Origin of the sequence: Rhizobium sp. AP16, from assembly GCF_000281735.1 — a bacterium.
Lineage (GTDB): Bacteria > Pseudomonadota > Alphaproteobacteria > Rhizobiales > Rhizobiaceae > Rhizobium > Rhizobium rhizogenes.
Map to the genome: position 1 here is coordinate 1 of NZ_AJVM01000077.1, position 57175 is coordinate 57175.

Sequence of the window (57175 nt, forward strand, 5' to 3'; positions counted from 1 at the left end):
GTGGCGCCCAGCCAATAGTCGCTGACGGCGGCGATGCAATCGTCCTTGTCGAGCGAGAAGAGCATGGCCGGCGTCAGATTATAGGTATCGGTGGCGCGGCGATGGGCGAGCTTCAGCTCGGTCTCCTCGCGCTCCAGCTTGCTCTGCATCTCGTTGAAGCTATGGGCGAGCCGGCCCATTTCGTCGTTGGACTGCCAGTCGACATGATGGCGCGAACCCAGTTGCCGTGTCGCCTCTATCGCATGGGTCAGCCGCATCAGCGGCTGGATGACGAAGATGCGGTTGCCGATCAGGGCGGCGCCGAAAACGGTCAGGACGGCGAAGATGAAGATCGAGATGAAGACGATCTCCTCGCTTTTCAATCCGTCGAAGAGGCCGAGCTTCGGATAGTAGACGGTGATGGAGCCGAGATTCCTTGCGCCATCCACACCATTGTAGATGATCGAACGCGAGACGGCCTCCAGCGGACCCTTATAGGCTTTGGGGATGGTCGATTGCGTGACGTCGAGCTGGCCGGAGAGATCGCGGACATTGACCTTGACGATCGCGCCCTCGGCAACCGTCGTTGCACTGATCTGCGTGACACTGTCCTCGTCGAGATCCCATAGCGGTTTGGCGAGCGCCTGGGCGTTGGCGACCAGCAGAACGGAAATATGGTCCTTGATTTCCTTTTCGGCCCGTCCGGAGGAGAGGAAAAGGAACAGCACAAAAAGCGGCGCGACGAAAACGAGCAGCGCACCGCAGACGATCGCGAAAAACCTGTTTTCGACGGAATGGTTCATAGTTCCGCTTGCTCCCCGGTCGCAGACCGGCTGATCTTGGGGCGTGCCGTTCTCTACAACTGTTTGGCGTAAACTTTCATGAATGTGTTAAATGTTGCTGAAACCATGGGGTTAATGGATTTAAACCAAGTATTGATTCCGCAAATTGTAGAAGTTCTGGTTACTTTTATTAGAATCTACACATGAAAAACCCGCCATCCCCAGAGGGGAGGCGGGTCTGAATGCGTAACGATGAAGACGCTGATTAAGCGCTGGCTTCTTCGCTGCCTTCTTCTTCCGTAAGACCGGCAGCCGGAGCGACGATCGTTGCGATCGTGAAGTCGCGGTCGGCGATGACCGGGACTACGCCCTTCGGCAGGGTTACGTGCGAGATGTGGATGCTGTCGCCGGCCTTGAGGCCCGACAGATCAACGGTGAAGAATTCCGGGATCGCATCGGCCGGGCAATGGACTTCGACTTCGTGGCGAACGATGTTCAGCACGCCGCCAGCCTTGAGGCCCGGGGACTTTTCCTGGTTGACGAAGTGAACCGGGATTTCAACGGTCACCTGGCTGTTGCCGGAGACGCGCAGAAAGTCGATATGGAGCGTGAAGTCACGGACCGGATCGAGCTGGTAGTCCTTCGGCAGAACCTTGATCTTCGTGCCGTCGACGTCGATCGTCGCGATCGTGGTGAGGAAACCACCGGCATGGATACGCTTCGTCACTTCATTGGTGTTGAGAGTGATCGAGATGGGGGCCTGCTTGTCACCATAGATGACAGCGGGAATCAAACCATTGCGGCGAAGTTCACGGGCGGACCCCTTACCAACCCGTTCGCGCGCCTCGGCCTTGAGCTCGTAGCTTTCGTGGCTCATAGCTATTCCTTTCGAGGTTATTTGGAGAGTTCATCCGGTCGCCGGCATGCGGGGACCGATTGAACTGGAGGAGGGCAAGCCCTGCCTCATCCGCGTTGCCTCCAAGGGTGTCTACGCGGACGCGTGGCGTATAGTACAAACAGGCCCAAGGCGCAAGTCTCACCGGAGAAAGCGCATCTGTGATGACATTGCAACTCTCGATAAAGAGCCGGCGATGCTATTTCTATCAATGCCTTGACATATACCCCCAGCCTCTTCAACAGTCGATTTCAATCGATCAGGGTCAAAAGGAGAGGTCGGGTATGCGCTCCAGGGCTATTGCCGCCGCCGCGGTTTTTTCCATCGGTCTTGCTGGCGCGTCGCAGGCGGCTGACGTCAACGAACAGGGCGCCAAGGAATTGCGCAATATCCTGACGCATTCCCTCTCTCGCGATCTTGCCCGCAGCGGCTTCGTCACCGTGACGCCCTCGGGCGATCAATATCAGATCACCTACGACCTCGCGAAATTCTTCGACAAGATCAATTCCAGCGCGCTGTCGGTTACCGGTTTCAAGCCGCTATTGCTGTTTGCGCAGCCGCTCGCGGAAGGCAAATGGCATCTGAAAGGCGATAATAGCCTCGATGTTTCGGTCCATTCGCCGACAGCTGATGTCAGCTATTCGGTTGCCTCCAACTCGGTCGACGGCATTTTCGATCCGGCGCTCGAGGTGATGCGGTCGCTGGAGACGAAGAGCAGCGGCATCAAGTTCTCCAGCATTGGCAGTAGCAGAAACACCGGTCACGCGATGGACGCCACCATCGATAGTGCATCGTTCTCCAGTTCGGTGACCGACGGCACCGGGGCCGGCAAGGTCAACCTGCAGTCGCAGGGCACGTTGCAGCACTTCAATGAAACAGTGACCGGGTCTGGCGCCTCGTCCGTCAACCTCGGCGCCGACAGCATCGATATCAAGGTGTTGGCGACAAGCCTGCCGGCGAAGGAACTGCGCGAACTCGTCCACTTCTTCATTCAGCACGTCAAGGCCAAGCAGCTATCCGACAGCGGCAGCGAGAAATTCGCGGAACTGGTGCGTCGCGCCTTGCCCGGCTTCGGTTCGCTGGACGAGTCCGTGACGCTGAACAATCTGCTGGTGACGACCGCCAAGGGAAAGGTCGGCGTCAAGACAGTCGACTACAGCTTCAAGATGGATGGCCTCACCAAGGCCTCCAACGTCAATTTCGGCCTGCGTGCGGAGCACTTCACGCCTGACGCCGGCCTCATTCCGTCGGCCTATGCCGCCTTCCTGCCGGAGACGCTCGATGTGCAGATCGGCATGCCCGATATCAATTTCGAGGGCATTGTCGATGCGGCGCTGAAGAATGTGTCGACGCGCGCAACGCCGGTTTCCGGCGAGGCGCTGAAGCGCATCGCGTTCCCGGGCGGCCTTGCGACGCTCGAGTTTCCGAAAATCAGCGCGACTTCCGGCGTTTACGATGTCGAGGTTTCCGGTGCGTTGAAGAGGGCCACCCAATCCCATGCCGGTTACTCGCTGCAGGCGACGATCCTGACTCGTGATTTCGACAAGACGGTCACCGCCATTCAGGATGCAGCCAAGACGGACCCGCAACTGAACAAGGTGTCCTTCGGCCTGATGGCCGCCAAAGGCTTCGCCAAGACCGATCCGGATGGCCGCCTGCGCTGGGATGTCACCATGGATGAAAACCGCACCGTCACGGTGAACGGACAGGTGCTGAAGGGGCCGAAAGGCCAGAAAAACCCTTAAGAGTTTGTACCCGACGCTCGTTTCGGCGTCTTCGATCTTACCGGGAACCCACTTCAGGGTTCTTTTGTTTCCAACTGTTTTTCTACGTATTTTGGGGGAATGAAATATGCGTTTCAAAGCAGTAGCCGCGGCGGCGGTTTTCGCCGCGGGCTTGGCTGGCGCGTCGCAGGCGGCTGATGTCAATGAGCAGGGTGCGAAGGATCTGCTTAGCAATCTGACCTATTTCCTGCCCGACGATATGGCCAAAAGCGGCTTCGTCGCGGTGAAGCCGGTGAGCGGCCATTACGAGATTACCTATGATCTCCAGAAGCTCTTCGACAAGCTGAAGATCAGCGATATCGTCATCAGTGGTCTCAAGCCGCTAACGGCGCTTGCAACGCCGCAGGATAGTGGTCTCTGGGCAATTGAGGGCAGCAACGCCATTGACGTGACGGCGCGTTCGAAGCCGGGTAGCGCGACGGACATGGAATTTCGCTATGCCCTGGCGTCTTCCAGCTTCCAGGGGATCTTCGATCCTGCGCTCCACTACGTCCGTTCGATGGATCTGAAGGGCAGCGGCATTACCTTCGCCAGCAAGACCACCGACAAAGACAATGGCGTGCAAAAGAACGATGCCACGGCCGACAGCATCGTCTACAAGCTGTCTTCGACGGACAGCGGCGAGCCGGGCAAGCTTGATCTCAAGATGGACGGCAGCCTGCAATCCCTCAACAACAAGATTTCCTCCGGCGACATGGCGTTCGGTGAGATCAAGGTCGGGGCGATCGATTTCAATGCGAGCGCGACCAAGCTGCCGTTGAAGGCGCTGAACGAAATATTGCGCTTCGTCTCCGATCACAAGGAGAAGAAAACCTTGTCCGATAGCGAGAGCGCCGAGATCAAGGCATTGCTGCAGAAGGCGATGCCGATTGCCGGTTCGTTCGAGGAGAAGGTCTTCATCAAGGATCTTTCCGTCTCGACGCTCTTTGGAGACGGCGGCCTGCAGAATATGGGCTACTCCTTCAAGGTGGACGGGCCGAGCAATGCGATGAATGCCGATTTCGGTCTGCGTGCTGAAAAGCTCACTTTGGCATCCGGTCTGGTGCCGCAAGACTATGTCGCTTTCATTCCCGACGCTGCCGAAATGCAGGTGCAACTGCCGAACCTGAACTTCACCGCTCTCGCGGACGTTCTGCAGCAGACCGACTTCAACCATCCTGCCGGTCAGGAAGCCGTGGATAACCAATTGCAGCGGGCCATGTTCCCGGATGGAACGATAACGGTCAATTTTCCGAAGATCAGTGCGGTTTCGGGGCTCTACGACGTCGAAGCTTCCGGCAGCATGCGCGGGGCTCTGGGCGACAGCGACCGTGTCACCATGAACATGACGGTGCTTGCCCGCGATCTCGACAAGACGATTGCCGCTGTTCAGGGGGCTGCGAAGACGCAGCCGGATCTCAATCAGTTCTCTTTCGGCCTGATGATGGCCAAAGGTTTCGCCAAGACTGATCCCGACGGACGTTCGCGTTGGGAGGTCAGCATCGCCGACGACAAGACCGTGACGATCAACGGCCAGGTCATCAAGTAAGTCGCTCGAATACCAGAATGCGAAGATGTTTGTCCTAAGGCCGCTGGCCCAGCGTTCGATTTCTCTCCTATGGGCCGGCCAGGTGCTGGCGGCGACCGGATCCGAATTCTACATGGTCGCCGTCGTCTGGATTGCGGCGGATTTCATCGGCAGCAACGCGGGCTACGTGTCCGCGTTGCAGTCGGGTATGCTTCTGTTCGGCAGTCTCTTCGGCGGCATCCTGACGGATCGCTGGCGGCATAGCACGACGATGATTTCGTCCGACGTGCTGCGCGCGCTTTTGTTGCTGGTGCTGTCCGTCGCCGGCTTGATGCATGTCATGAGCCTGCCATTACTGATAGTGCTTGCCGGATGTATCGCCCTGCTGACGGCAGCGTTCGATCCGTCGTTGCAGGCGACCTTACCGACCATCGCCGTCGACCCCGACATCCGGCATGCGACCAACGGATTGTTCGACGCCACGAGGCGCATGGCCCGCATTCTGGGGCCGAGCCTGATTGCATTGGTCAACGGCTTCCTGCCGAAATCGCAGTTCTTCACCGTGACGGCGGCGACATTGCTGCTGTCTGCCCTGGCGGTCTGGCTGGCTGTCGCCAGATTGCCGCCCGCGCCTCGCCGTCGCGATTTCTCAGGCGCGGCTGCGGTAATCGACGGCGTGCTGGGCGGATGGAGGGCAGCGCGGGGTCATGCCGCGATACTCTATGGGCTGTTCACCAACCTGATGGGAAATATCGCTTGGGCCATGGGCATTCTGCTTGGGATGATCCTGCACCTGCGCGAAACCAGCACCGATCCCTTGACCGATTACAGCCTTATGATGATGGCCTACGGCGTCGGCAACGTGACGACCAACCTCATCCTCAGCAATATGAAGCCGCGGCGGCCGGTGGTCTGGATCATCGTGGCAAAACTGATTTTTGGCACCGGCGTTTTCCTGCTGCCGCTGATGCATGACCGTCTATGGTTGATGGCCGTTGCATGCTTTGCCTCGATCAACGGTCCCTTCGAAAATCTCGCCATGCTGCATCTGATGCAGACGAGGAGCGAGCCACACCGTCTGGCGCAGATCTATCGCTTGATGATGTGTGCGATCTTCCTTGGCCTTTTCCTGGCCTATCTCATGTCCCCGACGCTCTTTGCCTGGTTCGGCATCGGGCCGTCGATCATGGGGGCGGGCGCCGCGGTTTTCGTCGCCGGGCTGATCGGAATAGGGCTGCTTGTCTGGCGGCAAAGACATCCGGCCGGTGTGACACCGGCATGAAGAAGGGATGGCCGGTTTTCAGTCGAACAGGCTGGAAACCGACTCTTCCTGGCTGGTGCGGTTGATAGCTTCGCCGATGAGGCTGGCGGTGCTGATGACGCGAATGTTCGGCGCAGATAGCACCGCCGTCGTCGGCTGAATGGAATCGGTGATCACCAGTTCCTTCAGCTTCGAATTGGCGATGCGGGTCACGGCGCCACCGGACAGAACGCCGTGGGTGATATAGGCCGTAACGCTGGTCGCGCCATTCTTCAGGAGCGCCTCGGCGGCGTTGCAGAGCGTGCCGCCGGAATCGACGATATCGTCGATCAGGATGCAGTCCTTGCCGGTGACATCGCCGATGATGTTCATGACTTCGGATTCACCCGGGCGATCACGGCGCTTGTCCACGATCGCCAAGAGACAGTCGAGGCGTTTGGCGAGCGCGCGGGCACGCACCACACCGCCGACGTCGGGCGAAACCACCATAACGTTGCCGATATCGTAATTGGCCACGATGTCGCGCGTCAGGATCGGCAGGGCGTAAAGATTATCCGTCGGGATATCGAAGAAGCCCTGGATCTGGCCGGCGTGCAGATCAAGCGTCAATACGCGATCGGCTCCAGCCTCGGTGATGAGGTTCGCCACGAGCTTCGCCGAGATCGGCGTGCGCGGACCGGCCTTGCGGTCCTGACGAGCATAGCCGAAATAGGGGATGACAGCCGTGATGCGCCGCGCCGAAGAGCGTCGCATCGCGTCGACCATAATCAACAATTCCATGAGGTGGTCATTGGCCGGAAACGATGTCGGCTGAACGACAAACACGTCCTCGCCACGCACGTTTTCCTGGATCTCAACAAAGATTTCCTGGTCCGCGAAACGCCGGACGCTTGCCTTACCCAAAGGAAGATTGAGATAGTTGCAGATCGCTTCGGCGAGGTGCCTGTTCGAATTGCCTGCGAAAATCTTCATTTTGGCCCGCCTGTTACCAACCTGATAGCCGCGCTTTTAACCGCCTTGCTCCCGAATGCAAGGGGGGAGAGGCATGATAGCTTTCATATTTCTGAAAAGCCTGTGGCTATCCACCGCGAGAGTCACGCCAGGAATTGAATTCCGACATGGTTTTGGTGGCGATTTTCTGCATGACGGCAGGCGGAACGGCGCTCCATGGATCGCCACGCTTCAGCGGCGCACTTTCCGCTCCCTGGATTCGGTGCAGGCGAGCACCGCTATTGTCGAGGACATCCCAGACATAGGTAACGGAAATCTGCGGTCCATCCTGGAAGGCGGAAAGGTAGCCCTTCAGGATATAGCTGGCGCTGGAATCGCTCGAACTCTTGATCGCAAGGCCAAGCGAACGTGCCTCCGCGCCGAGTTGACGTGAAAGCGGTGTGACGGCCTCGACCGGCGCGCCGATGATCGGCAGGAAGCGAACGCTGTTTTCACCGGTTGCGGCTGCGGGGGCGATGGAGGCTTGTTGTTGCTGTTGTGCGGGCGGCTGTTGATCGTCCTGCTGATCCTGAGCCGCCTGCTGCTGCGGTTGTGGCTCGTCGGCGAGGCGGCGATCGGCCTCGCGCTGCTCGTCGGATTCAGAGATCGGCGCACTGCCCGGCGGAATGGATGCAGTCTGGGAGCCATCTAGAGGGCGGGAGGCGTAAGGGTTGCCGCCGCCACTTCTGAGCGCTGCCGCCTGATCGTCCAGCGAGCCTCCACTGGGGCTTTGCGGCTGGTAACCCTGCTGCTGATAGCCCTGTCGTTGGTAGCCGTAGCTGTCCTGCGCGGTCTGATAGCTCCGCTGGCGCTGCGGCGCGGAGGCCATGCGTTCGACATCGCGTTGCGTGACGGGGCTGGAGCCGGCATCGCCGATGGTTCCGGGCGGCGTCAGGGCGTCTGTCGTGTTGCAGGCGGCGAGCGCAAGGCAGAAGCCAACGGAAATCAACGTTGTCCTGACCTGTCCCATGTACACGATCCTTTCCTTCGAGGGGCACCCCGTTCAGGATCGCTATTTTACGCTGCTAACGGTTAAGAAATTCGAGCTGACGGCGCGACAAGGCTCTGGGGGCTTGGGACGTCGTCAGATAGGTCTGGCCGAGCGTCATCGCGGTGCCGGTATCGGAATCCATGATGATCATATGCACGAAGAGCGACATGCTCTCCTCGATCTCCTGCGGATTGCCGGCAACGAACATCTCATGCTCCATCCAGGAGGGCGAGAAGCGGGCGCCAAGCGAATAACCGCAGGCATTCAGCCGGTGGCGGGCAAGGCCGCGCTCGTCCATGATCTTGGCATGCATGTCGAAGACGTCGCCGAAGGTGTGGCCGGGTTTCAGCACGGTTTCGATCGCCTGTATGGTTTCGAGGCAGGCGCTGAAGAGCTCGCGGTGGCGATGGCTGGGGTCGCCGATGACGACCGTTCGCATCATCGCGGCATGGTAATGGGCGTAGGTGCCGGCCCATTCGAGGGTGAGCTGGTCGTTGGCGTCGAGCTTACGGCGGCCGGCCTTGTAGCGGCAGAGCAGGGCCTCTGGCCCGGAGCCGACGATGAACTCGTTGGCGGGATAATCGCCGCCGCCGGAAAAGATCGTGCCCTGCATGGCAGCCAGGATATCGGCTTCGTCGGCACTGGGCTTGATCAGCGCAAGGGCTGCATCCAACGCATCGTCGGCGAGGGCGGCGGCGTGCTCGACATAGGCGATTTCTGTCGGGCTTTTGACGAGACGCAGACGCCCGACGAGATAGGAGGCGTCGACGATCTGGCCGAAGGTGGCGATCTGGCTGTCGAGCAGGCGGGCGACGCGGCCGGTCATGCCGTGCGTGTCATACTCGACGCCGATGCGGGCGCCGAGCAGGTCGAGCTCCACCAGCAATTCCTTGAGATCGACCGTCGGATCGGCATTGACGCGATCGACCCAGATGCGAATGTCGGAAATGACGGACGTCAGCTGCGCCTGGCGAAGATCGGCCGAGCGGGTCAGAAGCACCATCGTGCCGTCCGACTTGACCACCAGCGTCTGGAAAAAGCAGTAGCCGAAGGTATCGTAGCCTGTCAGCCAATACATGCTCTCCTGCGCGAAGAGCAGCATGGCATCTAGCTTTTCCTCCTGCATTTTTGCGAGGAGACGGGCCAGGCGGGCGTCGAATTCGCTACGTTCGAAATGCAGGGCCATTTTAGGAGGTCTCCTCGATGGCGATGGCGGAAATCTGCCGGCCGTAATCCGGCTCCTTCGCATGCGTGGTGCGGCGATAGGAGAAGAAGCGGTCGGGATCGGGATAGGTGCAGAGAGCGAGGCTTTCGGCGGTCACGCCAGCCTGGCGCAGACGGTCGACCGTCAGCGCCGGCAGGTCGAACATCGCGTGGCCAGGCTTTTCGGACGGAATGAAGTACTTGGTGTAGTCCGGGTCATAAGCGGTGAAGCGATCGACGAATTCCGGGCCGACTTCGTAGCTTGCCTGGCTGATCGAGGGGCCAAGGCAGGCCGCGATCGTCTCGCGCTTGGCGCCGAGTGCGACCATCGCCTCGATGGTGTTCTCCAGCACGCCGGTCAGGGCGCCCTTCCAGCCGGCATGGGCGGCACCGATCACTCGGTTTTCCGAGTCGGCAAAGAGGATCGGGCCGCAATCGGCGGCGAGCACACCAAGCACCACCCCCGGTGTCGCCGTCACGATCGCGTCCGCCTGCGGACGATTGCCGTCATAGTTCATGCCGACGGTGATCACATCGGGCGAATGGACCTGATGCACGGTCGCAAGCCGCTCCAGCGGCAGGCCGAACCAGCTGGCGACGCGGCGGCGGTTTTCTTCCACATGGGCGCGGTCGTCATGGGAGCCGAGGCCGACGTTCAAGCCACGATAGAGGCCCTCCGAAACGCCGCCCTCGCGGGTGAAATAGCCGTGGCGGATACCGGCGCTTTTGGCGGCGCTCAGCAGCGTGCTTTCGATCGGAGTCGGCAATACTGCGTGTCCTTGATATGGTCTTTGGCGTGGATCGTGATGAATAACGCATCTGTGGCGAAGCGGTTCGATTTGGCCGGGATGTTGGCCCAGCCATACGCGCCCTGTCAATCCGCTGGCTTTAGCAGTCTTGTTCAGCGCGCCGGGCGAAAGGGTTGGAGATCGATCGCGGGGCTCGAGACTGCCAGCACCTTGAAGAGCTCGCCCATCTTGCCTTCGCCGGCGCCGGCAAGCCGTTCGACGGCGGCACGGATGCCGTCCTGCGTTGCCGCGTCGCGGTCGCGGCCAAGTGCTGCCGCCCGCTCCAGTAGTCCGAGCCCGATGAGAAAATCGCCCTGATGACAGCATCCGTTGATCTGCAGGCCGGAAGCGGCGGCGGTTGCCGCCAGATGCTGGAAATCGACATGGCTGGTGAGATCCGCTTCACCGGGGTGCTCCAGCGGCGGATCATATTCATGCATACGCACGGCTTGCAGCGTGTCGCCGAAGCCGGTTGCCATGTGTCCGTAGTCAATGGCAAGCGCGGTGCCGCCATGCGCGGCGATCCGGTCGCAGACCGTCGTCATCACCGCCTGGCGGGCAGGGGCGATCTCGAAGATCGTGCCGATGGGCGGTAGCTGCCCGTCCGGGAGGAACGCCGAGTCGAGGCCTGCGACGCCGACCGCGAAGGTCAGCTCGTCATTGGCATCAAGCCCGACCGTGCGCTCGCGAAACCCGTTGGCAGTGCGAACGAACTGACGGATGGGAATGGCGTCGAAGAGCTCGTTGGCGGCGAGCAGGGTAAAGCCTGCCGGGACATCATTGAAGTCGGAATGCCAGGAAACCTTGTCTCCATGGTCGGCAAGCGTCTGCCGCTGAAACTCCTGCAGCCGATCGCTGGTTTCGACCAGGTGTACGCTCATGGCGTCATAAAGCGGCGGCGCGAGCTTGCTGATGACGCGCAGCATGTCGGCCATCATCGTGCCGCGGCCGGGGCCTATCTCGACCAGTTGGACCTCTGAGGGTGCGTCGTGGCGCTGCCAGGCATGCACCATGAAGATGCCGATCATCTCGCCGAAGAGCTGGCTGATTTCGGGCGCGGTGACGAAATCGCCGACGCTGCCGAAGGGTTCGCGCGTCTTGTAATAGCCGTGTTGCGGATCGGCGAGACAGAGCGAAAAGTAGTCGGTGATGCTGACCGGTCCGTTTGCACGGATAATGGCTTTGATTTTTTCGCCGAGCGGGGTCGTCATCATTTGGTCTCGCTAGTGCATGATTCCGAAAAATATAAGGCAGTTTTCGGAAGGATCACGCGATATTTCACCCTGAGATCAAGCCGTCTGCCTGGCGGCGGCATGGTGGGCGCGAATGACTGCCCAGAGGCCGATCGCGACCATCGGCAGGGACAGCACCATGCCCATGGTCAGCCAGCTGGTGCCGAGGAGGTAGCCGAGCTGTTCGTCGGGCTGACGGAAGAACTCGACAAAGATGCGCGAGAAGGCGTAGCCGATGACGAAAACGCCGCTGATGGTGCCGGGCTTCTTCAGCGCCAGAGCCCAGCGCGTCAGAATGAAGAGGACGATGAAGAGGACAATGCCTTCGACGCCGGCCTCGTAGAGCTGGCTCGGATGGCGCGGATCAGGGCCAGCCGGGCAGATGCCCTCATGGGCGGCAATGAGATGCGGGCTGCAGAAGACCATGGCCCAAGGGACGTCTGAAACCCGGCCCCAGAGCTCGCCGTTGACGAAATTGGCTATGCGGCCGAAGAAAAGGCCGATAGGGGCGACGGCGGCGACGATATCGAACAGGCCCCAGACCGGGATCTTGTTGCGTTTGGCGAACAAGAACATGGCGATGGTGGTACCGATCAATCCGCCATGGAAGGACATGCCGCCTTTATTGATCTGAATCGCGCGGATCGGCTCGGCGAGCACGTTGTCCAGATCGTAGAACAGGATATAGCCGATGCGGCCGCCGAGAACGATGCCCAAGGCGACCCAGAGGATGAAGTCGTCCAGATGCTCGCGCGTCATCGGAGCAGTATCGTTCACCCAAAGCTTGCCATCGTCGACCAGCCGCCTGGCATAGAGCCAACCAAGCAGGATGCCTGCGACATAGGCGAGACCGTACCAATGAATGGGCCATGACACGATTGAAAAGGCAATCGGATCGATATCGGGAAACGGCAGGATGGCGGCGAGGTTGGCGGATGTCAGCAAGATTGTCAGATCCGTTAGAGCATGGTTCGCAAAATTGCGATGCGATTCTTGGACAAGAGCATGCTAAATCCAATGTGGCCGGAAGATGGCGTTCGGTATTGAAACGGTCAAGTCGATTTTCGTTAGTCTTCCGTCATGGCCGGGCTTGTCCCACCCTATCTCAATTTGCTTGCATCGAACTCTCGGAAATCCTACCTCATCCCTATCTGGCCCCTATAGGATGTTATTCACGTTCGGGGCTGACGGCCGCAAGGAGACTGCAATGAGCACTGGACCGAACCGTATCATGGACGAATTCGCCAAGTTGATGACCGATGCCGCCGGTGCTGCCCAGGGCGTGCGCCGCGAGATCGAGACGGCTTTCAACGCACATGCCGAACGCTGGCTGAACAGCCTCGATATCGTCAAGCGCGAGGAGTTCGAAGCCGTTCGCGAAATGGCGATCAAGGCGCGTGACGAGAACGAGGCGCTGCTCGCCAGAATCGAGGCGCTGGAAGCGCGTCTTTCCTCGAAAAGCAAGTAAGCGCGATTAATTTTGCGATAAATCGGTGTGGCAGGCCTCTGCCACGCACTTTTCCTCTAAAATTTTCGGCGATTTATCCACCTGTGGACACTGGCAAAAAAGCCAATCGCCAGAGTCGCTTATGACTCCCTTCTGAATAGACATCGGAAGAGCTTTCCACAGCGCCTTTGTCCAAAATCTCCCTTCAGGGGCTGGCATGCCGGGCATGCCGTTATACACTGATTTTAAATGATGATTCGAAACGGACTTGGTAAGCTCCGGGCAGGGTGGATGCGTTAGTCTGGCAGCCGTTCAACATCATCCCGAAGATGTTTCCGGAGTAAAACAGTTTGCGTTCTCTCAATGTTGAAGCACGCGAAAGCTGCATTCGTTCCGGTCAAGAAGGTGCTGCATGAGCCTTATGGAAATAGAAGTCGAACGCCAGTCAAATCCGGTCGATATGATCGAGTTCGTGGCCGCCAATAACGACTGGTCGTTTGAGCGGTCGGGCGAAGACGAAATCGCCATGACCGTCGAGGGTAAATGGACGGACTATCATGTATCCTTCTCCTGGATGGAGGAGTTCGAGGCGCTGCATATCGCCTGCGCTTTCGACATCAAGGTCCCGGATATCCGCGCCAACGAAGTCATCAAGCTTCTGTCCTGCGTCAATGGGCAGGTGCTGATGGGTCATTTCGACCTGTGGCGGCAGGAGGATATCGTCATCTTCCGGCAGTCGCTGCTGCTTTCCGGCGGGGCCGAGCCGACCAACCGGCAGGTGGAAGTGCTGCTGTCCAACGCTCTTGACACCTGCGAGGCCTATTATCAGGCTTTCCAGTTCGTCGTATGGTCGGGTCTTGACGCAAATCGCGCCATGGAAGCTGTACTGTTCGAAACCGTGGGCGAATGCTGATATGACGACTGAGGCATCCTCGAGCGCTCTCGCATCTTCCGGGGCCATCATCCTGATTGGCGCTGGTAATATGGGCGGCGCGATGCTGACGGGTTGGCTGAAAAACGGCGTGCCGGGTTCCTCGGTGACCGTGGTCGATCCCAATCCGTCTGAGACGATGCTGAAGCTGATTGCCGATGCCGGTGCAAGCCATGTCACTGGTGTTCCCGCTGGCGTCACCGCGGGTGTTCTCTTTGTTGCGGTCAAGCCGCAGGTTATGGATGTGGTGCTTCCGCCCTTCAAGGACATTGTCGGGCCGAATACGGTGGTGGTATCGATCGCTGCCGGCAAGACGCTTGCCTTCCTCGAAAAGCATCTTGGGAAAGCGGCGATGGTGCGTGCCATGCCGAATACCCCGGCCATGGTCGGTCGCGGTGTTACCGGCGCCTTTGCCAATGCCGAGGTCGGCGAAGGTCAGCGGCAGTTGGTGCATGATCTTCTGAAAGTGTCCGGCCCGGTCGAGTGGGTGCCGGAAGAGGCCGATATCGATGCCGTGACGGCGGTGTCCGGCAGTGGACCGGCCTATGTTTTTTATCTCGTCGAGTGCATGGCGGAAGCGGGCCGGAAGCTTGGCCTGCAGGCGGACCTCGCCATGCGGCTCGCACGGGAAACTGTCGCGGGGGCTGGTGAATTGTTGCATCAGTCCCCCGATGACGCTTCGCGACTGCGCCAGAACGTGACGTCTCCCGGCGGCACGACGGCCGCCGCCCTTGCCGTCCTGATGGCCGAAGGCGGCATGCAGCCGCTGTTCGATGAGGCGCTGGAAGCGGCGCGCAAGCGCGCGCAGGAACTGGCCGGCTAAATTTCCACGACCAAGAGGGTATGCGTATGGCGGAAGAGATCACCTATGGCGATTTCGAGCGGGTGGATATCCGTGTCGGGACGATCATCGAGGCAGAGGCTTTCCCGGAAGCGCGCAAGCCGGCTTACAAGCTGAGGATCGATTTCGGACCGGAGATCGGTATCAAGCGCTCTTCGGCGCAGATTACGGTGCATTATACGCTGGAGAGCCTTATCGGCCGCCAGATCCTTGCCGTCGTCAATTTTCCGCCGCGACAGATCGGCCCTGTCCGCTCCGAAGTGCTGACTCTCGGCTTCGAGGATGAAAATGGCGCCATCGTGCTTGCCGCCGTGACCCAGCCGGTGCCGAACGGCAGGAAGATGATGTGATTTTGGCCTTCTCCCCGCTGGGGCGAAGGTCTTTTAGTGAATATCCCGCGACACCGGGTCCGTCAGGCTGAAATCCAGAAACTCCGCTTCAAAACCTTCGCGTTGCGGTGAGCAGAAGGCAGGGCCGACCGAGACCTCTTCCAGGGCCGGATCGAACCAGGCGAGCCGGGCCATACGCCACTCGCTCATCTTATCGGTGCGGTACTGGATGAAGAGCGCGTCGCCGTTGCGTGTCACTCGCACCGACATGGCGTCGAACCCGTGATCGAGCCGGAAGGCGGACCAGTCGGAATTGCCGTTGGTGACCACGACGCTGAAATGCCTGGCGCCGTCGGTATATTCGATCCCGCATTTCATCCAGTGCGTGGCGTCGTGGCGGACCATCAGGCCGGCCTGGTCGTAGAGTTCGCGATATTGCCCGATGAAGGTGATTTCGGCGGTGAAGTCGCCTCGACGCGGCCGGCCGAGGAAATGGCCGTTGTCGCGGTGAAAGCCGTAATAGGTTTCCTGCCAGAAATCGGTCTTGTCGCCGGAGCGGACGAGCAGACGCCCCTGGTTCATTTCCCAGACGGGCGGCGGATTCAGCCAATGCATGTCGTTGATGTCAATCGGCATGTGCGTCCCTTCAAGCAGGAATGCGGATGGTGGCGCGCAGGCCGCCGAGTGGGCTGTCGCCGAGCGTGACGTTGCCGCCATGGCTGCGGGCAATATCGCGGGCGATCGCCAGGCCGAGGCCGGTGCCGGAATTATCGAGATTGCGCGCCTCGTCCAGCCGGAAGAATGGCTTGAACACGTCTTCGCGCGCATTGACGGGAATGCCGGGACCGTCGTCGTCGAAAATGACCGTCAGCCACTTGGCGCTGTGCTTGGCGTCGACGCGCAGCGTCTGGGCATAGCGGCGCGCATTGGAGGCAAGGTTCGTCACCAGCCGCGCGAAGGCGTTCGGGCGGACGGAGATTTCATCGTCGCCGTCGATCGAGTAGGTCATGGATTTGCCGTGGAGAGAGAAGTCCTGCTCGACCTTGTCGAGAATATCGCTGAGATGCAGCGTGCCGACATCCTCTTCCGCCTCGCCACGGGCGAAGGCCATGTAGCCCTCCAGCATGCTCTGCATGTCCTCGACGTCCTCGCTAAGGCCCACAAGGTCCGGATTTTCGCCGACGAGGGCGAGCTGCAGCTTGAAGCGGGTGAGCACGGTGCGCAGGTCATGGCTGACGCCGGAGAGCATTGCCGTGCGCTGCTCGATCTGGCGCTCGATGCGCTCACGCATCAGGATGAAGGCGAGGCCGGCGCGGCGGACTTCGTCAGCACCGCGCGGCGAATAATTCTCCAGCCGCTGGCCCTTGCCGAAACTTTCGGCGGCCTGCGCCAGTGCCAGGATCGGTCGGATCTGGCCGCGCAGGAACAGAACGGCGATGCCGATCAGCACCAGCGAGGTGCCGACCATCCAGAGAATGAAGATGTGGGTGTTCGAAGCATAGGTCTGGCTGCGCTTGGCAAAGACGCGCAGCACCTTGTCCGGCAGCTTGACGCGGATTTCGACAAGGCTGGAATTGCCGAGTGTGTCGACCCAGAACGGCAGGTTGATCTGGTCGCGGATTTCGTCGCTGAGAATGCTGTCGAGGATCGAGAAGAACGGCTTTTCGCGCGGCGGCGGCAGCTCGCCGCCCGGCTCGATCGAGATGGTGAGATCGAGTTTTTGCCGGGCTATCTGCGTGACAGCCGAATAGTCGGCATCCTGCGGATAGGTTTCGATGATCGAAATGATGGCGGCGATATCGCGTGTGGTCGCCATCGACAGGCGCTGCGTCACCATCTGCCAGTGGCGTTCCATGAAGACGACGGTGACGACCGCCTGCAGGATGATCATCGGCAGGATGAAGATCAGCAGCGAACGTGCATAGATACCGGTCGGCAGACGTCGACGCAGCCAGCGCGACAGCCATCGCATGCCGTTGGACGGCGGGTGGTCCTGATCGCGCCTGATCGAGTCGAATGTCACCATCGCCGCTGGCCCTTGAGACTTGATATCAATCTATGCTCAGGCGGTAGCCGATGCCACGCACCGTCTGCAGCCAGATGGGATTGGCCGGGTCGTCCTCGATCTTGCGGCGCAGGCGGTTAATCTGCACGTCGATCGTGCGCTCGCCGACTTCGGCATCGCTGCCGATCAACTCGTGGCGCGGAATGGTGTCGCCGGCGCGCTTGGCAAAGAGCAGCATGATTTCCTGCTCCCGGTCGGTCAGGCGGATGAGTTCCGAGGCTCTCTTCAGCTCCTTGCGGGTCAGCGAGAAGGTATAGGGGCCGAACATCACCTGTTCGATCTTCGGCGAGTCGGCCGGAGCATTGCGGCGGAGGATATTGTTGATACGCAGTACCAGTTCGCGCGGATCGAAAGGCTTCGGCAGATAGTCGTCGGCGCCGGCTTCCAATCCGGCGATGCGCGCATCGGCTTCGGCAAGGGCGGTCAGCATGATGATCGGGATGTTCTTGATGGCGCGCAGGCTAGACGTCAGCACGATCCCGGATTCGCCGGGCATCATCACGTCCATGATGATCAAGTCGAAGTCCAGCCCCTCGAGCTTGCGACGGGCCTCGGCGCCTTCGGCGGCGACCGTCACCCGGAAACCCTTTTCCATGAGATAGCGATTGAGAAGGGCGCGGATACGCGTGTCGTCATCCACGACCAGGAGATGCGCCGCATCATCGGAAATTGCTGTCTTTGTCGTCATTCAATCCGTCTCGATCTTGTTTTATCTATTTGATTGAGATGATCTTATCCCAAACCCGCTTCGCGGTTCTCCGGTTCGAGATCATGTCTTAGTCCTGCATTCCCCTCAGGAACCGTTTGACGCTTTCGCGCGTCGCGTCGGACGCGCCTTCGAATGCCCGTTCAATACGGCGTGATTGCGGCTCCGCCAGCGCCAGCGCCAAATCGCGGCCGGCCTGCGTCGGATACAGCTTGCGCTGACGACGATCCTCCGGCCCGGCCACCTGACGAATATAACCCGAATCGATCAATTGCTTGAGAACCCGCGCCAAACTCTGTTTGGTGATCTTCAATGTTTCCAAAAGGTCCGCAACCGTCATGCCGGGTTCGCGGTTAACGAAATGGACGACGCGGTGATGTGCTCGCCCGAACCCGCTCTTGTCCAGGATCTGGTCCGGATCGGATACGAAGTCGCGATAGGCAAAGAAAAGCAGCTCGATGATTTCGAAATCGATGATCCCGACATTTTGCATCGGCGCGGCCAGTAGCTCCGGTTTTGCCGCTTTTTGATTCACCTGCCGTGTCACCTTGGCATTTCCTTTCCTGTTTCGGGGCAACGGGGAAACTTGCGCAAAAATATGTCAGCTTTATTGACGTATTTTTGCGTCACTGCAAGTTTCCTGAATCTTTTGCAGCCTGGACGGATAGCCATAAATGGAAACTAGACCGGGCTTGGCAAAACTCCAACAGGTCTCATGCCCTCCCACGTACTTTGTGGAGAAAATGCGGCGGAACAACAACCGGCAGTCATGGGGCTTAGATGCGACTGGCTGTGGGGGATGCAAGGGCGATGCTACGACTATCGTAGCGAGATAGCAGAGGTGACGGGCACATTATCGCTTCGCGCCGGCAAGCGATCAGCGAAAGCCTGACGAGTCACCATACAGCAAGAAGCTGCCCGACTGCCGCCGCCGTCGAGCAAAATCGCAGAATACTCAAGGAAAGCCGGATGCGGTTTCTTCCCGCCCGGCTTTCCTTGATCTGATGTGCTCGTCTTACTTACGGCCGAGCACTGCGCCGACGATTGCCGAGAGTATGCCGCCAGCGACCAGTGAGGAGAGGCCCTGTGCGATATAGCCGGTCAGGGCTTCGCTGCCGATCAGGTTGAGAATGAGGCCGCCGCCGAGACCGCCGACAGCGCCGGCAATCGTCCTGGCGACGAGATTGATCCCTTCCTGCTTCAAAACGGCGCTGGCGCCGTTGCCGCCGATCGCGCCGGCAACCAGTTGCGTGATGATAGGCCCTAAACTTTCCATGATCAGCCTTCTCCCATTGTACCGGAAGCCATTTCCGGATGCCGTCGCGCCGCGCCCCGGATCGAGCCTTGGGAGTGGCGATAATCCTAATTTATATAAGAATTACATCATGCATCGACTGGTGGAAATAGAAAGGCAACTCAAACGGGAGAAATCTGCAATAATTCGGGGGAAAAGTCACATATGAGGGAAGGCGGCCATGCAGCCGCCCGTGATTTCGACGTATTGCTGCCGCCGCAACGCGAATCAGCGATAGACATAGACGATGCGGCGCGTGTCGGGATCGACCAACACCGGCAGACGATTTAACTCGACATAGCTGTATTGGTAGTCCGGTATCCGGTGAACGGTCACGCTTTCCGGCAAAGTGGCACCAACGACGACGTCACCGCGCAACTGAACCGTGTCGACCGGATTGTCCGTGATGTAGGTCTCCACCTCGCTTGGCGGCGTGATCGCAACGACATCGCCGCCGCTCTGGCCGACAGGGCCGAGCAATTCGTCATTCGGCCCTGGCTGCGCCGTCTGGATGCTTCCGGTGCTCGTTGGATCGGTCTGTTGGTAGATGATGGTCGGGACGCCGAGATCGTCGCGATGTTCTTCGACTACCAGCGTATTGCCGTTTTGCTCGACGTTGAGATATTGAGCATAGACCCAGCCGCGCATGCCGTTGACGTCGACGCGGCACCACCGGCTGCCTTGGATGCAGCCGTCAAGCGTAGCCTCGGAGCCACGGGTTGCCATGCCGACAGTGGGATATTGCGGGCCAGGGCCAGAGCGAACCTCCATGTCGGTGGCTGTGGTCGCAGACATTTCGGCCTGCGCCAGTCCGGCGCTTCCGAGGAGAACGAGGCCGGCGAGCAGCAGGTTTTTCTTCGAGGACATTGGCTTTCTCCTTTTTGCATTGAGAGCCTAGGAGCAAACGCCGCGAATGCTTCGGTGTTCCGCCCGATGGATATGTCGATTGATGCGCCATGGAAGAAATTTTCCCTAAGCATCGGGTTCTGCTTCCGCTTTCGGAGAATTCGCGACGCCCTGAATTTTCGATGACGGTCATCGGAGTTCGGCCTGCCGTCCTTGTCGCCTGGGCATTTTGAGGAAAAGGGGCTGTTTTGGCCAATATTTGTGATTATACCGGCAGGACGGACATCAAACAGACGAGGCGCTTTATGGGCATGCTCCAGGCCGGCATCATTCCGGTGACACCCTTCGAACAGAATTGCACTATCCTGTTCGACCCGGAGACGAACGAAGGGGTCGTGGTCGATCCTGGCGGCGATGTCGATCTTATCCTGCAGACGGTTCGTGAGAACAACATCACGCTGAAGGCGATCTGGCTGACACATGGTCACATCGACCACGCCGGCGGAGCGGACGAAGTTCGTGAAGCGCTTGGCCTGGAAGTCATCGGTCCACATGAGGATGACCTGACGCTGCTGCAGGACATCGAGGGTAAGGCAGAGATGTTCGGCATAGAGGGCGTGCGCAACGTCGTGCCGGATCGCTTCCTTAAGGATGGCGACAAGGTATCCTTCGGCGAGCATGAGTTCGAGGTCTTCCATTGCCCCGGTCATGCGCCGGGCCATGTCATCTATGTCAACAGGAAGCAGAAATTCGCGCATCTCGGCGACGTGCTGTTCCACGGCTCGATCGGCCGTACCGACCTGCCGGGCGGCAATCATCAGCAGTTGCTGGACTCGATCCGGGACAAGGTATTTCCGCTCGGCGATGATGTCGGCTTCATCTGCGGCCATGGCCCGGGCGGCCAGATCGGCGAGGAGCGCCGGACCAACCCCTTCCTGCGCGGGCTCTAGGATCAAAAAAAGCGCCGCGGGAGGCGGCGCTTTTTATCGAGACCACCGATACGTCGATCAGTCGGCCGTGCAGAAATGACGCATGCCATCAAAGCCGACATAGGTGCCGCTGCGGCCATCGAAGCTTCTGTAGCGATCATAGCAATAGCGCATCCATTGCGATGACCAGGGGCGCAGGCCGGCGGTTGCCGGAGCGTAATAGCTGACATCGCGCTCGACATAGACGCGGCGCGGCGGTGCGCGATAGTAATAGGGCGGGGGCGGTGCGTCATAGTCGGGATCGACGTAGACCGGGCCTGGCTCGACATAACGCGGCTGGCTGGCGATAGCGGAGCCGACGATCAGGCCGGTGGCAAGGCCCGCGGCGCCGCCCAATACCCAACCGTCGCGGTGATGCCAGCGATCGTCGGCCGAAGCGGCTGACATGGAGGTCAGCGTCAATGTTGCAGCCATGGCGGACATGAGGAGGGTTTTGCCGAGCATGTTCATTCGTCTATCCTCTGAACGGGAGCGGTAGAACCGTCGTTCCCAATCTTGCATTGGGGGATAAACTAGGCACGGCAAGCTGAATGCAGACTGAATGACAAAACCCGGCATCTCTGCCGGGCCTCAACTCGAATGATAGCCGTCAGGCTTTTCAGCCGGCAATCTGGAGATTGACGGCCTTCGGTCCCTTGCCGCGGCGATCCGGTTCCGTGTCGAAGCTTACCTTCTGGTTTTCCGACAATCCTGCCAGACCAGAAGCCTGTACTGCGGAGATGTGTACAAAGATGTCAGCGCCACCCTTGTCCGGTTTGATGAAACCGAAGCCCTTATCGGTATTAAAAAACTTTACAGTGCCAGTCTCGGCCATGCGTCAGGTCCTTTTCTCTCTGCCCACCATCCACACGGGCAGCATTGCTGTATTGCCCTTGCGGGCGCTCGCAGGCAGTTCTCGCAATTTGAAGGAAAAGGTCCCCTATACCTCGGCGTGGTCACGAAACGATATCCGCGTATCATTTCTCGACCAGGCTGACCGGAATATTAGCGTTCCCGGCGCGCACTTTCTTAAGGACTTTCCATGCTTTAAAAATGCCCGAACACCGTTGAGAGTGCTGTGTTTATCGGGAATTGGCAAGTAAAAGTTTTTAATGTCCTAAAAGGGGCGTATTGCTGTTATGCGCGCGTGCTAAGGCGATTCGCAAATTTTCCCTCATGCGAAATGGATTTCCAAGGTTTTTGTATCGTTTGCGATATAAGTTTGGCGAAATTTTCCCAAATGACGGCCTCGAGATACGTCTTTCGGGTCATTTAAAAAAATCTAACGGAAGCGGTCTGGCACAGCCATGACGGGCATTTCCAGCGGCCTTTTATGCGGTGACGCTGCGCCGGCGCTTGAGCTCGGGCACCAATTCCACTGCAAGCATCGCGCTGAACATCAGGGCGCAGCCGGCATAGCCGAGTGGCCCCATGGTTTCGCCGAGCAGCAGCGCGCCAAGGGACGCGCCGAACAATGCCTCTGAAGAGAGGATGATCGCCGCTTGCGGGGCGCTCGTATAGCGCTGGCCGATGACCTGGAGCGCGAATGCAAGGCCGGACGAAAATATCCCGACATAGAGAATTTCGCCGAGTGCGGCCCCGATGGCGGCAAAGCTGATGGGCTCGACCAGTGCGGCGACGATGAGGGCAAGGACAGCGGTGACGGCGAATTGTGCGGCGGAAATGCCTAGAGGCCGATCGGTTTCGCGAACCGACACGCCAGCAAGGGTGATTTGCGCAGCCCAGAAGACGGCGCAGACGACGGTCAGCAAATCACCTGATGTAAGCCGGGACAGAGAGCCGCCGGACAGCAGATAGATGCCGCTCAGCGCCGTCAACGCTGCCGGCCAGATGATCCAGTGCGGCTGCCGGCGCAAAAACACGACGGCGATCAGCGGAACGAAGACGACGTAAAGGCCGGTGATGAAGCTGGAATTGGTGACACTGGTCGTCAAGAGCCCGAGTTGCTGCGTTGCCGCGCCGCCGAAGAGCGCGATACCGATGCAGAGAAAGGAGAGCCAGTTGCCGCGCGTGAGAGGTTTTTCGGCCCTCCGGTTTTCCATCCAGACAAAGGGCAGGATGACGATGGTGGCGACGGCAAAGCGCAGGCCGATGAACCAGAACGGCCCGATCGCCTTCATCGCTGTCGACTGCGCGACGAAACCGCCGCCCCAGATAGCGGCGGCCAGCAACAATACCAAGTTCGCTTGTATGCGCGTCATCGACAACCTGCGGGAGAAGGAAGCAACGGAGGGAAGATGACGGTGCGTTAGCAGTTGCTTTTCTCCGGGGCAAGGGTGAAAGGCTGACCGCCCGCGGCAAATCCCGTCGTTAGTTCGCTGCTCTCGAAACACGCAATAACGCGCCGTCATCTTCATCCGTGGTGATCAGCAGCGCGCCATCCGGTGCGACGACGATATCGCGCAGTCGGCCGAAATCACCTGAGAACAAGCGTTCTCGCTCGATCATCTTGCCACTGCCGTCACGATCGAGACGTGAGAGAAGCTCGAATTTCAGCGCGGTAACCAGGAAGTCGCCGTTCCATTCGGGAAACATCTTGCCGCGATAGACGGCGATGGCCCCGGGCGCGATCGATGGATCCCAATAGAAGATCGGTTGTTCCATTCCCTCTTTCGCCGTGCCGACCCCGATCTTGGTGCCGATATAGTTGCGGCCATAGGAAATGACCGGCCAGCCATAATTATTGCCTGCTTCCGGTGTGTTGATCTCGTCGCCGCCTCTGGCGCCATGCTCAGCCGTATAGAGCTTGCCGTCTACGGTATCGAAGGTGATGCCCTGGGGATTGCGGTGGCCCTTGGACCAGATCTCCGGTTGGGCCTTGGCGCCGTCCTTGAAGGGATTGTCGGCTGGAATGCTGCCGTCGGCCCGGATATGGATGATCGAACCGGCGTCGTCATGGAAATCCTGGGCGCGATCCTGCTCGCCGCGATCGCCGAGGCCCACGAACAGGCTGCCATCCCTGGCGATGGCGATGCGCGAGCCGTATTGGATGTTGCCGGACGAGAGTTTGTTCATCAGGAAGATGCGCTTCACATCGGTCAGCCGCCGCTCGTCCGACGATAGAACAGCTCGGAAGACCGCCGTGCCTCTGCCGCCGCCCTCGGAAATGGAGGCGGTAAAGAAGATTGTGCGGTTGCTGGTGAATTTCGGATCAAGTGCAATGTCGAGCAACCCTCCCTGGCCACGGGCATGGACTTCGGGTACCCCGGCAAGCGGCTCCGATACCTTGCCGTTGCGGATGATACGGATGTTCCCCACTCGTTCCGTCACGAGATAGGCGCCGTCTGGTAGCGCTTCCACGGCCCAGGGGTGATCGAGCCCGCTCGCGATGGTCTCGACCTTGACAGCGACCTTCTGCGTGTTGACGATCTTCGCCGGGTCGGCGAGGGCAGCGCTTGTCGCCAGCATGGCAGACGCTGCAAAAGCAACGGAAAATCCCGCTCTGTGAAAACGCATCGAACCATTTCCTCCGTGGCTAGAATAGCCTACACAACGTGGGGTAGGCGGATCGCGGTTCAAGCGCGTCAGAGTGTCGATAACGTCATTGTGTCCGCCCTTGCCGGTATCCGCGATATGGCCCATCGACCTATGTGTGACGACGCCATCGTCCAAAACATGGCTTCCCCGAACATTGTGGCCAATGGATACACGATAAAGGTGTGAGAAGTGCACCTCTGCCGGATCGAAACGGATGCCGAAGGAATTTCGCGATGCTAATTGATGACGGTTGAGATATATGCTTATATTATTGATTTAAATGAAGTATTTCGAGGGAGCTGAGAGATTGAATCAGGCCCTTCATAAAATGATTCATCCGCCGATCGGCTGTTTGCACCCGCCGATCGTCTTTGTTTGTTTCACTTAAGGCGTGTAAGAGGCTCCCTTTGGGAGAATGAAAGGCGTATAGCGGTCCAGCGATGACGTGTGGCGCACTGTCTACGCGCGCGCGAAATAACGTCACTGTGACGCCTTTCTGCTTGAAACGGCGGCCTACATTCGACATAGAGCTTAGCGCAGAAATCTGGTCCACAGGCTTTCTGCCCATTTCAACCGAATAGGACCGATCATCATGGCCTTTCTTGCCGACGCCCTTTCCCGTGTAAAGCCTTCTGCCACCATCGCCGTTTCCCAGAAAGCGCGCGAGCTGAAAGCAAAAGGCCGCGACGTGATCGGCCTCGGCGCCGGCGAGCCTGATTTCGATACGCCGGACAATATCAAGAAGGCCGCCATCGACGCGATCAATCGCGGCGAGACGAAGTACACGCCGGTTGCCGGCATCCCCGAGCTGCGCAAGGCGATCGCCGCGAAGTTCAAGCGCGAGAACAATCTCGACTATGCTCCCGAGCAGACCATTGTCGGCACGGGTGGCAAGCAGATCCTGTTCAACGCCTTCATGGCAACGCTGAACCCTGGCGATGAAGTCATCATCCCGACGCCTTACTGGGTGTCCTACCCGGAAATGGTGGCGCTGTGCGGCGGCACCCCGGTTTTCGTCGAGACGACACAGGCCAACGGCTTCAAGCTTCAGCCCGCTGATCTCGAAAAGGCGATCACGCCGAAGACCAAGTGGTTCATGTTCAACTCGCCGTCGAACCCGTCGGGTGCTGCCTATACGCATGCCGAGCTGAAGGCGCTGACGGACGTGCTGGTTAAGCATCCGCATGTCTGGATCCTGACCGACGACATGTATGAGCACCTGACCTACGGCGATTTTAAATTCGCCACGCCGGTCGAAGTCGAGCCCAGCCTCTATGACCGGACGCTGACGATGAATGGCGTTTCGAAGGCCTATGCGATGACCGGCTGGCGTATCGGCTATGCTGCCGGCCCGCTGGTGCTCATCAAGGCGATGGACATGATCCAGGGTCAGCAGACCTCGGGCGCGACGTCGATCGCGCAGTGGGCAGCCGTCGAGGCGCTGAACGGTCCGCAGGATTTCATCCCGCAGAACAAGAAAATCTTCGAAGGTCGCCGCGACCTCGTCGTGTCGATGCTGAACCAGGCGAAGGGCATTTCTTGCCCGGTGCCGGAAGGCGCTTTCTACGTCTATCCGTCCTGCGCCGGCCTGATCGGCAAGACCGCACCGACCGGCAAGGTCATCGAGACGGATGAGGACTTCGTGTCGGAACTGCTGGAATCGGAAGGTGTGGCGGTCGTCCACGGCTCCGCCTTCGGCCTCGGCCCGAACTTCCGCATCTCCTATGCGACCTCGGAAGAGCTTCTCGAGGAAGCTTGCCGCCGCATCCAGCGCTTCTGCGGCGCTTGCAAGTAAGCAGCCTCAGCCAAGACAAATCAGAAAGCCCGCGAGTGATGGCGGGCTTTCTGCGTTTGTCGGTTTTAGAAGCGGCGCGGCTTCATCACTTGAGTCAAGTCTCTCTCAAACCGATTCCGCCGCCTACTCCAACCCTTTGAAATCACGCTCAAAGTCCCAATATCGTCAGCATGATGAAGGTGGCGAAGAGGATGAAATGGGTCATGCCTTCGATGGCATTGGTTTCACCGTCGTTGAGGTTGATGGCGGCGGCGATGAGGGTGATCATGATCATCACGGTCTGCACTGGCGTCATCGCCATGATGAAGGGCTGGCCGGTATAGAGCGCGATCCCCTCCATGACCGGCACGGTGAGGATGACGGTCGAGAGCGAGGCGCCCATGGCGATGTTGATCGTCGCCTGCATGCGGTTGCGCAGGGCCGAACGCAGCGCCGTCAGGATTTCCGGGGCGGCGGAAATGGTGGCGACGACGATCGCCGCGATCGCGGGCGGTGCGCCGCTATTCTTGAGGCCGACATCCATGAAGGCGGACATGAACTCGGCAAGTCCGCCGATCAGCACGACGCCGATCAGGATCGTGATGATGGAGGTCATCGTCGATTCCTCGCCGTGATGCTCCTCCTCGGCTCCTTGATGCTTTTCGATGCGCGGATAGCTGTAGCTGAAGAAATAGCTGTGCTTGCCGACCTGCATGCGCAGGAAGAGCGCATAAAGCGCGATCATCGCAACGATGGTGAAGGCGGAATAATAGTGCCATTTGGCCTCGGGGACGAATTCCGGCACGATCATCGAAATGCCCATGGCCGTCAGGATCATCACGCCATAGGACCTGCTGGAGTCGTCATTGTAGGGTTGCTCGCCGTGCTTCAATCCACCGATCAGGGCGGCGAGGCCGATGATGCCGTTGATGTCGAGCATGACGGCGGAATAGATGGTATCGCGCACCAGCGTCGGTGAGCTTTCGCCACCCATCAGGATCGCCAGCATGATGACTTCGACTGCGACGGCCGATAGCGTCAGGATCATCGTGCCGTAGGGGTCGCCGACCTTGACCGCCAGGATTTCGGCGTGATGGGCGACGCGCATGGAGGCGAGTACGATGGTCGCAACCAGCGCAGCGGCGGCCACCATCGATGCGGTCTGTCCCATCTCCAGCACGGAATGTTCGCTGAGATAGGCGATCACGCCGATTACCAACGCGATGATCAGGAATTTTTCCTGCTTCAGCCAATTCGATATAGCCAAGATCCCCACCTCGCGCGCCGATTCATTTTCGCACTCTAAACCAATGATTTTTCACATCAAGCACGTACGAGGGCGACAAAATTTGCAGTCGGCGGCGTTTAATGGAATACTGAGCTTATAGGTCTGCCCAATAAAATGTCGCGGCATCCTCGATACTCGTCTCAGATGGACCGCGGTCCTGCCGGGTGTGCCCGGCTCTCAAGGTCTTGGCAGATGAGAAGGAGGATATGCATGGTCAAGGTCACTTACGAAATCGTGCCGCATGACGGCGGATGGGCGTATCGATTTCGAGACGTCTATTCCGAGGCGTTTCCCAGCCATTCAGAAGCCGTGGAGGCAGCCCGGATCGTAGCGGCCGAGCAACAGGTCGGTGGCGATTCAGCCGAGATCAGTTGGCAGGACGAAAGGGGCAAGTGGCACGAGGAATATGCCGATGGCGGCGATCGACCGGAAACGGAAGTTGTCGACGGCAAGGTGCATTTCCCGCCAGTGGATACGGCGCCGGGTGCCTAGTTACGAACGTATTCCAGCAACCCCGCCACCAGCGCATCGAACGTCACGCGGCAGCGCGGCGATGTCTTGAGATTTTCGTGCATGGCAACCCAGGTGTCGAGCGGCAGTTCGATCTCGGGCAGCAGCCGAACAAGTTCCCCATCCCTTTTCGCAAGCGGTATTTGATAGAAGCCGATGCCGATGCCGGCGCGCAAGGCATTGTGCAGGGCAATGCTGTGATCGGACTTGAAGGTGAAAGAGACACCGTCAAGCAGGGGATAGCGCTTCATCATGGTGCGGATGTAAGCGGTCTGGCGGTCGAACCCGATCAGTTTATGCTGGTGCAGCTCTCTGATGTTCTTGGGTTCGCCATATCGTTCGAGATAATTGCGATGAGCGAATAAGCCGAGGGGGATGGAGCCGATATAACGCGCCAGCAACACATCCTGCGCGGGCGCGACCATGCGAACGGCGATATCGGCCTCGCGCTGCAACAGATCTTCGACGGCATCCGAAGCGGAAAGCTCGATAGTGAGGTCGGGATATGCTGCCTGCAGCCCGGCCAGGATCGGCGGCAGAACTTCCACGCCTATAACCTCGCTGGCACTGATGCGGACTGTACCGCTGACGCGGTCGCGGGAACTGGAAGCGACACGCAGAAGAGCGGCGGTCGTATTGGCCAGCGTTTCCGCATAGGGCTTCAGGGCGAGTGCCGCGTCCGTCGGCAACAGGCCTTGCTGCGAGCGGGTAAACAGCTCGGCGCCGATCGCTTCTTCCAGCGCGTCGATGTGGCGGCCGATGGTCGGTTGGGTAAGGCCAAGCTCTCGGGCGGCAGCCGAAAGCGAGCCGTGTTGCAGCACGGCGAGGAAGGTGCGGTAGAAATCCCAGCTAGGCTCCGATGTTGTCATAAATTTTTGTATATCATATGCATATTTTTTGGCAATTTCGTTTATTGCCGCTGCACGGCATAGTCACGTTATCAAAGTGATGGAGATGACGATGACTGAGCAGATGGAGAATGGAAAGACGGCTCTCGTACTGGGAGCCACTGGCGGCATCGGTGGTGCGGTTGCGCGGGGGCTGGCTGCTCGCGGCTGGCGCGTCCGGGCGCTAAATCGCAACGCTGCTGAGGCAGCGCGTCGTGAATCCGGTTTCGACTGGATACAGGGCGATGCGATGCAGGCAAGCGATGTGCTGAAGGCGGCGCATGGGGTCGACGTGATTGTGCATGCCGTCAACCCGCCCGGCTATCGCAACTGGGGGCAACTGGTTCTGCCGATGCTCGACAGCACGATCGCGGCGGCGAGGGCGGTCGGCGCGCGGATCGTTCTGCCAGGTACGGTCTATAATTTCGGGCCGGATGTGCTTCCCGATGTGACCGAGGACAGCCCGCAGCGTCCCCGGACGCGCAAGGGGGCGATCCGTGTCGAAATGGAGCGGCGGCTGAAGGTGGCGGCGGAGAATGGAACGCCCGTCATCATAGTTCGCGCTGGCGATTTTTTTGGCGAGCACGCCGGCAATAGCTGGTTAGCGCAGGGGATCGTGAAGGCTGGCAAGCCGGTGACGTCGGTGAGTTATCCGGGGAGGGCTGGTATCGGCCATCAATGGGCCTATCTGCCGGATGTTGCCGAAACGATGATCCGGCTGATTGAGAAGGGCGACGCGCTTCCCGCCTTTGCCGTTTATCACATGCGCGGCCATTGGGATGGCGATGGTCGGCAAATGATCGGTGCGATCGAGCGCGTGGTTGGGCATAGGGTGAAAGTGAAGGCTTTTCCCTGGTGGGTACTGCCGCTTGCCGCACCCTTCGTGCCGCTCATGAAGGAACTCCGCGAGATGCGCTACCTATGGAGCGTGCCGCTACAGATGAGAAACGACAGGCTCCTGGCCGTGCTCGGTGAGGAGCCGCATACGCCGATCGATGCGGCGATAAAGGCAAGTCTGATGGGGATCGGCTGCTTGCCGGCGCGATAAGGCGCGCCGTCAGGTTTGGAGTTCGGCGAGTGCGATCCGGGCGACGGTAAAATCCGACTCCGCGTTTTTCGTGTCGCCATCGCTGAGGAACCAAGTGGCGGAAAGGCCGGCATAGGCGATGATCCATTGCAGTAGTCGCTTTGGTTCCAAGGCGGCCTCGGCGCAGACAATCGGCAATTGTTTTTGCAGGCGGCCCGAAGCGGTTACGATGGGCAGTTCCGGATTGCAGAAAGTGTTGGCGAAATCGAAACCGCGTTCGCCGTGAACGCGCTTCGGGTCGATGGCGAGCCAGCCGCGAGGGCCGAAATCCAGGATGTTCTCGTGGTGGATATCGCCGTGGAGCACGGTAACGTCCCGCTGATCCGCCAGCAGACCCCGAGCCACTTCTGCGCAGGTGGCGAGCATGCCGCCATGTGCGCGCGCGGCCGGTTCCAGTTCGTGGAACCAGCGGTCGAGCGGCACGAGATCGGATGGCAATTCCGCCAGCCGTGGCGCATGCAGCTTCGCGGCCGTACGGCACATGATCCGGCTTGCCTCGTCATCGGCGCCGTCCATGGCCATGGTCAGCAGCGAGCCTGGTCCTGTCGCCCGTTCCAAAAGCGCCGCATCGTCATCGTGTTGATAGACGTAAGCGGCTCCGTCGCCCTCCCACCAGCGCAAGACCCTATTGCCGAATTTCTCGTCGATATTGAGCGCGACCTTCAACATGGCCGGCTTGTCGTGCCAGATGACAGGGAGGAGATGGCTGGAATGGGTAATGATGGGCTTGCCATCGGGTGTCAGCGACCAGCGCTTGAGGTAGGATTCGAACATGTCTGTAACTTTAGCGTTCATCGTTCAAAAAGAAACCCCGCCTTGCAGCGGGGTTTCTCAATCTCGACGAGAGCTGGTTGGCGCTAGGCTACTTCGTCCAGCGTCGGATAGTCTGCGTAGCCCTTTCCGCCGCCGCCATAGAGCGTTGCCTGGTCGAGGCCGTTGAGCGGGGCGTTTTCCTTTAGTCGGCGGACGAGATCCGGATTGCCGATGAACGGCTTGCCGAAGGCGACAACGTCGGCCCTGCCGCTGTCGACGGCTTCCTCGGCCAACTCGCGGTCGTAGCCGTTGTTGAGCATCCAGCCGGCCTTGCCGCCGGCAGCCTTGTAAGCAGCGTGCAGCGCGTCATAGTCGAAGGGCAGGAAGTCGCGCGCGCCACCAGTTGCGCCTTCGATGACGTGGATATAGGCGAGATCGTATTTTGCCAGGCCTTCGATGACATAGGTGAAAAGCGGCTGCGGCTGCGGATCACTGGCATCGTTTGCCGGCGTTACCGGCGAGATGCGGATAGCGGTGCGGCCGGCGCCGATTTCCTTGGTCACGGCGTCGACTACCTCGAAGAGGAAGCGAGCGCGGTTTTCGATCGAGCCGCCATACTGGTCGGTGCGGTCGTTGATATCCGCGCGCAGAAACTGATCGAGAAGATAGCCGTTGGCACCATGGATTTCGACGCCGTCAAAGCCGGCATCGATCGCCGCGCGGGCGGCCTTGCGGTAGTCTTCCACAATCCCCGGAATTTCGGAGGTTTCAAGTGCGCGTGGCTCGGAGGTCTCGGCAAAGTGGCCGCTGCCGTCCTTTTCGACGAGATAGGTCTTGGCCTTGGCGGCTCTGGAGGTCGACGAGACCGGTTTGCCGTCGTTCGGCTGCAGGCTGGTGTGGGAGATGCGGCCCACATGCCACATCTGCACGACGATCTTGCCGCCATTGGCATGCACGGCGTCGGTCACCTTCTTCCAGCCGTCGAGGGCGTCCTTGGTATAGAGGCCGGGCACGTCAGCATAGCCCTGGCCCTGATGGGTAATGGCGGTGGCTTCGGTGATGATGAGGCCCGCCGTGGCACGTTGGGCATAGTACTTGACATTCAGATCGTTCGGAACGGCATTGGGAGAGCGGTTGCGCGTCAGCGGCGCCATGACGATGCGGTTGGCGATGGCGATGTCGCCCAGCTTTGTCGGTTCGAAGAGTTTGGTCATGGGGGGTCCTTTTTTCTATGCGGATCGTTGGATGGAGGAGGGGTCGACGCGAGGGCGCAGAGGGCCAAGGCTATTGTCAGAGTTCCTTCTGCAAGGTCGCGAGGAATTCGGCGATGGTTTCCTCGTTGCGCTTGTAGAAGATCCACTGGCCAAGGCGCTTGGTGGTTACCAGCTCTGCGCGTTGCAATGTGCCGAGGTGGGCGGAGACGGTCGATTGCGACAGGCCGCAACGCTCGAACTGGCTGGCGCAGACGCCCAGCTCCAGCGGGTGCTCCTGGGTCGGAAAATGTGCGCGCGGGTCTTTGAGGTGATTGAGGATTTCGAGCCTGGCCGGATGGGCCAATGCCTTCAGTATCTCAGTCCTGTCCATTGCGCTTCCCTCACGAATATCGAAAGTCGACGATTTATGTATCGTCAGATTTCGATATATCAAGGTCTGCCGCCAGATATTATTTTACGTGGCGTATTTTGTTGCGTGCTCAGAAAATGGGCAAAAAAAGAGGGCCACCGGAATGAACCAGGGCCCTATAGGTGTGAAGGTCAAAAACCTCCAGAGGGGAACAGCTGCTGCGGTGGAACTGGGAGGAAAAGCCACCATGTGCATCAGCTATGGGCGTTATGATGCTAATTTGTGCACTGCGCAATGCTTTTTTGTGCATGGCAGTTATGCGTTGGCGGCGTTTGGCGAAAAAAGGCAAAAAAAAGGGCCTCCGGAGTAAACCAGGGCCCTATAGGTATGAAGGTCAAAAACCTCCAGAGGGGAACAGCCAATGCGGTGGAACTGGGAGGAAAAGCCACCGTGTGCATCAGCTATGTGCGATATGGTGTCTAAATGGGCATCCTTCAACTCTGTTTTGTGCATATCAGCCATGCATAATACGCGTAGCTGATATATTAGTTCAAAAAATCGTTGAATTTCCAATCATTTAGATCGGATTAGAAGTTCCAGTTCCGCGCCTTCGCAACGACAAAATCGCGGAAAACTTTAAGTTTCGCCGCATTTTTCATCTCGTCGGGATAGCAGAAATATGTGTCGAAGGACGGTACGTCGGCATTGATCGCGAGCTGAATCAGTCCGGGGTCGCGGCCAACGATGTAGTCCGGCAGCACTGCAATGCCGATGCCGAGCAGGCAGGCGCGCTTGATCGAGGTCTGGCTGTTGATCTGCAGATGCGGCAGGCGCTTGTTGTCCGACGAGCGGCCGGCGATCTCCAGCCAGTTGACGTCGAGAAGATAGTTCGGTGCCGGCTCGCCGAAGCTGATGATGCGATGGTCGTCCAGATCCTCCACTGACTGCGGCTCGCCGTAGCGGTTGATATAGGAGGGAGCGGCATAGACATGCATGTGCACGGTGAAGAGCTTGCGCTGGATCAGATCCGATTGCTGCGGCTGGCGCAGGCGTATGGCGCAATCCGCATGGCGCATATTCACGTCCAGCTCCTCGTTGTCGAGGATGAGCTGGATCTGCATGTCGGGATAAAGCTGCAGGAATTCCTGGATCTTGTCGGTCAGCCAGCCCTGGCCCAGGCCGACCGTCGTCGTTACGCGCAGCTTGCCGCTCGGCTTGTCGGTCGTCTCGGTCAATTGCATCTTGACCGTTTCGAGCTTCAGGAGAACGTCATGCGCGGTGCGGTACAGCAATTCGCCCTGTTCGGTCAGGATCAGACCGCGGGCATGGCGATGGAACAGCTTGATGCCGACATCCTGCTCCAATGCGCTGACCTGGCGGCTGATGGCGGATTGGGACAGATGCAGTTTGTCGGCCGCATGCGTGAACGATCCCGCTTCGGCAGCCGCGTGAAAAATACGCAGCTTGTCCCAGTCCAATGGCATGCCGCTTCCCCTCATCGGCTATATCACTCCGCAGCCACGGCGACGGGCATGTGCCCAGTCAAATAGCGTTCCGCCTCGAGGGCGGCCATGCAGCCCATCCCCGCTGCAGTGATCGCCTGTCGGAACGTATCGTCGGTCACGTCGCCGGCGGCATAGATGCCTTCGACGCTGGTCGCAGTCGAATCCGGCGCGGTCCAGAGGTAGCCATTATCCTTGAGCTTCAGCTTGCCCTTGAAAAGCTCGGTCGCCGGCGCGTGGCCGATAGCGACGAAAATACCGTCGATGGTCACGTCGGTGATGACGCCGGTGCGGGTGTCGCGCAGGCGCGCGCCGGAAACCGATGGCGGCATCGGCGGCTTGGCCGGTGCGCCGGTGATTTCGGCGACTTCGGTGTTCCAGAGAATCTTGACGTTCGGCTTGGCGAACAGTCGCTCCTGCAGGATCTTTTCGGCGCGGAAGGAATCGCGGCGATGCACCACCGTCACCGACTTGGTGATGTTGGAAAGATAGAGCGCTTCCTCGACGGCGCTATTGCCGCCGCCGACCACGATCACATCCTTGTTGCGATAGAAGAAGCCGTCGCAGGTGGCACAGGCGGAAACGCCGAAGCCCTGAAAATGCTGCTCGGTCTCGATGCCGAGCCACTTGGCCTTGGCGCCGGTCGCGATGATCAGCGTGTCGGCGGTCCAGACCTGACCGCTATCCGTGCGTGCAACGAAGGGGCGTTGATTGGTATCGACTTCGGTGACGAGGTCGTTGACGATCTCAGCGCCGACGTGCTTGGCCTGCTGCAGCATCTGTTCCATCAGCCACGGGCCTTGGATCGGATCGGCAAAGCCCGGATAATTTTCGACATCCGTCGTGATCATCAGCTGACCGCCCTGTTCCATGCCGGCGATCAGGACTGGCTCCAGCATGGCGCGCGCGGCATAGACGGCAGCCGTATAACCGGCGGGGCCGGAACCGATGATGAGCACCTTGGTGTGGCGGGCAGGCATAGTTTAAGTCCTTTCAATCTCAGCGCGTCGTGAATTTCAGCTTCAAAGGGGCGAAGCAGGCGATTTCACGATCTGCTGACCCATTTATGATTGCCGCATGCATTTATTCAAGGGCAGCCTTGCATTACCAACAGAGCAAATCTGCTTTGTGTAAGATTCGGTTACGCAAGCGAAACTTTCTTGCGAATTTCCTCGCTTTATATAGAAGCTGGCGATGGGGAATTAAAGAAAGGCCATAAAAGTGCTGCGAGCTGAACTCGACGCCATCGATATCAAGATTCTACGGGAACTCCAGCGCGACGGGCGCATGACCAATGTCGAGCTGGCCGATCGAGTCGGCATTTCCGCGCCGCCCTGTCTGCGCCGGGTGCGCAAGCTGGAAGAGGCCGGTATCATCGAAGGCTATCACGCCATGCTGAACAGCCCGAGGCTCGGCTTCGATCTCGTTGCTTTCTGCATGGTCGGCCTCAAGCATCAGTCGGAGGCCAACCTCAAGGCTTTCGCCAGTGCGACGGCGGAGTGGCCGCTCGTGCGCCAAGCCTGGATGGTGTCCGGCGACAGCGATTTCCTGCTGCATTGCGTTGCCGAAAATCTCACCCGCTTCCAGGATTTCGTCATCGAAGTGCTGACGGCCAACGAGCATGTCGATACGGTCCGCACCATGTTGACCATTCGGCAGGTGAAGAAACTCGGTCTCGTGGAGCTCTAAGGACATGGTGGACCGCCCCTGGCACCGAACGTTGGTCAAGCTGGGCGCGCGCATGCTGCTCGGCAGTTCGCGTGCTCACGCGCAGGACTGGTTTCCAGGGCTTGGCATTGTGCGCAAGAGCGGCGTGGGGGAGGTGTTCTACCACCGTGCCAAGGTCGCCGATCTCTCGAATAGCGATTGGCTGCGGGACGAGGCGAGCGAAAATATCTACATCGTCGGCTCCGGCCCATCGATCCGTGACTGCGATCTCACCGGCCTGGAGCCGAAAAGCGCCATCTTGCTGAACGGCGCGATCGGATTGATCGGCGAGCAGATTGCCACGCCGCTTGCCGTTGCCGTGGAGGATGAGCGTTTCGTCTGGCGGCATTCGGAGATGATGCGGCGCAGGATCAAGCCCGGCATGGTCTGCCTGTTTTCAGTCTCCGTGCTGCGGGCGATTTCGGAGCTGGACAGCCGTTGGTTGTCGGACAAGACGGTTATTCTGATAGACAATATCAGTAAGCCCTATGGCGCTCGCCGCCGCTTGATAGACGATCTTGGAAAGCTCGATTTTGTGCGGCTCAACGCAGCCGGTACCGCCGGTTTCTCCTTTGCCCCGGATCTGGGTGTCTTTCAGGGAGGCTCGGTCGCCCTGTCGGCGCTGCAATTCGCGCTTTATTGCTCACCCAAAACGATCGGCTTCCTCGGCATCGATATTTCCAACGCCGGCGAGCCACGTTTTTATGAGACGGGCGATGAAGCCGCTTTTTCCGGCATCGCGCGGGCCGAAGACCGGATCCTCGAACATTTTGTTCTGGCAAGAGAAATCGCGTCGGAGCGAGGCGTGACATTTGTCAACTATTCGCCGGTTTCGGCACTGTTGAAACATGGGTTCGGCTATGATGACAGGTTTGCCGCCGCATCGACGATCTGAGTTGCAGGGAACGGACGCATGGGTTGGCTGAAACCTAAGACTGCCGATGCCAAGAAACTGGCCATCGACCCGCCGCAGCCTCGAGAGGGCCGTCACGGGATCGCTATCGCCGTCTGCGTCAAGGACGAGGCGCGGTATATTGAGGAATGGGTGCGTTTCCATCGTGCCGTCGGCATTCGGCACTTCTATATCTACGATAACGGCTCGACGGATGAGACCCTGGCAATTCTGCGCGATCTCCTCGATGCCGACATGCTGACGATCATCCCCTGGGCTGGGCGAATGAAGGACGCGGGTACCGGAACGACGCTGAACGGCCAGGTTATCGTCTTTGCCCATGCCATCCTTAATTTCGGCGGCGCATATCGCTGGATGGCGTTCATCGATGTCGACGAATTTCTGCTGCCGAAGGAAGGGCGCACGGTCGAGCAGGCGCTTGAGGCGGCGGGGGATTTCCCGAATGTCTCCTTGCCCTGGCACATGTTTGCCACCAGCGGCCATGCGACGCCTCCCGGCGGTCCATTGACGCTGAACTACACGATGCGCGGCGCCGATCCGATGACACCTAAGGAAGATGTTCGCAATTTCAAATGCATCGTCGATCCTTGCGAGGTGACGGAAGTCAGCGTGCATCAGTTCCAGACTCGCGAATTCGGTGATCTCACGGCGAACGATGCCGGAAAGCGCTTCACGCGCCGGGCGCGGAAGTCGCCGGAGTTCTATTCGAATTGTTTCCTGCAGCTCAATCACTATTACACCAAGTCCCGCGAGGAGCTGATGGCGAAACTGGCGCGCGGGTGGGCCTACGATACCTCGCCGACCAAATATCGGGACAAGGTTCTGTCGATCGTCAAAAGCATCGAGGAGGATGTGGTCGAGGATCGCGCGATGATCGATTTCGTCGAGCGCAACCGCATCGACCTTGGTCAATAGCCCGGCGGTTCAGCCGAGTAGTTGCCGATAGATATCGCCGATCGCCGTTGCTTCCTTTTCCAGCGCGAACTCGCTGCGGATGTGACGCACGGCATTTTCGCCCTGCTGGAGCGCTTGATCCGGATTGGCCAGATAGAAGGCGATCGCCTTGGTCAGCGCCTCGCCATCGCCGGCGGGCACGATCGCGCCGGTTTCTCCCGGCACGATCATCTCGGCATAGGCGCCTGCGTCGGACGCGACGACTGCGGTGCGCGAGGCCATGGCCTCCAGCGGCGTCAGGCCGAAACCTTCATTGCGGGAAGGGGCGACATACAGCGTCGTGCGACGATACCAGGGCCTGACACTATCGACTTCACCCAAAAAGCGGATGCGGTCGGTAAGGCCGGCTGCGGCCACCATCTTCACCAGGTCGTCGGCGAAGCTGCGGTGTTCTGCCGTCACGCGGCCGCAGATGACGGCCGTCCAGTCCGGATAGCGGGGCAGAAGCTCGATCATCGCCTTGACGAAGAGATCGGTGCCTTTCTGGTGGCGGACGCGGCCGAAGCAACCGACAAGGTAGGTGCCGGGCAGGCCGCTGGCGGCCATCCGGTCGTCGGGCACTTCCGGCGGATGGAACAGCTTGAGGTCCACGCCATGCTGAATGACGGTATGCGGCACCTCAAGGAAACTGCCGGAGCGGGTGCTGGTGGCGATCACCGCATCCATGCGGCGGATCAGCCAGCGTGTATAGCCGGTGTGGCGGCGCTGGGCGGCCGAGGTGAAGACCAGTTTCAGCGGCATCCGCAGCACAGAGCGTAGCAGCAACCCGACCAGCATCTCATTGTTGCGGCGGGCATGCCAGACACGCACGCGATGGCGGCGTGGCGTTATCCAGAGACCGGGCAGCCGTGCCCAGCCGAGCCTCGGCAATTCTTCCGGCAAGCCCGGGCCAAGCGTGGCGATATGGCAGCCAAGCTCGATCTGCTTCGGAATGAGCTGCACGATCGTTGATGTAACGCCGGAGAGCCGGCGTTTGAAATTCGTCGCGATGACCTCGATCTCGCTGAGATCGCTTGCATGCGATGAGTCACGATCGCGCACGGGCGATCAACCCCAGGAGATGGAGAGGATTTCGTAGGCCTTGGCGCCGCCTGGGGCGTTGACCTCGATGGAATCGCCGACTTCCTTGCCGATCAGCGCGCGGGCGATCGGCGAGGAAATAGAGATGCGGCCAGCCTTCACGTCGGCTTCCTGATCGCCGACGATCTGGTAGCTCTTCTCTTCCTCGGTGTCCTCGTCGATGAGCTTTACCTTGGCGCCGAACTTGATCTTCGAGCCGGACATCTTGGTGAGGTCGATGACTTCAGCGCGCGCCGTCAGGTCTTCGAGTTCGCCGATGCGGCCTTCATTGTGGCTCTGGGCTTCCTTGGCAGCATGGTACTCGGCGTTTTCGGAGAGATCGCCATGGGCACGGGCTTCCGAAATTGCTTCGATGATTCGCGGGCGTTCTTCCTGCTGCCGCCAGCGCAGTTCTTCCTGCAGCTTGACGAACCCGTTCTGTGTCATCGGTACCTTTTCAACCATTTTTCTTGTCCTTCACTCCCTGTACTGCGCTGTCGCAGACACAAAAGAAAACAGGTCCCGAAGCGGTACTTCGGAACCATGTTGAGCCATTATTCTGTCATCTATAGCAGATTGCGACAGCCGATTTCCAGAAAATTCGAAGACTTATGGCGAGGCTGATCTTGGTCAGCACTCGCCAGAGTCAGTTTTGCACAGCCAACGATCAGCAACTCGAAAGTAGCGGTCGCGGGCCTCGATCGCCTCAGAAATAGCTCTGCAGAGTCCGGACTTCGAGGTTGCCGGCCTTCAGCGCCTTGATCGCCATAGCGGCGGCTTCGGCACCGGCCATGGTGGTGTAGTAGGGCACCTTCTGCATCAGCGTTGCGCGGCGCAGCGACTTCGAATCAGAGATCGCCTTGTTGCTGTCGGTCGTGTTGATAACGAGCTGGACCTGGCGGTTGCGGATGGCATCCTCGATATGCGGACGGCCTTCCAGAACCTTGTTGATCTTGGTGGCGGCAATGCCCTGTTCGGCCAGATAACGCTGCGTGCCGCCGGTGGCGAGCACCTTGAAGCCCAGCTCGGTCAGCATGCGGATGGCGGGCAGGACGCGCGGCTTGTCGTCGTCGCGGACGGAGACGAAGACCGTTCCGTCACGCGGCAATTCGACGCCGGCACCGAGCTGCGACTTGGCGAAGGCCAGCGCAAAATCCGTATCCAGACCAATGACTTCGCCGGTCGAGCGCATTTCCGGTCCGAGTAGAATGTCGACGCCGGGGAAGCGGGCGAAGGGGAAGACGGCTTCCTTGACGGCGATGTGCTTGAGCTTGCGCGGATCCGGCTTTTCGCCATAGGCGGCAAAAACCGCATCCAGCTTTTCGCCGGCCATGACGCGGGCGGCGATCTTGGCGATCGGCGCACCGATGGTCTTGGCGACGAAGGGCACGGTACGCGAGGCGCGCGGGTTGACTTCGAGCACGTAGACGGTGCCGTCCTTGATGGCGAACTGCACGTTCATCAGGCCGCCGACATTCAGCGCCTTGGCCATGGCCTTTGCCTGGCGTTCCAGCTCGTCAATCATGGCAGGCGACAGCGTGCGCGGCGGCAGCGAGCAGGCCGAGTCACCGGAGTGAATGCCGGCTTCCTCGATATGCTCCATGATGCCGGCAACGTAGACGTCGGTTCCGTCGGACAGGCAGTCGACATCGACTTCGATGGCGTTGGCGAGGTAGCTGTCGAACAGCAGCGGGTTCTTGCCAAGCAGCGTGTTGATCTGGCCGGTCTTGTCGTTCGGATAGCGCTGCTTGATGTCTTCCGGAACCAGTTCCGGAACGGTGTCGAGCAGGTAGGTCTGCAGCATGCCTTCCGAATGGATGATCTGCATGGCGCGGCCGCCGAGCACGTAGGACGGGCGCACGACCAGCGGGAAGCCGATCTCGGAGGCGACAAGGCGAGCCTGCTCGACCGAGTAGGCGATGCCGTTGTTCGGCTGGTTAAGATCGAGCTTCATCAGAAGCTTCTGGAAGCGGTCGCGGTCTTCGGCAAGATCGATCGCGTCAGGCGCGGTGCCGAGGATCGGGATGCCGTTCTTTTCGAGCGCTTCGGCAAGCTTCAGCGGCGTCTGGCCACCGAACTGGACGATAACGCCGACCAGTTCGCCATTTTCCTGCTCCGCGCGGAGGATTTCGATGACGTCTTCGGCGGTCAGTGGCTCGAAATAGAGCCGGTCCGAGGTGTCGTAGTCGGTCGAAACGGTTTCCGGGTTGCAGTTGATCATGATTGCTTCATAGCCGGCATCCTTCAGAGCGAAGGCGGCATGGCAGCAGCAATAGTCGAACTCGATGCCCTGGCCGATACGGTTCGGACCGCCGCCGAGGATGACGACCTTCTTGCGGTCGGAGACCTGCGCCTCAGAGCGAGCAGCGCCGACGAAGGGCGTTTCGTAGGTCGAGTACATATAGGCGGTCGGCGAGGCGAATTCGGCCGCGCAGGTATCGATGCGCTTGAAGACCGGGCGAACATTCAGGCTGTTGCGCAGCTCAGCCACTTCCTTCGGACGCTTGTCGGTGAGCGTTGCCAGGCGGGCGTCGGAGAAACCCATCGCCTTCAGCATGCGCAGGTTGGTCGCGTCTTCCGGCAGGCCATGTTCGCGGATGCGGGCCTCCATGTCGACGATGCTCTTCAGCTGAGCGATGAACCAGGGATCGATCTTGCAGCCTTCATGCACTTCTTCAGCGGTCAAGCCGAGGCGCAACGCCTGGGCGACCATGCGCAGACGATCGGGCGTCGGTGTGCCGATGGCCGCGCGGATGGCGTTGCGGTTGCCTTCGCCTTCCTCGGTGCCGGGGATCTCGATCTCATCAAGGCCGGTGAGGCCGGTTTCGAGGCCGCGGAGCGCCTTCTGCAGCGATTCCGCGAAGGTGCGGCCGATCGCCATGACTTCGCCGACCGACTTCATCGCGGTGGTCAACACAGGCGAGGCGCCGGGGAATTTCTCGAAGGCGAAGCGCGGGATCTTGGTGACAACATAGTCGATCGACGGTTCGAACGAAGCGGGCGTCGCGCCGCCAGTGATGTCGTTTTCCAATTCGTCCAGCGTATAGCCGATAGCGAGCTTGGCCGCGACCTTGGCGATCGGGAAGCCGGTGGCCTTTGAGGCCAGCGCCGACGAGCGCGACACGCGCGGGTTCATTTCGATAACGACCAGACGGCCGTCCTTCGGATTGACGGCGAACTGCACGTTCGAGCCGCCGGTCTCGACGCCGATCTCGCGCAGGACGGCGATCGAGGCGTTACGCATGATCTGGTATTCTTTGTCGGTCAGCGTCAGCGCCGGGGCAACCGTGATCGAATCACCGGTATGGACGCCCATCGGGTCGATGTTTTCGATCGAGCAGATGATGATACAGTTGTCCGCCTTGTCGCGGACTACTTCCATCTCGAATTCCTTCCAGCCGAGCACCGATTCTTCGACCAGCACTTCCGTGGTCGGCGAAGCATCGAGACCGCCGCCGACGATTTCGAAGAATTCCGAGCGGTTATAGGCAATGCCGCCGCCTGTGCCGCCGAGCGTGAATGAAGGACGAATGATGGCGGGCAGGCCGACATGATCGATCGCCTGAGCTGCGATCGCCATGGCATGGCTCATATAACGCTGCTTGCGGTCGCTCTCGCCGAGGTTCCACTGGTTTTCCAGCTCATCGAGCGCCTTGTCGAGCGCTGCGCCGGAAAGGGATGCCTTCAGCTTGCTGCGCTCAGCCTCATGCGTCTTGCGGTCGGCATCCTTGATGTCGGTGGCGTTCGCCAGCATCGAGCGTGGTGTTTCGAGGCCAATGCGCGCCATGGCTTCGCGGAAAAGGGCGCGGTCTTCGGCCATGTCGATGGCGGCCGGCTTGGCACCGATCATTTCAACATTGTAGCGGTCAAGCACGCCCATGCGCTTCAGCGACAGCGCGGTGTTGAGCGCCGTCTGGCCGCCCATGGTCGGCAGCAGTGCGTCCGGGCGCTCCTTGGCGATGATCTTGGCGACCACTTCCGGGGTGATCGGCTCGACATAGGTCGCGTCGGCCAAGCCCGGATCGGTCATGATCGTCGCCGGGTTGGAGTTGACGAGGATGACGCGGTAGCCTTCCTCTCGCAGCGCCTTGCAGGCCTGTGTGCCGGAGTAATCGAATTCGCACGCCTGACCAATGACAATCGGTCCAGCACCGATGATGAGGATCGATTTGATATCTTGGCGCTTCGGCATGGGCTCACATCCGTTTTTTGGCTGCGCGAAAAACCGGCCAGGGTGGGAGATCACCGGCCGGGGCGCATGGTCAAGTCTTTTCAGGCTAGAAGCGGCTTATAGGCAAATGTATTTGCAAACGGAACCCCATAAATCACGGAATCGACAGGAATCGACAGCTCCCGCTGCTTCTATCCAAATCGCCGCCGTGCATCTTCGGCATAGGGGCGGCTTACCGGGATTGCCGTGCCATCGTGTGTGACCAAAAAAAGCTTGCCGTTGTTGCGCTTCAGCCTTTTATAAGGTCACCTTTACCGGTGGTGTGCCGCGGTCGCTTGTGATGGTCGCCGCGATAGCGACCTTCCTTGCATGGCTTGCCATCATGAACATAAGGAAGCGCCGGCATTTGATTTGAGAATGCTCTCACGGAGAACTGGCGTTGCATACCTTCCTCGATATATAAGTGTATGAAAGAGTATCGATTCAACGTATCGCCCGGAGGTGCACCATGGACTGGAAGGGACGTCGGCAATCCGACAATATCGAGGACGAACGCGGTTCTTCGCCGACGGGAGGCGGTCCTCTCGGTGGCGGCGGGTTTCGCTTTCCCGGTGGAGGACTGGGTGGCGGCGGCTTGAGCTTCCGCACCATAATCGTCCTGGTGGTGATTTTCCTGGTGCTGAGAGCCATGGGTGTCGACGTCATCGGCTTGCTGCAGCAGAGCGGCGCCTTGACCGGCGGCTCCACTTCCGGGTCCGGCTATCAACAGAGCGACAACAGTGGCGGCACCGCTGCGCCGGCCAATGACGAGATGAAGCAATTTGTCGCCACGGTGCTCGCCGATACCGAGGACACCTGGACCGGCATCTTCAAATCCATGGGCCAGACCTACACCGATCCAAAGCTGGTGCTGTTTTCAGGCCGTTTCCCTTCAGCCTGCGGTACGGCCTCGGCGGCGACCGGGCCTTTCTATTGCCCGAGTGACCAGAAGGTCTATCTCGACATGGCCTTCTTCCAGCAGATGAAGGACCAGTTCGGCGCATCCGGCGATTTCGCGCAAGCCTATGTCATAGCGCACGAAGTCGGCCACCATGTTCAGGACCAACTCGGCATCCTGCCGAAGTTCAATCAGGCGCGTCAGACCATGAACGAGGTCGATGCCAACAAGATGTCGGTACGTATCGAGCTGCAAGCCGATTGCTTTGCTGGTATCTGGGGCAAGTTCACCCAGCAGAAAGGCATTCTGCAGCAGGGCGACCTCGAAGAGGCGCTGAATGCCGCGCAGCAGATCGGTGATGATACGCTGCAGAAGCGCAGCCAGGGCTATGTCGTTCCCGACAGCTTCAACCACGGCACATCCGCGCAGCGTATGAAATGGTTCAAGCAGGGCTTCGATTCCGGCAAGCTCAGCGACTGCGATACGCTGAACAATCCGGTTTAAGCTCTCAAACTCTTCTTCCCGCTCCTCATTCTATCGAAGGGGCGGGAGAAGGATTTTGAGCAAGGCAAAATGGCGATTGGCCGGGTGAGGGGTCTCCTCATTATTGGCAGCTTGATGGTTCCTTTGCTCCTCACCCCAACCCTTTTAATGCGCCTGGCATCTGGTCTATTTTTGAGGCTGGAGCGACGATAGGTGCATTGGGGATAACTGGCATTCCAAACGCAAGCGATCAAAAGAATAGGCCGATGAATCAGAAAGATTGAAGCGTTCACGGATTGTTTCGGGCAAAATCTTCAAGTATTGGGAACGCACTGATTTTCGTTCACGTTCTGTCTCTTCATGGAGATAGGGCCACAAAAAGGCAAACTCCATGATCGATCCGAAATTCGCGCGTCGCGGCTTGTTGCTCGTCTTCATTATTCTCTTCCTGGACGTCATGGGTCTCGCCATCATCATGCCGGTGTTGCCGCAGTATCTCGAAGAGTTGACGGGCGCTTCGGTCAGCGAGGCGGCCACCGACGGTGGTTGGCTGCTGCTTGCCTATGCCGCTATGCAGTTTCTATTCTCGCCGTTGATCGGTAATTTGAGCGACCGCTTCGGCCGCCGCCCCATCCTGCTTGCCTCGGTGCTGACCTTCGCTATCGATAATTTCATCTGCGCTATCGCCGGTACCTATTGGATATTGTTCGCAGGCCGCATCCTGGCCGGCATCAGCGGCGCAAGTTTCTCGACATGCTCCGCCTATATTGCCGACATCAGCAATGACCAGAACCGGGCTAAGAATTTCGGCCTGATCGGCATGGCCTTTGGCGTCGGTTTCGTACTCGGGCCGGTCATTGGCGGTTTTCTCGGCGAATTCGGTCCGCGTGCACCCTTTTACGGCGCGGCCGCGTTGGCGTTGCTGAACTTTATTGGCGCTTATTTCCTGCTGCCGGAAACGCTGGAGGCGAAGAACCGTCGCCGTTTTGAGCTCTGGCGCGCCAATCCGCTCGGCGCTCTGCGGCAGGTACGACGCTATCAGGGGCTCGGCTGGATCTTCGTCGTGATGTTCTTTAACTGGCTGGCACATGGCGTCTTTCCGGCCGTCTGGTCGTTTGTCTCCTCCTATCGTTATGATTGGACGTCGTTGGAAATCGGCATTTCGCTCGGCACCTACGGCATCGGCATGGCACTGGTTATGGGGTTGGTCTTGCCCCGCATCGTGCCGGTGCTCGGCGAATGGAAAACCGTGGTGTTGGGGCTTGTCTTTTCCGGAATCGGCTTAGTGGGCTATGCCTTCGCCTGGCATGGCTGGATGGTCTATGCCGTCATCATCCTGACCGTGATTGAAAACGTTGCGGATGCGCCGCTGCGCTCAATCGCCGCAAGCAAGGTGTCGCCGTCGGCGCAGGGAGAATTGCAAGGCGCTCTTGGCAGCCTTACCAGCATCACGGCCATCATCGGACCTGTGCTGTTCCCCTATCTGTTTCGCTTTTTCACCGCGCCGGAAGCACCCGTCACCTTTGCCGGTGCCCCCTTCATCATGTCGGCAATCCTGATCCTGGCCGCAGTGATCCTCTTTGTTGTCAAGGTGCGCAAGGACGAGCTGAAAGCCGTAGTGGAACCGGCCGCTCAAGAGGTGGCTTAAATAATCATCAGATATTTTGATGATCTGATGAATTCTTTAGCATCTTAGCTTTGCCAACTGGCTTTTTCGCTGAAGTTGCGCTAAGGCGGCAGGCTCGCGCACCTCGGGTAGGAGCGGTCTGCGCGTTTCTTAAAATCGAGTTTTCAAGATGGATATGCCGGCAACTGCGCGCCCGTTCGCGCATGACAATGACAATTCGTGGTCTGCGCATGTCCGCGCCACCCTGGCGCTCGGCATACCGCTGATCGGTGCGCAGCTGGCACAGCTCGGCATCAATACCACGGATGTGATGATCGTCGGCCGGCTCGGTGCCGAGCAGCTGGCCGCCATGGTTCTGGCCGCGCAGTTCCTGTTCACTATCCAGATTTTCGGTTCCGGTTTTTCCATCGCTGTCGTGCCGCTGGTGGCGCAGGGCTATGGCCAAGGCGATGTCACCTCGGTTCGCCGGGCGCTGCGCATGGGCATCTGGGTCGTCACCGCCTTTTGGCTGTTGACACAGCCCGCCTTCTTCTATTCCGAGCAGATCCTTCTGGCCGCCGGGCAGAAGCCGGATGTGGCGAGGCTTGCCAGCGAGTATATCGCCATCGGCCATTACGCCGTGCTGCCGGGGCTGCTTTACAACGTCATCCGCGCGCTGGTAAGCGCGATCGGCATGGCGCGCGTCATTCTCTATGTCACCATCGCCATGCTGGTGATGAATGCCATACTTGCCTACGGACTGGTGCTCGGTCATTTCGGCATGCCGGCGCTTGGGCTGCATGGCGCGGCCATCGTGTCGGTGGCGGTGCAGACCGCAGGCTTCCTGTTCATTGTCGCCTTCGTTCAGAGCCGAGAGAAGACGCGCCGCTATGAGATCTTCGTTCGCCTTTGGCGGCCGGATTGGCACGCATTATGGGATGTGGTTCGCCTCGGTTTTCCGATCAGCATCACGGTTCTGGCCGAGGTCAGCCTGTTCACGGCGGCGTCGCTGCTGATGGGCCAGATCGGCACGATCGAGCTTGCCGCCCACGGTATTGCGCTGCAATGGGCATCGATCGCCTTCATGATACCGCTCGGCCTCAGCCAGGCGGCCACCGTTCGGGTCGGCGTCGCGCATGGGCAGGGGGATCGCATCGGTCTGACGCGTGCGGCGATCGTCGTGCTCATCGTTTCGAGCTGTATCTCGCTGCTCGGCAGTATCCTGTTCGCCACCATGCCGATGTGGTTCGGAAGCTGGTTCCTTGATGTGACCTCGGCCGAGGCGCCGCAGGTGCTTGCCTACGCCGCGCCGCTGATCGTCGTTGCGGGCCTGTTCCAGTTGGTCGACGGTCTGCAGGCAATCGCCAGCGGCTTGCTGCGCGGTCTGAAGGATGCGCGCGTGCCGATGATCCTGGCGCTGATCGCCTATTGGCCGATCGGCTTCTTCCTGGCCTGGCTGCTTGCCTTCCCGCTCGGCTTCGGTGGCGTCGGCATCTGGCTCGGCTTCCTCCTGGGGCTGGCCTCGGCCGCGGCGATGCTTTGCGTGCGGTTCTATGTTCTGGTGCGCTCGGAGAAAATGGTCGGCTGAGGTCGGCTATTTTTCGCATCGTGGCGCGAAGACTGCTGACAGATATTGGCAGCATGATCCCGTATATTGGCGTCATACCAATTTGATGGGAGACGACCATGACATACAAGGCAAGCGCCCACAGCGAGGCCACGCTTTTCCCGCTGGATGGACTTCTCAACCAAGGTACCGTCGTGCACATGCTCGCACATTCCGACGCTTCGCCTAAACGCGAGGCGCCAAGGGCAAGGTCGTACTGGTTGGCGGTTGCCTGCGCCGCGCACGTCCGGTACGGGCGGGCAAACGGCTTCATGCAGGTCAATCACGGCAAGCAGGGACCATTGAAGCGGATCAAGCCGGGCGACGGCGTGGTCTATTATTCTCCGTCGGTGGCCATGGGCGACAAGGACGGCTTTAAAAGCTTTACGGCGATCGGATATGTCCGGGACGGCGAGCCCTATCAAGGCGAGATGGCATGCGGCAAGGCGTATCGCCGCGATGTCGATTGGCTGGATGTGCCTGAGCAACCGATCCGCCCTTTGCTGGATTGGCTGGATTTTACCCAGGATAAGAACTGGGGTTACAAGTTGAGATTTGGCCTGGTTCCGTTCAGTGAATCCGATTTCGAGTTCCTGCAGGAAATCCTGACAAGCGAACTCGAAGAGGTCAGGCGCCGCCGCTTGCAGGCCTGATCAAGCGGTATCGAGAACTCCTAAAGACGAAAGCCCCGGATTGACAATCAATCCGGGGCTTTCCTTTTAGCCAATGATCATGGCGGCGCTGCTTATGCGCGCTCGGCCAAGGCCGGTTCTCCCTTCTTCTCGCGCACCAGATTGACGAAGCGGCGGAAGAGGTAGTGGCTGTCCTGCGGACCAGGGGAGGCTTCGGGGTGATGCTGTACCGAGAAGACCGGCTTGCCGGAAACGCGCAGGCCGCAATTGGTGCCGTCGAAGAGTGAAACGTGAGTCTCTTCAATTCCTTCCGGCAGTGTGCTCGCGTCGACCGCGAAGCCGTGGTTCATCGAGACGATCTCCACTTTGCCCGTGGTGTGATCCTTGACCGGATGGTTGGCGCCGTGATGGCCCTGATGCATCTTTGCGGTCTTGGCGCCGAGGGCGAGACCGAGCATCTGGTGGCCGAGGCAGATGCCGAACAGCGGAATGTCCGTCTTCAGCAGGTCCTGGATAACCGGCACGGCGTATTCGCCGGTCGCGGCCGGATCGCCGGGGCCGTTCGACAGGAAGATGCCGTCCGGCTTCAGCGCGAGCACGTCGTCGGTGGATGCGGTTGCCGGCAGCACGGTGACTTTGCAGTCGAGACCGGCGAAGAGGCGCAGAATATTGCGCTTCACGCCGTAGTCGAGGCAGACGACATGGTACTTGGCATCAGCAGTCTTCAGCTCGCCATAGCCTTCGTTCCAGATCCAGGGCGTCTGCGACCATTGCGACGACTGCCCGGAGGTGGCGACCTTGGCGAGGTCGAGACCTTCGAGGCCGCTCCAGGCCTTGGCGTCCGCCTTGAGCTGATCGATGTCGAAGACACCGTTCGGGTCGTGGGCGATGACGCCGTTGGGCATGCCGTTTTCACGGATCCAGGCGGTCAGCGCGCGGGTGTCGATGCCGCACATGCCGATGATGCCGCGCGCCTTCAGCCACTGGTCGAGATGCTTGACGGCGCGATAGTTCGAAGGATCGGTGACATCGGCCTTGAAAATAACGCCGACGGCGCCGTGCCGGGCGGCAGGCGTCAGGTCCTCGACGTCTTCCTCGTTGGTGCCGACATTGCCAATGTGAGGGAAGGTGAAGGTAACGATCTGGCCGAGATAGGAGGGGTCGGTCAGGATCTCCTCGTAGCCCGTCAGCGCCGTGTTGAAGCAGACTTCGGCCTGGACCTTGCCGGTCGCGCCGATGCCCTTGCCTTCGATCACGGTGCCGTCGGCGAGAACGAGCAGGGCACTTGGCTTTTCAATTGTCCATGGAGCTGTGGCGGTCATTGTCATCCCGTTTCCGGCGTCGTGCGCGGCCTTGAAAAGACCGGGGGCTTCCGCCATGTTTGTCGCAGATTGCAGCCAGCGACATGCGTCGCGGCTTGAGACCTTAATATCGATCTAATGTGCAGGTGTTGGACATAGCCAAACAAGGCCTGTCGGTCAATGCGCCGTTTTCGTTTCCCGCCAGGGAATTCGCCAGGTTTCGGCCGCAGGCACGCAATTGCATTGATCGCTGCTCATGGTCTATGAGACTGGCAACATGAAATGAGAGGCCGTGCGATCGTCGCCGGCCTGCTTAGGGAGTTAAAGACATGATCCGCGAAACGCTTTCCAACGCCCAGAAGGATGCCATGAGGGCCAAGGATGCGGCGAGGCTTTCGACCGTGCGCTTGATCCTGGCCGCCATCAAGGACAAGGACATCGCCAATCGCGGCTTGGCCAAGGAACAGGCAAGCGACGACGAGATCCTGCAGCTGCTCGCCAAGATGATCAAGCAGCGGGAAGAGTCGGTTAAGATGTATACTGATGGCGATCGTCCGGAGTTGGCTCAGAAGGAGCGCGAGGAAATTGCTGTCATCCAGGGCTTCATGCCGGAACAGCTCTCCGAAGAGAAAGTGCGCGAGATTTGCGTCGCCGTCGTGGCCGAGCTCGGCGCCCAGGGCCTGAAGGACATGGGCAAGTGCGTTGCGGCGCTGCGCGAACGCTATGCCGGGCAAATGGATTTCGCCAAGGCGTCGGCGATCCTCAAGGATCTGTTGAAGTAAATTTTATCTGTTCGCGGCCGCGCTCTGACGCGGCCAAAGCGATGTCCGATTCTCGGCGTACTATATCGACATAGGCTGAAAATAGAGAAGGCAGGAGCTGGGGGAGCTCCTGCCTTCTTGCGCTTTGCAGCCGTTTGATGACGCAGGGTGGGGCCCAAAAATCAAACGTCTATTGCAAAGGCACCCAGGTGAGGCGGCGCCGGGGGTAGGGATGGTGCCTCACCTGGGGATCGGTTAAATCTTATCTGGTGATCCTGACCTGCTGTTGCAAACTCATGTCTTGCGATTCCAGCCAGGATATCTGAACTTTGACACCGGCCTTGAGAGCCGGCACTTTCATATCGACAGGAAGCTGATAGCCAGCATCCGTATAGAGCACGTTCGTGGCTGCCGCAGGTGCTGCGCCATCCGTCATCGTTGCCGAGCTATAGTTAGCTGTGGCGAAGAGGGCGGCAGCGGCAAAGGGTACCAGCAGAACGCGCATTTCATCTCCTAAACTGAAAGCCTGTACCTCTGGCTTCCTGTTCGTCGGGACGTCTAGGCATGTCGCGTCGCGAACCATGTTGTTCGCCGGCTTGTCTCGTCCTGTGAGATGGAAGCTATTGCGCTGCACATGAACAATCAAATTACAAAAAAATAATGTTTGACTTACGAACCATGCCGCAAATGTGCCACCAAGCGGGAAGATCACGCGCGCCTCGATCTTCGGCCAATGGTTGCGGCGGGTGTTGCCGCACTCTCCTGTTGTTAGCTGGAGTGGTGGGCAAGTATCTGCTTTTTCATCATTTTCCTTTTGCGGAGAAGCAGCCTTGCAGATGCACATAAAGGCCGCGGGGAGTCGTGGCCATTTCTGTCGTCAATGATGTCAAAATGGCTTTTCAGGAGGGTGCGGAAACATTAACAACGCCACTGCAATCACGGTCTTGTGATCGGAGTGGTTGATTGTCGACCCAGGCGCGAGGGGCTGTGAATAGCGGGCGTGGTGAAGGGTTCCTCGTGGCAATGCGCGCTGTTCCTGCTTATAAGGGGGCAAGCCAGAGGTAATTATGCGATTTTCCAATACGTTTCTCGATGAGATTCGCGACCGCGTCCCTATTTCGGACGTGATCGGCCGCCGTGTGACGTGGGATCGCCGCAAGACCAATGTGCCGCGTGGCGATTATTGGGCCTGCTGCCCGTTCCATGGCGAAAAGTCGCCGAGCTTCCATTGCGAGGACCGCAAGGGCCGTTACCATTGCTTCGGCTGCGGCGTCACCGGCGATCATTTCCGTTTTCTGACTGACCTCGAGGGTCTGAGCTTTCCTGAAGCCGTGCAGCAGATCGCCGACATGGCCGGCGTTCCCATGCCGATCGCCGATCCCATGGAAGCGAAGCGCGAGAAGGAACGCACCTCGCTGCTCGACGTCATGGAGATGGCGACGCAGTTCTTTCAGGATCAGCTACAGACGGCAAATGGGGCGAGGGCGCGCGCCTATCTGCGCGATCGCGGGTTGACCGGCCGTACCATCGATACCTTCCGTCTGGGCTATTCACCGGATAGCCGCAATGCGCTGAAGGAATTTCTGTCCGGCAAGGATGTTGCCAAAGAGCAGATCGAAGCCTGTGGTCTGGTGGTGCATGGTCCGGATATTCCGGTCTCTTACGATCGCTTCCGTGACCGCATCATGTTTCCGATTCTGTCTTCTCGCGAGAAGGTTATCGCCTTCGGTGGCCGGGCGATGTCGCCGGACGCACCGGCGAAGTATCTCAATTCCAACGAGACCGAGCTCTTTCATAAGGGTAACGTGCTCTACAATTTCACCCGCGCGCGGCGTGCCGCCCAGGGAAACGATGGTTCAGGGACGATCATCGCCGTCGAAGGCTATATGGACGTGATCGCGCTGCATCAGGCCGGCGTCGAAAATGCCGTCGCGCCGCTCGGCACGGCGCTGACGGAGAGCCAGCTTGAGCTTCTGTGGAAGATGACGCCGCAGCCGATGCTCTGCTTCGATGGCGATGGCGCCGGTATCCGCGCCGCCAATCGTGCCGCAGACCTGGCGCTGCCGCATATCAAGCCCGGCCGAACGGTCCGTTTCGCGCTTCTGCCGGACGGCAAGGATCCGGACGATCTTGTCCGTCACGATGGCCGTGCACCCTTTGACAAGGTGTTGGCGCAGGCAAAACCGCTGGCTGAAATGATTTGGAGCCGCGAAACCAGTAATGGCACCTTCGATACGCCGGAGGCGCGTGCCGAGCTTGAAGCGCGGCTGAAGCAGATGGTTTCGGTCATCGCCGATGAAAATGTCCGCCGTCATTATCAGCAGGATATTCGCGACCGGTTGAACGGGCTGTTCCAGCCGCAGTTTCGGCGCAACGACAATCAGCAGGGGCGCGGTTTTTCCCGCGAGAGCAACGGCCGCTCCTTCGGTGGTCGTGGCGGACAGGGCCGGGATCGGCCGGCGGCCGTCAGCACGAAGGCGACGGATCGTTTGATGCGCTCGGGCATGATCAAGGGCCATCAGGATGTTCCGGGCCTGCGCGAAAGCGTGCTGGCGGTGACCATCGTCAATCATCCGCTGCTGTTGCAGGACGAATATGACGAGATCGCCGCGATCGACTATGAGAGCCGTGAATTGCAGCGCCTATGGTCTGCCATGCTCGGCGCTGCCGCGACCATACCGGCTCAGCAGCTCAGCCGAGAGCGATTGCTCGAACAGCTGGAAGAACAGGGTTTCGCCGCCTTGCTGAAGACGCTGGACCAGCAGGTGCGCAATGCCCGCCTCTGGACGGCCACGGAGGAGGCGGCGATGGAGGATGCGCGCGAGGGCTACCGTCAGGCGCTTGCGCTCCATAAGCGCTCCAAGGCGCTGCGCTGGCACAAGATCGAGCTGGAGCGCGCCGTTGCCGAGGCGACGGAAGAGGGCGACGGCGAACTCATCGAGCAATTGATGCGCGCTTTGCAGGAAGTACAGCTCGAAGCCTTGCGGCTGGAAAACCAGGAAGCGATCATCGACGGCTTCGGGGTGCTTTCCGGCCGTATCAAAGGACCCGCAGGGAAGTAGGGGATAGATGTCACAGCCGGATAGACAGGAACCACGGTTTTCCGCCGACAATGCGCTGTTTGCAGATCGCAGTTCCGGAATGGCGCCGCTCGACATTCTCAAGCGCGTTTATGGTTATTCCGCCTTTCGCGGCAAGCAGCAGCAAGTGGTCGAGCATGTCGTGGGCGGCGGCGACGCCGTGGTGCTGTTTCCGACCGGGGCCGGCAAGTCGCTTTGCTTCCAAATTCCGGCCCTTTGCCGCGACGGCATCGGTATCGTCGTCTCGCCGTTGATTGCGCTGATGCGCGATCAGGTCGAGGCGATGAAACAGCTCGGCATCCGCGCCGCGGCACTGAATTCGTCATTGTCGCGCGAAGAGGCAAGCGACATCTATCGCGCTGTCTCCAGCGGCACGCTCGATATGCTCTATGTCACGCCCGAGCGCATCATGACCGACGGGTTCCAGCAGATGATCGCCAGGGCGAAGATCGCTCTTTTCGCGATTGACGAGGCGCATTGCGTCTCGCAATGGGGACATGACTTCCGGCCGGAATATCGCGACCTCGGCAAGCTTGCTGAACTCTTTCCCAAGGTGCCGCGCATCGCGCTGACGGCAACCGCCGATCCGCATACGCGCGACGATATCATAGAGCGGCTGGGGCTCGACGACGCCAAAGTCTTCACCACCAGCTTCGACCGGCCGAATATCGCCTATGAGATTGTCGAGCGCGATCAGCCGCGCCAGCAGTTGCTGCGTTTTCTCGATGGCCATCGCGGCGATAGCGGCATTGTCTATTGCCTGTCGCGGGCTAAGGTCGAGGATACCGCGGAATGGCTGAACGGGCAGGGCGTTCGCGCGCTTGCCTATCACGCCGGCATGGACCGCTCTGTTCGCGATGCCAATCAGGACGCGTTTCTGAAGGAAGAGGATCTTTGCCTGGTGGCGACGGTTGCCTTCGGCATGGGTATCGACAAGCCGAATGTGCGCTATGTCGCCCATCTCGATCTGCCCGGCTCCATCGAGGCCTATTATCAGGAGACAGGCCGCGCCGGACGCGACGGGCTGCCGTCTGAGGTCTGGATGGCCTACGGCATGGCCGATGTCATCCAGCGGGGGCGGATGATCGATGAGGGCAACGCGGCGGATGAGATCAAGCGCGTCGAACGCGCCAAGCTCAATGCGCTGCTTGCCATCTGCGAGACGGCCGGCTGCCGGCGACAGGCGATCCTGGCGCATTTTGGCGAGGGCCATGCTGGCGGCTGCGGCAATTGCGACACCTGCCTGAAGCCGGTCGAGACCTGGGATGGCACGGAGGCGGCGATCAAGGCGTTGGCCGCCGTCTATCGCACCGGGGAGCGTTTCGGCACCGGCCATGTCATCGACGTGCTGATAGGGACCGTCAACGAGAAGACCGAGCGTTTCGGCCATGTCAACATGCCGGTCTTCGGTGCCGGCAAGGATATTCCTGCGCGCACCTGGCAATCCGTCTTCCGGCAGTTGCTGGCGAACGGCTTCGTCAGTGTCGATCACACCGCCTTTGGCGCGATGAAGCTTGAACCGGAGGCAAGGGCCGTGTTCAAACACGAGCGTCAGGTCTTCTTCCGCAAGGACCGGCCGGAAGCAAGGCGTGGGGCGAAGAAGGCTGCGCGGATCGAAAAGCGGCAGTCGAGCCTCTCGGGCGAGGCACAGCCGCTGTTCGATGCTTTGAGGGCAGAACGCACGAAGATCGCCAAGGAGCTCGGCGTGCCGCCCTATGTCGTTTTCCCGGATACGACGTTGATCGCCTTTGCGACGGAACAGCCGACGAGCCGCAATGCTTTGCTGGGGATTTCAGGCGTCGGGCAGGCGAAGCTGGAACGCTACGGGGATGCGTTTTTGAAGGTCATCAAGGATTTCACTGATCGGTGATACTTAGGCGCTGTGCCTGTTCACATCCTGGCGGTCATGCCGCCATCGACGGTCAGGACATGTCCGTTGACGAAGGATGCCGCATCGCTGGCGAGGAATAGCGCGGCACCGGCGATTTCATCCGGACGTCCCCAACGCTGAATCGGAATGCGCTGGCGCACGACCGGCATAAGGTCTGCATTTGCCACCATCGCTGCGTTGGTTTCCGTCGCAAACCAGCCCGGCGCAATGGCGTTGCTGGTGATGCCATATGGACCGAACTCAACGGCCATCCCCCGCGTGAGACCGGTCAGTCCCTGTTTGGCCGCCGGATAGACGCAGTCGCCGGGCATAGCGACCCGACCGCTGATCGAGGTAACAGAGATCAGTCGCCCGTGATTGTGTCGCTTCATCAGCCGAGCGGCGTCGCGGGAAAGCATGATCGAGGCGGCCAGATCCGTGTTGAGCAAGGTGAGGATCGCTTCGTCGTCGAAGTCGGCCAGCGGGCGTCTGTCTCGGGCGCCGACATTGTTGATCAATATGTCGAGTCGGCCGTGCTGTCTCTCGATATCGGCCATCGTCGCGCTCCGCGCCTCGCGGTCGGCAATATCGAACGCTGCTGCTGCGGCCATGCCTCCTGTCGCTTGAATGGCTTCGACGGCGTTGTTCAACGTTGCGGCGTTGCGCCCATTGACGATGACATGTGCTCCCGCGTCGGCAAGCGCTTTTGCCATTTCGAACCCGAGGCCGCGTCCGCCTCCGGTGATGAGCGCGACCCGGCCCGCGAGGGAGAATCTGTGAAATATGTTCATGGCTCTCCCTTTCTGCTGAGATTAGCATCGACTTGCAGCAAAATAGTGGACTCAGTCAAGTAATTTTTGCAATGGCAATTGATGCGGCGAGGCAGGGAACTTGCGTGTTTTTCGTTCGGTTCGACAGATAATATCGAACTTGCCCTGTATCGTGCCAGCGCCACGACGCTACGCATTTTTGCCGCGGCTGGATGCAGCAAGGAACCTAATCCTGTGTTATTTCTTGGCCAGTAAGGCACCGTGACCAGCATCGGAATGCGACCATGACCTCTGCGTTCATATCTCACTTGCGCAACGAACTCGCCGGCCTGAAAGACGCGGGACTTTATAAGTCTGAACGCGTCATTACCTCCAAGCAAGCCGGCGAGATTGCCGTTGCGGGCGGTGCGCGGGTGTTGAATTTCTGTGCCAACAACTATCTTGGTCTCGCTGACAATGAGGAACTGGCCGAAGCTGGGAAAAAGGCACTGGATCGCTACGGCTATGGCATGGCCTCGGTGCGTTTCATCTGCGGTACGCAGGAGGAGCACAAGCAGCTTGAGGCGCGGATCTCAGGCTTTCTCGGCATGGAGGATACGATCCTCTATTCCTCCTGCTTCGATGCCAATGGCGGGCTGTTCGAGACGCTGCTGTCGGAGGAAGATGCGATCATCTCCGATGCGCTCAACCATGCCTCGATCATCGACGGCGTGCGCCTCTCCAAGGCCAAGCGGTTCCGCTATGCCAACAATGACATGGCGGCTTTGGAGGAAGAACTGAAGAAGGCGGAAGGCAGCCGTTTCAAGCTGATCGCCACCGACGGCGTTTTCTCCATGGACGGCATCATCGCCAATCTTGGTGGCGTTTGCGATCTCGCCGAGAAATATGGCGCCATGGTCATGGTCGATGACAGCCATGCGGTCGGCTTCGTCGGCGATCACGGCCGCGGTTCGCCGGAATATTGCGGCGTCGAGGGCCGGATCGACATCATCACCGGCACGCTCGGCAAGGCGCTCGGTGGCGCATCGGGCGGCTATACCGCAGCGAAGGCCGAGATCGTCGACTGGCTGCGGCAGCGCTCACGCCCCTATCTCTTCTCCAACACGTTGGCGCCGGTCATCGCGGCCGCCTCGCTGAAGGTCTTTGACCTCATCGACAATGGCGACGTCCTGCGAAACCGGCTCCGTGGCAATGCCGAGTTCTTCCGCGGCGAAATGACCAAGCTCGGCTTTACGCTGGCCGGCGCCGACCATCCGATCATTCCTGTCATGCTCGGCGACGCCAAGGTGGCGCAGGAGATGGCGGCTCTGATGCTGAAAAAGGGCGTCTACGTCATCGGCTTCTCCTTCCCCGTTGTGCCGAAAGGGCAGGCGCGCATCCGTACGCAGATGTCGGCGGCGCATTCGAGGGTCGACGTCGAGCGCGCGATTGCTGCTTTCGCCGAGGCGGGACGGGAACTCGGAATTATTTGAATCGGTTGGAGACGACAGATCATGTCAAACATGATGAAGGCGCTGGTCAAATCGAAGCCTGAAGTCGGACTATGGCTGGAGCATGTTCCGGTTCCCGAGGTCGGGCCGAACGATGTGCTGATTCGGGTCAGGAAGTCGGCGATCTGTGGCAC

54 protein-coding genes and 1 pseudogene (1 of these 55 cut by a window edge) are annotated in these 57175 nt (G+C 59.6%); 23 read left to right on the plus strand and 32 right to left on the minus strand.

Going from position 1 to position 57175, the window contains the following annotated elements; genetic code table 11:
- A partial coding sequence (locus PMI03_RS27075) for a HAMP domain-containing protein (RefSeq protein WP_007701487.1) occupies nt 1–782 on the minus strand: 782 nt, incomplete at its 3' end.
- A gap of 244 nt (nt 783–1026) precedes the next feature.
- Nucleotides 1027–1638: a 50S ribosomal protein L25/general stress protein Ctc gene (locus PMI03_RS27080; RefSeq protein WP_007701489.1), complete on the minus strand. Its 612-nt coding sequence runs from the start codon at nt 1636–1638 to the stop codon at nt 1027–1029.
- Nucleotides 1639–1940: 302 nt separating this feature from the next.
- Here PMI03_RS27080 and PMI03_RS27090 point away from each other — a divergent pair, with 302 nt between their 5' ends.
- The 3 genes from PMI03_RS27090 to PMI03_RS27100 all read left to right on the plus strand — a co-directional run bounded on the left by PMI03_RS27090 (nt 1941) and on the right by PMI03_RS27100 (nt 6229).
- Nucleotides 1941–3401, plus strand: coding sequence for a hypothetical protein (locus tag PMI03_RS27090; RefSeq protein ID WP_007701491.1), 1461 nt, complete (start codon nt 1941–1943; stop codon nt 3399–3401).
- A 106-nt stretch (nt 3402–3507) separates the two neighbouring features.
- The gene (locus PMI03_RS27095) at nt 3508–4968 is read left to right on the plus strand and encodes a hypothetical protein (protein WP_007701493.1); all 1461 of its coding nucleotides are present in this window, start codon (nt 3508–3510) and stop codon (nt 4966–4968) included.
- A gap of 25 nt (nt 4969–4993) precedes the next feature.
- A complete protein-coding gene (locus tag PMI03_RS27100; RefSeq protein WP_007701495.1) occupies nt 4994–6229 on the plus strand; it encodes an MFS transporter in 1236 nt (411 codons plus the stop codon).
- A gap of 18 nt (nt 6230–6247) precedes the next feature.
- On the opposite strand, the gene PMI03_RS27105 is transcribed toward PMI03_RS27100, so the two are convergent.
- From PMI03_RS27105 to lgt, 6 genes are all read right to left on the minus strand, one after another.
- Nucleotides 6248–7180 carry a ribose-phosphate pyrophosphokinase gene (locus tag PMI03_RS27105; protein ID WP_007701499.1) on the minus strand — a complete coding sequence of 311 codons (933 nt, stop codon included), beginning with the start codon at nt 7178–7180 and terminating at the stop codon, nt 6248–6250.
- 106 nt (nt 7181–7286) lie between these two features.
- On the minus strand, nt 7287–8168 hold the full coding sequence (locus PMI03_RS27110) for a hypothetical protein (RefSeq protein ID WP_007701503.1): 882 nt from the start codon (nt 8166–8168) through the stop codon (nt 7287–7289).
- Nucleotides 8169–8223: 55 nt separating this feature from the next.
- The gene (locus PMI03_RS27115; RefSeq protein ID WP_007701506.1) at nt 8224–9375 is read right to left on the minus strand and encodes a Xaa-Pro peptidase family protein; all 1152 of its coding nucleotides are present in this window, start codon (nt 9373–9375) and stop codon (nt 8224–8226) included.
- A gap of 1 nt (nt 9376) precedes the next feature.
- Entirely contained in the window at nt 9377–10159 is a 783-nt protein-coding gene (pgeF, locus tag PMI03_RS27120) for a peptidoglycan editing factor PgeF (RefSeq protein WP_007701509.1), read from the minus strand.
- Nucleotides 10160–10293: 134 nt separating this feature from the next.
- Nucleotides 10294–11391 carry a class I SAM-dependent methyltransferase gene (locus PMI03_RS27125; RefSeq protein ID WP_037218766.1) on the minus strand — a complete coding sequence of 366 codons (1098 nt, stop codon included), beginning with the start codon at nt 11389–11391 and terminating at the stop codon, nt 10294–10296.
- A gap of 78 nt (nt 11392–11469) precedes the next feature.
- Nucleotides 11470–12357: a prolipoprotein diacylglyceryl transferase gene (gene lgt, locus PMI03_RS27130; protein WP_007701513.1), complete on the minus strand. Its 888-nt coding sequence runs from the start codon at nt 12355–12357 to the stop codon at nt 11470–11472.
- 262 nt (nt 12358–12619) lie between these two features.
- Between lgt and PMI03_RS27135 the strand changes: the two genes are divergently transcribed.
- The 4 genes from PMI03_RS27135 to PMI03_RS27150 all read left to right on the plus strand — a co-directional run bounded on the left by PMI03_RS27135 (nt 12620) and on the right by PMI03_RS27150 (nt 14981).
- The gene (locus tag PMI03_RS27135) at nt 12620–12880 is read left to right on the plus strand and encodes an accessory factor UbiK family protein (RefSeq protein WP_007701515.1); all 261 of its coding nucleotides are present in this window, start codon (nt 12620–12622) and stop codon (nt 12878–12880) included.
- Between the two features lie 391 nt (nt 12881–13271).
- Entirely contained in the window at nt 13272–13772 is a 501-nt protein-coding gene (locus PMI03_RS27140) for a YbjN domain-containing protein (protein ID WP_007701517.1), read from the plus strand.
- A gap of 1 nt (nt 13773) precedes the next feature.
- A complete protein-coding gene (proC, locus tag PMI03_RS27145) occupies nt 13774–14613 on the plus strand; it encodes a pyrroline-5-carboxylate reductase (RefSeq protein ID WP_039974777.1) in 840 nt (279 codons plus the stop codon).
- Between the two features lie 26 nt (nt 14614–14639).
- Nucleotides 14640–14981: a tRNA-binding protein gene (locus PMI03_RS27150; RefSeq protein WP_007701522.1), complete on the plus strand. Its 342-nt coding sequence runs from the start codon at nt 14640–14642 to the stop codon at nt 14979–14981.
- A gap of 33 nt (nt 14982–15014) precedes the next feature.
- On the opposite strand, the gene PMI03_RS27155 is transcribed toward PMI03_RS27150, so the two are convergent.
- From PMI03_RS27155 to PMI03_RS27180, 6 genes are all read right to left on the minus strand, one after another.
- Nucleotides 15015–15596 carry a DUF1349 domain-containing protein gene (locus tag PMI03_RS27155; RefSeq protein WP_007701525.1) on the minus strand — a complete coding sequence of 194 codons (582 nt, stop codon included), beginning with the start codon at nt 15594–15596 and terminating at the stop codon, nt 15015–15017.
- A 10-nt stretch (nt 15597–15606) separates the two neighbouring features.
- Complete coding sequence (locus PMI03_RS27160; RefSeq protein ID WP_007701526.1) at nt 15607–16986, minus strand: ATP-binding protein; 1380 nt, start codon at nt 16984–16986, stop codon at nt 15607–15609.
- Nucleotides 16987–17011: 25 nt separating this feature from the next.
- On the minus strand, nt 17012–17713 hold the full coding sequence (locus PMI03_RS27165; protein WP_007701527.1) for a response regulator: 702 nt from the start codon (nt 17711–17713) through the stop codon (nt 17012–17014).
- Between the two features lie 88 nt (nt 17714–17801).
- A complete protein-coding gene (locus PMI03_RS27170) occupies nt 17802–18224 on the minus strand; it encodes a MarR family transcriptional regulator (RefSeq protein WP_153510366.1) in 423 nt (140 codons plus the stop codon).
- Nucleotides 18225–18746: 522 nt separating this feature from the next.
- Nucleotides 18747–19007 carry a hypothetical protein gene (locus tag PMI03_RS27175; protein WP_007701529.1) on the minus strand — a complete coding sequence of 87 codons (261 nt, stop codon included), beginning with the start codon at nt 19005–19007 and terminating at the stop codon, nt 18747–18749.
- Nucleotides 19008–19253: 246 nt separating this feature from the next.
- Nucleotides 19254–19892, minus strand: a complete 639-nt coding sequence (locus tag PMI03_RS27180; RefSeq protein ID WP_007701530.1) for a DUF1236 domain-containing protein — start codon at nt 19890–19892, stop codon at nt 19254–19256.
- Between the two features lie 290 nt (nt 19893–20182).
- Between PMI03_RS27180 and PMI03_RS27185 the strand changes: the two genes are divergently transcribed.
- Nucleotides 20183–20821, plus strand: a complete 639-nt coding sequence (locus PMI03_RS27185) for an MBL fold metallo-hydrolase (protein ID WP_085997464.1) — start codon at nt 20183–20185, stop codon at nt 20819–20821.
- 57 nt (nt 20822–20878) lie between these two features.
- Here PMI03_RS27185 and PMI03_RS27190 read toward each other — a convergent pair whose 3' ends face one another.
- From PMI03_RS27190 to PMI03_RS27205, 4 genes are all read right to left on the minus strand, one after another.
- Nucleotides 20879–21310: a BA14K family protein gene (locus tag PMI03_RS27190; protein ID WP_007701533.1), complete on the minus strand. Its 432-nt coding sequence runs from the start codon at nt 21308–21310 to the stop codon at nt 20879–20881.
- 148 nt (nt 21311–21458) lie between these two features.
- On the minus strand, nt 21459–21674 hold the full coding sequence (locus PMI03_RS27195; protein WP_004116423.1) for a cold-shock protein: 216 nt from the start codon (nt 21672–21674) through the stop codon (nt 21459–21461).
- A 496-nt stretch (nt 21675–22170) separates the two neighbouring features.
- The gene (locus tag PMI03_RS27200) at nt 22171–23061 is read right to left on the minus strand and encodes a DMT family transporter (RefSeq protein WP_007701536.1); all 891 of its coding nucleotides are present in this window, start codon (nt 23059–23061) and stop codon (nt 22171–22173) included.
- A gap of 109 nt (nt 23062–23170) precedes the next feature.
- Nucleotides 23171–24316, minus strand: a complete 1146-nt coding sequence (locus PMI03_RS27205) for a PQQ-dependent sugar dehydrogenase (RefSeq protein WP_007701539.1) — start codon at nt 24314–24316, stop codon at nt 23171–23173.
- 613 nt (nt 24317–24929) lie between these two features.
- Between PMI03_RS27205 and PMI03_RS27210 the strand changes: the two genes are divergently transcribed.
- Nucleotides 24930–26132: a pyridoxal phosphate-dependent aminotransferase gene (locus PMI03_RS27210; protein ID WP_007701541.1), complete on the plus strand. Its 1203-nt coding sequence runs from the start codon at nt 24930–24932 to the stop codon at nt 26130–26132.
- Between the two features lie 148 nt (nt 26133–26280).
- Here the strand turns inward: PMI03_RS27210 and PMI03_RS27215 are convergent, their stop codons facing one another.
- Nucleotides 26281–27378: a calcium:proton antiporter gene (locus tag PMI03_RS27215; protein ID WP_007701544.1), complete on the minus strand. Its 1098-nt coding sequence runs from the start codon at nt 27376–27378 to the stop codon at nt 26281–26283.
- Nucleotides 27379–27609: 231 nt separating this feature from the next.
- Between PMI03_RS27215 and PMI03_RS27220 the strand changes: the two genes are divergently transcribed.
- Complete coding sequence (locus PMI03_RS27220) at nt 27610–27891, plus strand: DUF2188 domain-containing protein (protein ID WP_007701547.1); 282 nt, start codon at nt 27610–27612, stop codon at nt 27889–27891.
- Here the strand turns inward: PMI03_RS27220 and PMI03_RS27225 are convergent.
- Nucleotides 27888–28778, minus strand: a complete 891-nt coding sequence (locus PMI03_RS27225; protein WP_007701550.1) for a LysR family transcriptional regulator — start codon at nt 28776–28778, stop codon at nt 27888–27890. The genes PMI03_RS27220 and PMI03_RS27225 overlap by 4 nt on opposite strands.
- Before the next feature lie 91 nt (nt 28779–28869).
- Between PMI03_RS27225 and PMI03_RS27230 the strand changes: the two genes are divergently transcribed.
- Complete coding sequence (locus tag PMI03_RS27230; RefSeq protein ID WP_007701552.1) at nt 28870–29844, plus strand: SDR family oxidoreductase; 975 nt, start codon at nt 28870–28872, stop codon at nt 29842–29844.
- A gap of 9 nt (nt 29845–29853) precedes the next feature.
- On the opposite strand, the gene PMI03_RS27235 is transcribed toward PMI03_RS27230, so the two are convergent.
- From PMI03_RS27235 to trxB, 5 genes are all read right to left on the minus strand, one after another.
- On the minus strand, nt 29854–30657 hold the full coding sequence (locus PMI03_RS27235; protein ID WP_007701555.1) for an aminoglycoside phosphotransferase family protein: 804 nt from the start codon (nt 30655–30657) through the stop codon (nt 29854–29856).
- An 83-nt stretch (nt 30658–30740) separates the two neighbouring features.
- On the minus strand, nt 30741–31850 hold the full coding sequence (locus tag PMI03_RS27240) for an alkene reductase (protein ID WP_007701558.1): 1110 nt from the start codon (nt 31848–31850) through the stop codon (nt 30741–30743).
- Nucleotides 31851–31926: 76 nt separating this feature from the next.
- The gene (locus PMI03_RS27245; RefSeq protein ID WP_007701560.1) at nt 31927–32220 is read right to left on the minus strand and encodes a helix-turn-helix transcriptional regulator; all 294 of its coding nucleotides are present in this window, start codon (nt 32218–32220) and stop codon (nt 31927–31929) included.
- A 566-nt stretch (nt 32221–32786) separates the two neighbouring features.
- Nucleotides 32787–33683: a LysR family transcriptional regulator VtlR gene (locus PMI03_RS27250; protein ID WP_007701562.1), complete on the minus strand. Its 897-nt coding sequence runs from the start codon at nt 33681–33683 to the stop codon at nt 32787–32789.
- Between the two features lie 23 nt (nt 33684–33706).
- Complete coding sequence (trxB, locus tag PMI03_RS27255) at nt 33707–34681, minus strand: thioredoxin-disulfide reductase (RefSeq protein WP_007701564.1); 975 nt, start codon at nt 34679–34681, stop codon at nt 33707–33709.
- A gap of 241 nt (nt 34682–34922) precedes the next feature.
- Here trxB and PMI03_RS27260 point away from each other — a divergent pair, with 241 nt between their 5' ends.
- The 3 genes from PMI03_RS27260 to PMI03_RS27270 are packed head-to-tail and all read left to right on the plus strand — an operon-like array spanning nt 34923 to nt 37236.
- Nucleotides 34923–35390 (plus strand): Lrp/AsnC family transcriptional regulator, encoded by a 468-nt coding sequence (locus tag PMI03_RS27260; protein WP_007701565.1) that lies wholly within the window; start codon nt 34923–34925, stop codon nt 35388–35390.
- 4 nt (nt 35391–35394) lie between these two features.
- Nucleotides 35395–36303, plus strand: coding sequence for a hypothetical protein (locus PMI03_RS27265; protein WP_007701567.1), 909 nt, complete (start codon nt 35395–35397; stop codon nt 36301–36303).
- An 18-nt stretch (nt 36304–36321) separates the two neighbouring features.
- Nucleotides 36322–37236, plus strand: a complete 915-nt coding sequence (locus tag PMI03_RS27270) for a glycosyltransferase family 92 protein (RefSeq protein ID WP_007701568.1) — start codon at nt 36322–36324, stop codon at nt 37234–37236.
- A 9-nt stretch (nt 37237–37245) separates the two neighbouring features.
- On the opposite strand, the gene PMI03_RS27275 is transcribed toward PMI03_RS27270, so the two are convergent.
- The 4 genes and pseudogenes from PMI03_RS27275 to PMI03_RS31930 all read right to left on the minus strand — a co-directional run.
- Nucleotides 37246–38316, minus strand: a complete 1071-nt coding sequence (locus PMI03_RS27275; RefSeq protein WP_007701577.1) for a glycosyltransferase family 4 protein — start codon at nt 38314–38316, stop codon at nt 37246–37248.
- Between the two features lie 6 nt (nt 38317–38322).
- On the minus strand, nt 38323–38799 hold the full coding sequence (gene greA / locus PMI03_RS27280) for a transcription elongation factor GreA (RefSeq protein ID WP_007701580.1): 477 nt from the start codon (nt 38797–38799) through the stop codon (nt 38323–38325).
- A 241-nt stretch (nt 38800–39040) separates the two neighbouring features.
- Nucleotides 39041–42526 (minus strand): carbamoyl-phosphate synthase large subunit, encoded by a 3486-nt coding sequence (gene carB / locus PMI03_RS27285; protein WP_007701583.1) that lies wholly within the window; start codon nt 42524–42526, stop codon nt 39041–39043.
- Between the two features lie 170 nt (nt 42527–42696).
- A pseudogene (locus PMI03_RS31930) lies at nt 42697–42798 on the minus strand (DNA-binding protein); the annotation flags it as partial.
- A 215-nt stretch (nt 42799–43013) separates the two neighbouring features.
- Between PMI03_RS31930 and PMI03_RS27290 the strand changes: the two are divergent.
- The 4 genes from PMI03_RS27290 to PMI03_RS27305 all read left to right on the plus strand — a co-directional run bounded on the left by PMI03_RS27290 (nt 43014) and on the right by PMI03_RS27305 (nt 47790).
- Nucleotides 43014–43946, plus strand: a complete 933-nt coding sequence (locus PMI03_RS27290) for a neutral zinc metallopeptidase (protein ID WP_007701586.1) — start codon at nt 43014–43016, stop codon at nt 43944–43946.
- 370 nt (nt 43947–44316) lie between these two features.
- The gene (locus PMI03_RS27295) at nt 44317–45573 is read left to right on the plus strand and encodes a TCR/Tet family MFS transporter (RefSeq protein WP_007701590.1); all 1257 of its coding nucleotides are present in this window, start codon (nt 44317–44319) and stop codon (nt 45571–45573) included.
- Nucleotides 45574–45721: 148 nt separating this feature from the next.
- Nucleotides 45722–47119, plus strand: coding sequence for an MATE family efflux transporter (locus PMI03_RS27300; protein WP_007701592.1), 1398 nt, complete (start codon nt 45722–45724; stop codon nt 47117–47119).
- Nucleotides 47120–47217: 98 nt separating this feature from the next.
- Nucleotides 47218–47790, plus strand: a complete 573-nt coding sequence (locus PMI03_RS27305) for an EVE domain-containing protein (RefSeq protein WP_007701597.1) — start codon at nt 47218–47220, stop codon at nt 47788–47790.
- Nucleotides 47791–47882: 92 nt separating this feature from the next.
- Here the strand turns inward: PMI03_RS27305 and carA are convergent, their stop codons facing one another.
- Entirely contained in the window at nt 47883–49091 is a 1209-nt protein-coding gene (gene carA / locus PMI03_RS27310; RefSeq protein WP_007701600.1) for a glutamine-hydrolyzing carbamoyl-phosphate synthase small subunit, read from the minus strand.
- A 308-nt stretch (nt 49092–49399) separates the two neighbouring features.
- Between carA and PMI03_RS27315 the strand changes: the two genes are divergently transcribed.
- Complete coding sequence (locus PMI03_RS27315) at nt 49400–49852, plus strand: GatB/YqeY domain-containing protein (RefSeq protein WP_007701603.1); 453 nt, start codon at nt 49400–49402, stop codon at nt 49850–49852.
- A gap of 241 nt (nt 49853–50093) precedes the next feature.
- Here PMI03_RS27315 and PMI03_RS31935 read toward each other — a convergent pair whose 3' ends face one another.
- Nucleotides 50094–50675: a hypothetical protein gene (locus tag PMI03_RS31935; protein WP_309574489.1), complete on the minus strand. Its 582-nt coding sequence runs from the start codon at nt 50673–50675 to the stop codon at nt 50094–50096.
- A 223-nt stretch (nt 50676–50898) separates the two neighbouring features.
- On the opposite strand from PMI03_RS31935, the gene dnaG reads away from it, so the two are divergent.
- Nucleotides 50899–52893: a DNA primase gene (gene dnaG / locus PMI03_RS27325; protein WP_007701608.1), complete on the plus strand. Its 1995-nt coding sequence runs from the start codon at nt 50899–50901 to the stop codon at nt 52891–52893.
- A 7-nt stretch (nt 52894–52900) separates the two neighbouring features.
- Nucleotides 52901–54781 carry a DNA helicase RecQ gene (gene recQ, locus PMI03_RS27330; protein WP_007701611.1) on the plus strand — a complete coding sequence of 627 codons (1881 nt, stop codon included), beginning with the start codon at nt 52901–52903 and terminating at the stop codon, nt 54779–54781.
- 20 nt (nt 54782–54801) lie between these two features.
- Here recQ and PMI03_RS27335 read toward each other — a convergent pair whose 3' ends face one another.
- Entirely contained in the window at nt 54802–55572 is a 771-nt protein-coding gene (locus PMI03_RS27335) for an SDR family oxidoreductase (protein ID WP_007701612.1), read from the minus strand.
- Nucleotides 55573–55835: 263 nt separating this feature from the next.
- On the opposite strand from PMI03_RS27335, the gene PMI03_RS27340 reads away from it, so the two are divergent.
- On the plus strand, nt 55836–57023 hold the full coding sequence (locus tag PMI03_RS27340) for a glycine C-acetyltransferase (protein ID WP_007701613.1): 1188 nt from the start codon (nt 55836–55838) through the stop codon (nt 57021–57023).
- 21 nt (nt 57024–57044) lie between these two features.
- On the plus strand, nt 57045–57175 hold the beginning of the coding sequence (gene tdh / locus PMI03_RS27345) for an L-threonine 3-dehydrogenase (protein WP_007701614.1). 907 nt of this gene lie beyond the right edge of the window; only the first 131 of its 1038 coding nucleotides appear in the window; the start codon lies at nt 57045–57047; the stop codon falls past the right edge of the window.

Coding starts and splice junctions, on each gene's coding strand:
- PMI03_RS27080 (WP_007701489.1), bottom strand. CDS start 1,638: ATGAGCCACGAAAGCTACGAGCTCAAGGCCGAGGCGCGCGAACGGGTT.
- PMI03_RS27090 (WP_007701491.1), top strand. CDS start 1,941: ATGCGCTCCAGGGCTATTGCCGCCGCCGCGGTTTTTTCCATCGGTCTT.
- PMI03_RS27095 (WP_007701493.1), top strand. CDS start 3,508: ATGCGTTTCAAAGCAGTAGCCGCGGCGGCGGTTTTCGCCGCGGGCTTG.
- PMI03_RS27100 (WP_007701495.1), top strand. CDS start 4,994: ATGTTTGTCCTAAGGCCGCTGGCCCAGCGTTCGATTTCTCTCCTATGG.
- PMI03_RS27105 (WP_007701499.1), bottom strand. CDS start 7,180: ATGAAGATTTTCGCAGGCAATTCGAACAGGCACCTCGCCGAAGCGATC.
- PMI03_RS27110 (WP_007701503.1), bottom strand. CDS start 8,168: ATGGGACAGGTCAGGACAACGTTGATTTCCGTTGGCTTCTGCCTTGCG.
- PMI03_RS27115 (WP_007701506.1), bottom strand. CDS start 9,375: ATGGCCCTGCATTTCGAACGTAGCGAATTCGACGCCCGCCTGGCCCGT.
- PMI03_RS27125 (WP_037218766.1), bottom strand. CDS start 11,391: ATGACGACCCCGCTCGGCGAAAAAATCAAAGCCATTATCCGTGCAAAC.
- PMI03_RS27135 (WP_007701515.1), top strand. CDS start 12,620: ATGAGCACTGGACCGAACCGTATCATGGACGAATTCGCCAAGTTGATG.
- PMI03_RS27140 (WP_007701517.1), top strand. CDS start 13,272: ATGAGCCTTATGGAAATAGAAGTCGAACGCCAGTCAAATCCGGTCGAT.
- proC (WP_039974777.1), top strand. CDS start 13,774: ATGACGACTGAGGCATCCTCGAGCGCTCTCGCATCTTCCGGGGCCATC.
- PMI03_RS27150 (WP_007701522.1), top strand. CDS start 14,640: ATGGCGGAAGAGATCACCTATGGCGATTTCGAGCGGGTGGATATCCGT.
- PMI03_RS27155 (WP_007701525.1), bottom strand. CDS start 15,596: ATGCCGATTGACATCAACGACATGCATTGGCTGAATCCGCCGCCCGTC.
- PMI03_RS27160 (WP_007701526.1), bottom strand. CDS start 16,986: ATGGTGACATTCGACTCGATCAGGCGCGATCAGGACCACCCGCCGTCC.
- PMI03_RS27165 (WP_007701527.1), bottom strand. CDS start 17,713: ATGACGACAAAGACAGCAATTTCCGATGATGCGGCGCATCTCCTGGTC.
- PMI03_RS27170 (WP_153510366.1), bottom strand. CDS start 18,224: ATGCAAAATGTCGGGATCATCGATTTCGAAATCATCGAGCTGCTTTTC.
- PMI03_RS27175 (WP_007701529.1), bottom strand. CDS start 19,007: ATGGAAAGTTTAGGGCCTATCATCACGCAACTGGTTGCCGGCGCGATC.
- PMI03_RS27180 (WP_007701530.1), bottom strand. CDS start 19,892: ATGTCCTCGAAGAAAAACCTGCTGCTCGCCGGCCTCGTTCTCCTCGGA.
- PMI03_RS27185 (WP_085997464.1), top strand. CDS start 20,183: ATGCTCCAGGCCGGCATCATTCCGGTGACACCCTTCGAACAGAATTGC.
- PMI03_RS27190 (WP_007701533.1), bottom strand. CDS start 21,310: ATGAACATGCTCGGCAAAACCCTCCTCATGTCCGCCATGGCTGCAACA.
- PMI03_RS27195 (WP_004116423.1), bottom strand. CDS start 21,674: ATGGCCGAGACTGGCACTGTAAAGTTTTTTAATACCGATAAGGGCTTC.
- PMI03_RS27200 (WP_007701536.1), bottom strand. CDS start 23,061: ATGACGCGCATACAAGCGAACTTGGTATTGTTGCTGGCCGCCGCTATC.
- PMI03_RS27205 (WP_007701539.1), bottom strand. CDS start 24,316: ATGCGTTTTCACAGAGCGGGATTTTCCGTTGCTTTTGCAGCGTCTGCC.
- PMI03_RS27210 (WP_007701541.1), top strand. CDS start 24,930: ATGGCCTTTCTTGCCGACGCCCTTTCCCGTGTAAAGCCTTCTGCCACC.
- PMI03_RS27220 (WP_007701547.1), top strand. CDS start 27,610: ATGGTCAAGGTCACTTACGAAATCGTGCCGCATGACGGCGGATGGGCG.
- PMI03_RS27225 (WP_007701550.1), bottom strand. CDS start 28,778: ATGACAACATCGGAGCCTAGCTGGGATTTCTACCGCACCTTCCTCGCC.
- PMI03_RS27230 (WP_007701552.1), top strand. CDS start 28,870: ATGACTGAGCAGATGGAGAATGGAAAGACGGCTCTCGTACTGGGAGCC.
- PMI03_RS27235 (WP_007701555.1), bottom strand. CDS start 30,657: ATGTTCGAATCCTACCTCAAGCGCTGGTCGCTGACACCCGATGGCAAG.
- PMI03_RS27240 (WP_007701558.1), bottom strand. CDS start 31,850: ATGACCAAACTCTTCGAACCGACAAAGCTGGGCGACATCGCCATCGCC.
- PMI03_RS27245 (WP_007701560.1), bottom strand. CDS start 32,220: ATGGACAGGACTGAGATACTGAAGGCATTGGCCCATCCGGCCAGGCTC.
- PMI03_RS27250 (WP_007701562.1), bottom strand. CDS start 33,683: ATGCCATTGGACTGGGACAAGCTGCGTATTTTTCACGCGGCTGCCGAA.
- trxB (WP_007701564.1), bottom strand. CDS start 34,681: ATGCCTGCCCGCCACACCAAGGTGCTCATCATCGGTTCCGGCCCCGCC.
- PMI03_RS27265 (WP_007701567.1), top strand. CDS start 35,395: ATGGTGGACCGCCCCTGGCACCGAACGTTGGTCAAGCTGGGCGCGCGC.
- PMI03_RS27270 (WP_007701568.1), top strand. CDS start 36,322: ATGGGTTGGCTGAAACCTAAGACTGCCGATGCCAAGAAACTGGCCATC.
- greA (WP_007701580.1), bottom strand. CDS start 38,799: ATGGTTGAAAAGGTACCGATGACACAGAACGGGTTCGTCAAGCTGCAG.
- carB (WP_007701583.1), bottom strand. CDS start 42,526: ATGCCGAAGCGCCAAGATATCAAATCGATCCTCATCATCGGTGCTGGA.
- PMI03_RS27290 (WP_007701586.1), top strand. CDS start 43,014: ATGGACTGGAAGGGACGTCGGCAATCCGACAATATCGAGGACGAACGC.
- PMI03_RS27295 (WP_007701590.1), top strand. CDS start 44,317: ATGATCGATCCGAAATTCGCGCGTCGCGGCTTGTTGCTCGTCTTCATT.
- PMI03_RS27300 (WP_007701592.1), top strand. CDS start 45,722: ATGGATATGCCGGCAACTGCGCGCCCGTTCGCGCATGACAATGACAAT.
- PMI03_RS27305 (WP_007701597.1), top strand. CDS start 47,218: ATGACATACAAGGCAAGCGCCCACAGCGAGGCCACGCTTTTCCCGCTG.
- carA (WP_007701600.1), bottom strand. CDS start 49,091: ATGACCGCCACAGCTCCATGGACAATTGAAAAGCCAAGTGCCCTGCTC.
- PMI03_RS27315 (WP_007701603.1), top strand. CDS start 49,400: ATGATCCGCGAAACGCTTTCCAACGCCCAGAAGGATGCCATGAGGGCC.
- PMI03_RS31935 (WP_309574489.1), bottom strand. CDS start 50,675: ATGTGCATCTGCAAGGCTGCTTCTCCGCAAAAGGAAAATGATGAAAAA.
- dnaG (WP_007701608.1), top strand. CDS start 50,899: ATGCGATTTTCCAATACGTTTCTCGATGAGATTCGCGACCGCGTCCCT.
- recQ (WP_007701611.1), top strand. CDS start 52,901: ATGTCACAGCCGGATAGACAGGAACCACGGTTTTCCGCCGACAATGCG.
- PMI03_RS27335 (WP_007701612.1), bottom strand. CDS start 55,572: ATGAACATATTTCACAGATTCTCCCTCGCGGGCCGGGTCGCGCTCATC.
- PMI03_RS27340 (WP_007701613.1), top strand. CDS start 55,836: ATGACCTCTGCGTTCATATCTCACTTGCGCAACGAACTCGCCGGCCTG.